Origin of the sequence: Bradyrhizobium sp. UNPF46, from assembly GCF_006658625.1 — a bacterium.
GTDB lineage: Bacteria > Pseudomonadota > Alphaproteobacteria > Rhizobiales > Xanthobacteraceae > Bradyrhizobium > Bradyrhizobium nitroreducens.
This window is the reverse complement of sequence record NZ_LFJB01000003.1, coordinates 112433-168554: the sequence shown is the minus strand read 5'-3', so window position 1 is coordinate 168554 and position 56122 is coordinate 112433. Positions and strand designations below refer to the sequence as shown.

At 65.5% G+C, this 56122-nt stretch carries 50 protein-coding genes (2 of these 50 cut by a window edge); 28 read left to right on the top strand and 22 right to left on the bottom strand.

Annotated features, from left to right (window positions below; all coding sequences use genetic code 11):
- The 16 genes from UNPF46_RS02115 to recN form a co-directional block, all read left to right on the top strand.
- On the top strand, positions 1-731 hold the 3' portion of the coding sequence (locus UNPF46_RS02115) for a UDP-N-acetylmuramoyl-tripeptide--D-alanyl-D-alanine ligase (protein ID WP_142248876.1). Its footprint begins 649 nt before the window's first position; the window shows 731 of its 1380 coding nt (coding positions 650-1380); the start codon falls outside the window, past its left edge; the stop codon is at positions 729-731.
- Positions 732-897: 166 nt separating this feature from the next.
- Positions 898-2001: a phospho-N-acetylmuramoyl-pentapeptide-transferase gene (mraY, locus tag UNPF46_RS02110; RefSeq protein WP_100178481.1), complete on the top strand. Its 1104-nt coding sequence runs from the start codon at positions 898-900 to the stop codon at positions 1999-2001.
- Positions 2002-2113: 112 nt separating this feature from the next.
- Entirely contained in the window at positions 2114-3511 is a 1398-nt protein-coding gene (gene murD, locus UNPF46_RS02105; RefSeq protein ID WP_142248875.1) for a UDP-N-acetylmuramoyl-L-alanine--D-glutamate ligase, read from the top strand.
- Position 3512: 1 nt separating this feature from the next.
- A complete protein-coding gene (locus UNPF46_RS02100) occupies positions 3513-3908 on the top strand; it encodes a hypothetical protein (RefSeq protein ID WP_100178483.1) in 396 nt (131 codons plus the stop codon).
- Between the two features lie 193 nt (positions 3909-4101).
- On the top strand, positions 4102-5253 hold the full coding sequence (gene ftsW / locus UNPF46_RS02095) for a putative lipid II flippase FtsW (protein ID WP_100178484.1): 1152 nt from the start codon (positions 4102-4104) through the stop codon (positions 5251-5253).
- A 168-nt stretch (positions 5254-5421) separates the two neighbouring features.
- Positions 5422-6522 carry an undecaprenyldiphospho-muramoylpentapeptide beta-N-acetylglucosaminyltransferase gene (murG, locus tag UNPF46_RS02090; RefSeq protein ID WP_100178485.1) on the top strand — a complete coding sequence of 367 codons (1101 nt, stop codon included), beginning with the start codon at positions 5422-5424 and terminating at the stop codon, positions 6520-6522.
- A gap of 92 nt (positions 6523-6614) precedes the next feature.
- Entirely contained in the window at positions 6615-7445 is an 831-nt protein-coding gene (locus tag UNPF46_RS02085; RefSeq protein WP_100178486.1) for a class I SAM-dependent methyltransferase, read from the top strand.
- A gap of 218 nt (positions 7446-7663) precedes the next feature.
- A complete protein-coding gene (gene murC / locus UNPF46_RS02080) occupies positions 7664-9067 on the top strand; it encodes a UDP-N-acetylmuramate--L-alanine ligase (protein WP_142248874.1) in 1404 nt (467 codons plus the stop codon).
- Between the two features lie 187 nt (positions 9068-9254).
- Positions 9255-10175, top strand: coding sequence for a UDP-N-acetylmuramate dehydrogenase (gene murB, locus UNPF46_RS02075; RefSeq protein ID WP_142248873.1), 921 nt, complete (start codon positions 9255-9257; stop codon positions 10173-10175).
- A 70-nt stretch (positions 10176-10245) separates the two neighbouring features.
- Positions 10246-11235, top strand: coding sequence for a D-alanine--D-alanine ligase family protein (locus UNPF46_RS02070; protein ID WP_181769730.1), 990 nt, complete (start codon positions 10246-10248; stop codon positions 11233-11235).
- Positions 11236-11580: 345 nt separating this feature from the next.
- Complete coding sequence (locus tag UNPF46_RS02065) at positions 11581-12609, top strand: cell division protein FtsQ/DivIB (protein WP_100178490.1); 1029 nt, start codon at positions 11581-11583, stop codon at positions 12607-12609.
- A complete protein-coding gene (gene ftsA / locus UNPF46_RS02060; protein ID WP_097663106.1) occupies positions 12606-13928 on the top strand; it encodes a cell division protein FtsA in 1323 nt (440 codons plus the stop codon). The genes UNPF46_RS02065 and ftsA overlap by 4 nt, the downstream gene beginning before the upstream one ends.
- Before the next feature lie 87 nt (positions 13929-14015).
- Positions 14016-15818 (top strand): cell division protein FtsZ, encoded by a 1803-nt coding sequence (ftsZ, locus tag UNPF46_RS02055; RefSeq protein ID WP_142248871.1) that lies wholly within the window; start codon positions 14016-14018, stop codon positions 15816-15818.
- A 364-nt stretch (positions 15819-16182) separates the two neighbouring features.
- Positions 16183-17145, top strand: coding sequence for a UDP-3-O-acyl-N-acetylglucosamine deacetylase (gene lpxC / locus UNPF46_RS02050; RefSeq protein WP_100178492.1), 963 nt, complete (start codon positions 16183-16185; stop codon positions 17143-17145).
- 244 nt (positions 17146-17389) lie between these two features.
- On the top strand, positions 17390-18295 hold the full coding sequence (locus UNPF46_RS02045) for an outer membrane protein assembly factor BamD (RefSeq protein WP_142248870.1): 906 nt from the start codon (positions 17390-17392) through the stop codon (positions 18293-18295).
- 13 nt (positions 18296-18308) lie between these two features.
- Complete coding sequence (recN, locus tag UNPF46_RS02040) at positions 18309-19982, top strand: DNA repair protein RecN (protein WP_142248869.1); 1674 nt, start codon at positions 18309-18311, stop codon at positions 19980-19982.
- Between the two features lie 92 nt (positions 19983-20074).
- On the opposite strand, the gene UNPF46_RS02035 is transcribed toward recN, so the two are convergent.
- Complete coding sequence (locus UNPF46_RS02035; RefSeq protein WP_142248868.1) at positions 20075-20362, bottom strand: GIY-YIG nuclease family protein; 288 nt, start codon at positions 20360-20362, stop codon at positions 20075-20077.
- A 113-nt stretch (positions 20363-20475) separates the two neighbouring features.
- Here UNPF46_RS02035 and ligA point away from each other — a divergent pair, with 113 nt between their 5' ends.
- Positions 20476-22623: an NAD-dependent DNA ligase LigA gene (ligA, locus tag UNPF46_RS02030; protein WP_181769729.1), complete on the top strand. Its 2148-nt coding sequence runs from the start codon at positions 20476-20478 to the stop codon at positions 22621-22623.
- A 27-nt stretch (positions 22624-22650) separates the two neighbouring features.
- Here ligA and UNPF46_RS02025 read toward each other — a convergent pair whose 3' ends face one another.
- From UNPF46_RS02025 to UNPF46_RS02010, 4 genes are all read right to left on the bottom strand, one after another.
- Positions 22651-24009, bottom strand: coding sequence for a radical SAM/SPASM domain-containing protein (locus UNPF46_RS02025; protein ID WP_142248866.1), 1359 nt, complete (start codon positions 24007-24009; stop codon positions 22651-22653).
- 25 nt (positions 24010-24034) lie between these two features.
- Positions 24035-24478 (bottom strand): hypothetical protein, encoded by a 444-nt coding sequence (locus tag UNPF46_RS02020; protein ID WP_142248865.1) that lies wholly within the window; start codon positions 24476-24478, stop codon positions 24035-24037.
- 157 nt (positions 24479-24635) lie between these two features.
- Entirely contained in the window at positions 24636-25913 is a 1278-nt protein-coding gene (locus UNPF46_RS02015; RefSeq protein WP_100178499.1) for a multidrug effflux MFS transporter, read from the bottom strand.
- Between the two features lie 238 nt (positions 25914-26151).
- Positions 26152-27981, bottom strand: a complete 1830-nt coding sequence (locus tag UNPF46_RS02010) for an aminopeptidase P family protein (protein ID WP_142248864.1) — start codon at positions 27979-27981, stop codon at positions 26152-26154.
- 187 nt (positions 27982-28168) lie between these two features.
- On the opposite strand from UNPF46_RS02010, the gene UNPF46_RS02005 reads away from it, so the two are divergent.
- Positions 28169-28348, top strand: coding sequence for a hypothetical protein (locus UNPF46_RS02005; RefSeq protein ID WP_100178501.1), 180 nt, complete (start codon positions 28169-28171; stop codon positions 28346-28348).
- A gap of 119 nt (positions 28349-28467) precedes the next feature.
- Here UNPF46_RS02005 and UNPF46_RS02000 read toward each other — a convergent pair whose 3' ends face one another.
- Positions 28468-29355 carry a 50S ribosomal protein L11 methyltransferase gene (locus tag UNPF46_RS02000; RefSeq protein WP_100178502.1) on the bottom strand — a complete coding sequence of 296 codons (888 nt, stop codon included), beginning with the start codon at positions 29353-29355 and terminating at the stop codon, positions 28468-28470.
- A 163-nt stretch (positions 29356-29518) separates the two neighbouring features.
- On the opposite strand from UNPF46_RS02000, the gene UNPF46_RS01995 reads away from it, so the two are divergent.
- Positions 29519-29674, top strand: coding sequence for a Flp family type IVb pilin (locus tag UNPF46_RS01995; RefSeq protein ID WP_091961919.1), 156 nt, complete (start codon positions 29519-29521; stop codon positions 29672-29674).
- 477 nt (positions 29675-30151) lie between these two features.
- Here the strand turns inward: UNPF46_RS01995 and UNPF46_RS01990 are convergent, their stop codons facing one another.
- Positions 30152-31762 carry a phytoene desaturase family protein gene (locus UNPF46_RS01990; RefSeq protein ID WP_142248863.1) on the bottom strand — a complete coding sequence of 537 codons (1611 nt, stop codon included), beginning with the start codon at positions 31760-31762 and terminating at the stop codon, positions 30152-30154.
- Between the two features lie 217 nt (positions 31763-31979).
- Between UNPF46_RS01990 and UNPF46_RS01985 the strand changes: the two genes are divergently transcribed.
- Positions 31980-34259, top strand: coding sequence for a fused MFS/spermidine synthase (locus tag UNPF46_RS01985; RefSeq protein ID WP_142248862.1), 2280 nt, complete (start codon positions 31980-31982; stop codon positions 34257-34259).
- A gap of 106 nt (positions 34260-34365) precedes the next feature.
- On the opposite strand, the gene UNPF46_RS01980 is transcribed toward UNPF46_RS01985, so the two are convergent.
- Entirely contained in the window at positions 34366-35379 is a 1014-nt protein-coding gene (locus UNPF46_RS01980) for a glycerophosphodiester phosphodiesterase (RefSeq protein WP_142248861.1), read from the bottom strand.
- A gap of 129 nt (positions 35380-35508) precedes the next feature.
- Between UNPF46_RS01980 and UNPF46_RS01975 the strand changes: the two genes are divergently transcribed.
- Entirely contained in the window at positions 35509-36771 is a 1263-nt protein-coding gene (locus tag UNPF46_RS01975; protein WP_181769728.1) for a hypothetical protein, read from the top strand.
- 2 nt (positions 36772-36773) lie between these two features.
- On the opposite strand, the gene UNPF46_RS01970 is transcribed toward UNPF46_RS01975, so the two are convergent.
- Positions 36774-37559: a L,D-transpeptidase gene (locus UNPF46_RS01970; protein ID WP_246668580.1), complete on the bottom strand. Its 786-nt coding sequence runs from the start codon at positions 37557-37559 to the stop codon at positions 36774-36776.
- Positions 37560-37897: 338 nt separating this feature from the next.
- Between UNPF46_RS01970 and UNPF46_RS01960 the strand changes: the two genes are divergently transcribed.
- Entirely contained in the window at positions 37898-38221 is a 324-nt protein-coding gene (locus tag UNPF46_RS01960) for a hypothetical protein (protein ID WP_142248858.1), read from the top strand.
- 53 nt (positions 38222-38274) lie between these two features.
- Here UNPF46_RS01960 and UNPF46_RS01955 read toward each other — a convergent pair whose 3' ends face one another.
- Entirely contained in the window at positions 38275-39036 is a 762-nt protein-coding gene (locus UNPF46_RS01955) for an ABC transporter permease (protein WP_100178509.1), read from the bottom strand.
- Positions 39033-39956, bottom strand: coding sequence for an ABC transporter ATP-binding protein (locus tag UNPF46_RS01950; protein ID WP_142248857.1), 924 nt, complete (start codon positions 39954-39956; stop codon positions 39033-39035). Before UNPF46_RS01950 ends, UNPF46_RS01955 begins: the two co-directional genes overlap by 4 nt.
- Before the next feature lie 287 nt (positions 39957-40243).
- On the opposite strand from UNPF46_RS01950, the gene UNPF46_RS01945 reads away from it, so the two are divergent.
- Positions 40244-40963, top strand: coding sequence for a hypothetical protein (locus UNPF46_RS01945; protein ID WP_100178511.1), 720 nt, complete (start codon positions 40244-40246; stop codon positions 40961-40963).
- A gap of 103 nt (positions 40964-41066) precedes the next feature.
- Here the strand turns inward: UNPF46_RS01945 and UNPF46_RS01940 are convergent, their stop codons facing one another.
- A complete protein-coding gene (locus tag UNPF46_RS01940; RefSeq protein WP_142248856.1) occupies positions 41067-41918 on the bottom strand; it encodes an alpha/beta fold hydrolase in 852 nt (283 codons plus the stop codon).
- Positions 41919-42037: 119 nt separating this feature from the next.
- Between UNPF46_RS01940 and UNPF46_RS01935 the strand changes: the two genes are divergently transcribed.
- Together UNPF46_RS01935 and UNPF46_RS01930 are read left to right on the top strand one after the other, a co-directional pair.
- Positions 42038-42655, top strand: coding sequence for a CGNR zinc finger domain-containing protein (locus UNPF46_RS01935; RefSeq protein WP_142248855.1), 618 nt, complete (start codon positions 42038-42040; stop codon positions 42653-42655).
- 145 nt (positions 42656-42800) lie between these two features.
- The gene (locus tag UNPF46_RS01930) at positions 42801-43748 is read left to right on the top strand and encodes a LysM peptidoglycan-binding domain-containing protein (protein ID WP_142248854.1); all 948 of its coding nucleotides are present in this window, start codon (positions 42801-42803) and stop codon (positions 43746-43748) included.
- 100 nt (positions 43749-43848) lie between these two features.
- Here the strand turns inward: UNPF46_RS01930 and UNPF46_RS01925 are convergent, their stop codons facing one another.
- Positions 43849-44922: a tartrate dehydrogenase gene (locus UNPF46_RS01925; RefSeq protein ID WP_100178515.1), complete on the bottom strand. Its 1074-nt coding sequence runs from the start codon at positions 44920-44922 to the stop codon at positions 43849-43851.
- Positions 44923-45066: 144 nt separating this feature from the next.
- Here UNPF46_RS01925 and UNPF46_RS01920 point away from each other — a divergent pair, with 144 nt between their 5' ends.
- Positions 45067-45984, top strand: a complete 918-nt coding sequence (locus UNPF46_RS01920; protein ID WP_142248853.1) for a LysR family transcriptional regulator — start codon at positions 45067-45069, stop codon at positions 45982-45984.
- A gap of 36 nt (positions 45985-46020) precedes the next feature.
- On the top strand, positions 46021-46845 hold the full coding sequence (locus UNPF46_RS01915; RefSeq protein WP_142248852.1) for an aspartate dehydrogenase: 825 nt from the start codon (positions 46021-46023) through the stop codon (positions 46843-46845).
- Between the two features lie 231 nt (positions 46846-47076).
- On the opposite strand, the gene UNPF46_RS01910 is transcribed toward UNPF46_RS01915, so the two are convergent.
- The 8 genes from UNPF46_RS01910 to UNPF46_RS01875 form a co-directional block, all read right to left on the bottom strand.
- Positions 47077-48381: a PQQ-dependent sugar dehydrogenase gene (locus tag UNPF46_RS01910; protein WP_142248851.1), complete on the bottom strand. Its 1305-nt coding sequence runs from the start codon at positions 48379-48381 to the stop codon at positions 47077-47079.
- 147 nt (positions 48382-48528) lie between these two features.
- Positions 48529-48738, bottom strand: a complete 210-nt coding sequence (locus UNPF46_RS01905; RefSeq protein ID WP_142248850.1) for a hypothetical protein — start codon at positions 48736-48738, stop codon at positions 48529-48531.
- 284 nt (positions 48739-49022) lie between these two features.
- Positions 49023-49649: a methyltransferase family protein gene (locus tag UNPF46_RS01900; protein ID WP_142248849.1), complete on the bottom strand. Its 627-nt coding sequence runs from the start codon at positions 49647-49649 to the stop codon at positions 49023-49025.
- 27 nt (positions 49650-49676) lie between these two features.
- Complete coding sequence (locus tag UNPF46_RS01895; RefSeq protein ID WP_142248848.1) at positions 49677-50708, bottom strand: NAD-dependent epimerase/dehydratase family protein; 1032 nt, start codon at positions 50706-50708, stop codon at positions 49677-49679.
- Between the two features lie 28 nt (positions 50709-50736).
- Positions 50737-51255, bottom strand: a complete 519-nt coding sequence (locus tag UNPF46_RS01890) for an Mpo1 family 2-hydroxy fatty acid dioxygenase (RefSeq protein ID WP_181769727.1) — start codon at positions 51253-51255, stop codon at positions 50737-50739.
- A gap of 171 nt (positions 51256-51426) precedes the next feature.
- On the bottom strand, positions 51427-52098 hold the full coding sequence (locus tag UNPF46_RS01885) for an OmpA family protein (RefSeq protein ID WP_142248846.1): 672 nt from the start codon (positions 52096-52098) through the stop codon (positions 51427-51429).
- Positions 52098-52511 (bottom strand): hypothetical protein, encoded by a 414-nt coding sequence (locus UNPF46_RS01880; RefSeq protein ID WP_142248845.1) that lies wholly within the window; start codon positions 52509-52511, stop codon positions 52098-52100. The genes UNPF46_RS01885 and UNPF46_RS01880 overlap by 1 nt, the downstream gene beginning before the upstream one ends.
- 87 nt (positions 52512-52598) lie before the next feature.
- Complete coding sequence (locus tag UNPF46_RS01875) at positions 52599-52886, bottom strand: type II toxin-antitoxin system HicB family antitoxin (protein ID WP_142248844.1); 288 nt, start codon at positions 52884-52886, stop codon at positions 52599-52601.
- A 77-nt stretch (positions 52887-52963) separates the two neighbouring features.
- On the opposite strand from UNPF46_RS01875, the gene UNPF46_RS01870 reads away from it, so the two are divergent.
- Positions 52964-53791, top strand: a complete 828-nt coding sequence (locus UNPF46_RS01870; protein WP_142248843.1) for a hypothetical protein — start codon at positions 52964-52966, stop codon at positions 53789-53791.
- A 12-nt stretch (positions 53792-53803) separates the two neighbouring features.
- Here the strand turns inward: UNPF46_RS01870 and UNPF46_RS01865 are convergent, their stop codons facing one another.
- Positions 53804-56122, bottom strand: the 3' portion of a protein-coding gene (locus UNPF46_RS01865; protein ID WP_142248842.1) for an ATP-dependent helicase. Its footprint extends 261 nt past the window's final position; the window shows 2319 of its 2580 coding nt (coding positions 262-2580); its start codon lies off the right edge, out of view — the gene reads right to left on this strand; its stop codon occupies positions 53804-53806.

Below are 56122 nucleotides of genomic sequence, written 5' to 3'. Positions count from 1 at the left end.
CGCACGGCCTGCCCGAGGACGGCGTGCTGGTGCTGCCCGCCGGGCTCAAGGCGTCGGAATGGAGAGGCAAGGTCGTGCGCTTCGGCGAGCATGCCGAGGTGCACGAGGTCGCGCACGCGCCGCATGGCGAGAGCTGGCAGATCGTGGCCATGATCGGCAAGAAGGAGATCGCCTTCAGCCTGACGCCGGGCGCGCCGCATCGCGTGCAGAATGCGCTGGCTGCGCTCGCCGCGATCCGTGCGGCCCATCTCGATCCGGCGACGCTCGCGATCAAGCTCGACCGGGTCGGCATCATGACCGGCCGCGGCGTCGAGCAGGCGATCGGCGGCATCACCGTGATCGACGACAGTTTCAACGGCAATCCAGCCAGCGTTGCTGCGGCGCTGCAAAGCCTGCAGGCCCGCAACATCACCGGCGGCCGCCGCATCGCGGTGCTCGGCGACATGCTGGAGCTCGGCGATGACGCGCCCAATTATCACACCGCCCTCGCCAAGCATCTCGACGGGATCGACGCCGTCTACTGCGTCGGCCCCCTGATGCGCCACCTCTACGATGTGCTCCCGGCCGGCAAGGGTCTCGGCTGGCACGACGATCCCGCCACGCTGAAGCCGGGCGAGGTCGCGAGCCTGCTGAAGGCGGGCGATGTCGTGGTTGTCAAGGGCAGCAAGAAGATGTTCTGGGTCAACAAGTTTGTGCCCGGCCTGGTGGCCGCCTTGCAGGCAAAGGCGTAAACTGCTTGGAAGGCGCCGTTCCCGAATCCCACCCTTTGCGGCGCGAAGCCGTCCGGTTTCCCGAGGTCGCGCGGCCCATGATGAAGACCAGCGAATGCGCATGAGGCACGTTACGACCATGATCAAGGCCCAGATCGTGCGTGCAAAGCGCCATAGGACCGTTTGAATGTTTTACTGGCTGATCGAGCTCTCCAACACTTTTCCGGGCTTCGGTGCCGTTCGCACCTTCCTGAACGTCTTCCGCTACATCACCTTCCGCACCGGCGGCGCGGTGGTCACCGGCGCGCTGTTCGTGTTCCTGTTCGGGCCCTGGATCATCGATCATTTGCGCATCCGCCAGGGCAAGGGCCAGCCGATCCGGACCGACGGCCCGCAATCGCATCTCGCCAAGAAGGGCACGCCCACCATGGGCGGGCTGATGATCCTGTCCGGTCTCACGGTCGGCACCGTGCTGTGGGCCAATCCGCTCAACCCCTATGTCTGGATCGTGCTGGCGGTGACGCTCGGCTTCGGCTTCGTCGGCTTCTATGACGACTACCTCAAGGTGACCAAGCAGACCACGAGCGGCTTCGGCAGCAAGCTCCGCCTGCTGATCGAAGGGGCGATCGCGCTGGTGGCCTGCTACGCGCTGGTGCGGCTCAACCGCGATCCCGCCTCGACCGCGCTGACGATTCCCTTCCTCAAGGACACCGTGCTGCATTTCGGCTGGTTCTTCGTCATCTTCGGCGCCTTCGTCATCGTCGGCTCCGGCAACGCGGTGAATCTCACCGACGGTCTCGACGGCCTCGCCATCGTGCCGGTGATGATCGCGACCGCGAGTTTTGCGATGATCGCCTATCTCGCCGGCAACGCCGTGTTCGCCGAATATCTCCAGATCAAATATGTCGCCGGCACCGGCGAGCTCGCGGTGCTCTGCGGTGCGCTATTGGGCGCCGGCCTCGGGTTTCTCTGGTTCAACGCGCCGCCGGCCTCGATCTTCATGGGTGACACCGGCTCGCTCGCGCTTGGCGGCATGCTGGGTGCGATCGCGGTCGCGGTGAAGCACGAGATCGTGCTCGCGGTGATCGGCGGCCTGTTCGTGCTCGAGGCGGTCTCGGTCATCGTGCAGGTGGTCTCGTTCAAGCTCACCGGCAAGCGCATCTTCCGGATGGCGCCGATCCATCACCATTTCGAGCAGCTCGGCTGGACCGAGCCGCAGATCGTGATCCGCTTCTGGATCATCTCGGTGATGCTGGCGCTCGCCGGCCTCTCCACGCTGAAGCTGCGGTGATCGCGGTGCTGATTCAGGATCGTCATTCCGGACGACGCAAAGCGGCGATCCGGAATCTCGAGATTCCGGGTTCGACGCTGGCGCGTCGCCCCGGAATGACAGAGGTGTGGTCATGATCCCCGTCACGTCCTTTGCCGGCAAGACCGTCGCGGTGTTCGGCCTCGGCGGCTCGGGGCTCGCCTCCTGCCACGCGCTGAAGGCCGGCGGTGCCGAGGTGATCGCGGCCGACGACAACGTCGAGAACGTCGCCAAGGCCGCGCAGGCGGGCTTCGTCACCGCGGACTTGCGCAACGTCTCCTGGGCGAACTTTACCGCGCTCGTGCTCGCGCCCGGCGTGCCGCTCACCCATCCGGTGCCGCATTGGAGCGTCCTGAAGGCGCGCGAGGCAGGCTGTGAGGTGATCGGCGACATCGAGCTGTTCTGCCGCGAGCGGCGGCGGCATGCGCCGAACGCGCCGTTCGTCGCCATCACCGGAACCAACGGCAAGTCGACCACGACGGCGCTGATCGCGCATCTGACCAAGGTCGCCGGCTACGACACCCAGATGGGCGGCAATATCGGCACCGCGATCCTGTCGCTGGAGCCACCGCGCATGGGCCGCGTCCACGTCATCGAGATGTCGTCCTACCAGATCGATCTCACGCCTTCGCTCGATCCTTCCGTCGGCATTCTGCTCAATGTCAGCGAGGACCATATCGATCGTCACGGCACGATCGCGCATTATGCCGCGGTGAAGGAGCGCCTCGTTGCGGGCGTGCAGGACGGCGGCACCGCGATCGTCGGCGTCGACGACGGCTTTTGCCGCGACATCGCCGACCGGCTCGACCGCTCGGGTAAGAACGTGGTGCGCATCTCCGTCAAGAACCCGCTGGCATCAGGCATCCATGTCGAGCACGGCAATATCGTGCGCACCGCGGGCGGCGCGCGCAGCGAGATCGCGGCGCTCGGCGGCATCGGCTCGCTGCGCGGCCTGCACAATGCGCAGAACGCGGCCTGCGCGGCCGCTGCCGCGCTCGCGATGGGTATCAGTCTCGATGTGCTGCAGAACGGCCTGCGCAGCTTTCCGGGCCTGGCGCACCGCATGGAGCAGGTCGGCCGTCGCGGCAACGTGCTGTTCGTCAACGACTCCAAGGGCACCAACGCGGATGCCACCGCGCATGCGCTGTCGTCCTTCGGCGATATTTTCTGGATCGCCGGCGGCAAGCCGAAGGCGGGCGGCATCACCAGCCTGACCTCCTTCTTCCCACGCATCCGCAAGGCCTATCTGATCGGCGAGGCCGCGCAGGAGTTTTCGGGAACGCTGGGCTCGGTTGCGCACGAGATCAGCCAGACGCTCGACGTCGCCGTCGAGCACGCCGCGCGCGATGCGGAAGCTTCGGGCCTCACCGACGCCGTCGTGCTGCTGTCGCCGGCCTGCGCCTCCTTCGACCAGTACCGCAACTTCGAGATCCGCGGCACCAAGTTCCGCGAACTGGTGCAGGCTCTGCCGGGCGTGAAGCCGGTGGTGTGAGATGTCGCGGCGACGCTGGATCGGGATCGGCGCCGTTGTGCTCGTTGTCGCAGGCTTCCTCTTCGTTGTGCTCGTTGACAGCATCATGAGCGGATTCGGCGCGTGCCGCGTCGTTCGCCAGCGCGCATTCGCCTCGCCCAGCGGAAGCCAGCTGGTCGTCGTGGTCTGGAAGTCGTGCGGAGCAACGGTGCCCGATAGTACGCAAGCCAGCGTCGTGGCACGTGGCCGGACGTTCTCGCCCGAGAGCACGCCAACCTTCGTCAGTGTGCGCGGGCATCTTGATGTTGTCGTCGCCTGGAGCAGCGAGCGGGCGGTCAGGATCGGCTTCATTCCCGGGCCAGAGCAGGTCTACAAGCGCGATCAACGCGCGGGGGATGTCGCGATCTACTACGAATAGCAGGTGGTGTGAGAGGAGCTGGCTGCCCCTTGCTCCGCTGTCGTCGCCCGGCTTGGATGCCCCGGTCAAGCCGGGGCATGACTGTGTTTTGGCGAGGCAGCGGACATCATCTCCAAACATCCGCGGTTCCTTAACCCTGCGGTAACCAACCTCGGCGACCAATGGACCCACCTCTGTCCGAAAGCGGCCGCCCATGCTCTCCCGTGAAGAACGCACCCCCTTTTCCGAGTGGTGGTGGACCGTCGACAAGCCGCTGATGGGCGCCATTTTGGGCCTGATGCTGACCGGCGTGATCCTGTCGCTGGCGGCGAGCCCGCCGGTTGCGACCCGCATCGGGCTCGATCCGTTCCACTTCTTCAGCCGTCACGTGCTGTTCCTTCTCCCGTCCTGCCTGGTGCTGCTCGGGGTCTCGTTCCTGTCGCCGCGGTCGATCCGCCGCTCGGCGCTGATCATCTTCGCGGCCAGCATCATCCTGATCGTGCTGACGCTCGCGATCGGCCCGGAGGTGAAGGGTTCGCGGCGCTGGATCACGCTGCTCGGCGTCAACATCCAGGCCTCCGAAATCGCCAAGCCTTCGTTCGTCGTCATCGCCGCCTGGCTGTTCGCGGAATCGACCAAGCGTCCGGAGATGCCGGCGACCACGATGGCGCTGGTGCTGCTCATGATGCTGGTCGCGCTGCTGGTGATGGAGCCGGATTTCGGCCAGACCATGCTGATCCTGATGGTGTGGGGCTCGCTGTTCTTCATCGCGGGCATGCGCATGATCTGGGTGTTCGGGCTCGCGGGTCTCGGTGCAGCCGGCCTGTTCAGCGCCTATCTGTTCGTCCCGCACGTGGCGGGGCGCATCAAGCGCTTCATGAACCCGGCCTCGGGCGACACCTTCCAGGTCGATACCGCGATGGAGGCGTTCTACAACGGCGGCTGGTTCGGCCTCGGACCGGGCGAGGGCATTGCAAAACGCAGCCTGCCGGACAGCCATACCGACTTCGTGTTCGCGGTCGCGGCCGAAGAGTTCGGCATCATCCTGTGCCTAGCCATGCTGGCGCTGTTCGCCTTTGTCGTGATCCGCACGCTGTCGAGGGCCTATGCCAATGAGGACATGTTCTCGCGCTTCGCGGCCTCGGGTCTCGCCATCCTGTTCGGCATCCAGGCGGCGATCAACATGTCGGTCAACCTTCAGCTCATTCCCGCCAAGGGCATGACGCTGCCGTTCATCTCCTATGGCGGCTCCTCGATCGTGTCGCTCGCCTATGGCGTCGGCATGATGCTGGCGCTGACGCGGCTGCGCCCGCGCACCGAGGTCGAGGCCAGCGGCCACGCCGAGGCGATGCGCAGTTACGCGTAGTTGCTCTCGTGTCCCGGACAAGCGAAGCGCAGATCCGGGACCCAGAGTGCCGTAACCGTGGGTCCCGGTTCAGCGCTGCACCACGCTGCGAAGGGCAGCGTGCTGCGCCGCGCCCGGGGCACGTGCACCCGCTCGCAATGACGACGCAGGCCCTGTAAAAGGGCGTTTATGGATACCTCCCCCTTGATTCTTCTCGCCGCGGGCGGCACCGGCGGCCATCTGTTTCCGGCCGAGGCGCTCGGCGTCGAGCTGATCCGGCGCGGCTTCCGCGTCCGCCTCGTCACCGACGAGCGGGCGCTACGCTACAGCGGGCTGTTCACCAAGGACATGATCGACGTCGTTTCGAGCGAGACCGCGCGCGGCCGTAACCCCTTGCAGCTCGCCTATGCCGGCCTCACGCTCGCTGCCGGCACGCTCGCGGCTTATCGGCTGATCAAGCGGTTGAAGCCCGCGGCCGTCATCGGCTTCGGCGGCTATCCGACGCTGCCCCCGCTGGTTGCGGCGAAGCTCGCCGGCGTGCCCGGCATCATCCACGACGCCAATGCCGTGCTCGGCCGTGCCAACCGGTTTCTGTCGGGCCATGTCCGCGCCATCGCGACGTCGCTGCCGGGCGTGCTCGACCGCGACCCGGCGCTGGCAGGCAAGACCACGACGGTCGGCACGCCGATGCGCCCGGCAATCCTCGCCGCTGCCGCCGTGCCCTATGCGGCGCCCGAGGTGAACGGGCCGCTGCGCCTGCTCGTGGTCGGCGGCAGCCAGGGCGCGCGCATCATGGCCGACATCGTGCCCGGCGCGATCGAGCGGCTCGAGCCGGCGCTGTGGAGCCGGCTTGTGCTCACACAGCAGGTCCGCGACGAGGACATGACCCGCGTGCGCGCGGTCTACGACAAGCTCAAGATCAAGGTGGAGCTCGCGCCGTTCTTCACGGATCTCCCGGCCCGACTCGCTTCCAATCATCTCGTGGTATCGCGCTCCGGCGCCGGCACGGTGGCCGAGCTCGCCGCGATCGGCCGGCCCTCGATTCTGGTGCCGCTGCCGGGCGCAATCGACCAGGATCAGTTCGCCAATGCCGGCGTGCTGGCCAAGGTCGACGGCGCAATCCGCATCCCGCAGACCGAGTTCACCTCCGACCGTCTCGCGGCCGAGATTTCCGGCCTTGCCGCCGAGCCCGCGCGCCTTGCCGCCATGGCCGCGGCCGCGAAGGGGGCCGGCCGGCTCGATGCCGCCGAGCGGCTCGCCGACCTCGTCGTGAAGACCGCCGGAATTTGATCCCTCCGCCGTTTAGGATCGTAAGGGCCTCCCGGCCCGATCGCGACGCGTGCCTGTCGAGGCCGCGGCGAACAGGAGCGAAGGACCCGGTCGTGGACGGCCTACTGATTCATTCCCTCTCGGAGTTCTCCGACCTCATCCTCGAGGCGCTCAGGCTCGCGGACGCGCGCGACATCGTCGAGATCGGCTCGGAATATGGCGGCATGTCGCCTTTTCTCGCCGCGCATTGTCGTGCGCGCGACGGGCAACTGACCACGATCGATCCGGCGCCGAAGCGCGAGTTCATGGAATGGCTGAAGGTCAGCCCCGACATTCGCCATCTCGCCAAGACGAGCCTCGAGGCGTTCGCCGACATTAACGGGGCCGACGCCTGGGTCGTCGATGGCGACCATAATTGGTACACGGTCTACAACGAGCTCGGCCAGATCGACGCGATCTGCCGGCGCGCCGGCAAGCCGCTTCTGGTCTTCGTGCACGACATCGGTTGGCCCTGCGGCCGGCGCGACTTCTACTACGCGCCCGAACGGATCCCCGCGGAGCATCGCCATGCCCATAGCTTTCAGGCCGGTGCAATTCCGGGCCGCGATGCGCTGGTCGAGGGGCGCGGATTCCGCGGCATGGGTCAGTTCGCCTTCGCGGAAGGTTTTGGCGGTCCGCGCAACGGCGTGATGACGGCCATCGACGACTTTCTGGCCGAGGCGCTCAGGGACGGCAGGGAGTTCGGCTTTGCCGAGATCCCGGCAGTGTTCGGGCTTGGCGTGATCTTCGACCTCACCGCGCCCTGGAGCGCGCCGCTTGCCGATCTCCTGCTGCCCTATCACCAGAACAAGCTCATCCGCGCGCTTGAGGCCAATCGCCTGCGCAACTATCTTCGGGTGCTCGATCTTCAGGACGAAGCGGCCGCTCGCTACCGGCCCGCCTGACATCCGCCGCGGCCCGTTCCCTTCGCGGATCGGAGCGGGGCCTGGCGGCCCCGGAAACCGGCCAAAATGGGGCATTCAAGCCGGAAATTACCGAACGCGACGGCCGGACCGGGCTTGTCCCGGTGCGCCCAGTCTTGCATGAAGTGGAGGAGATTCGCCGCCGGCCGGCTGCCTCAGGCGGAGATGCCAGGCCGGGAAGGATAGATAGAGACACAACCATGAGACTGCCGCGCGAGATCGGACCCATCCACTTCGTCGGGATCGGCGGGATCGGCATGAGCGGCATTGCCGAGGTGCTGGTCAATCTCGGCTATGCCGTGCAGGGCTCGGACGCCTCCGACAATTACAATCTCGATCGTCTGCGCAAGAAGGGCGCCAAGGTTTCGGTCGGCCACAAGGCCGAGAATGTCGACGGCGCCGAGGTGGTCGTGGTGTCGTCCGCGATCAAGCGTGACAATCCTGAATTGATGGCGGCGCGCGAGCGGCGCATTCCCGTGGTGCGCCGCGCCGAGATGCTGGCCGAGCTGATGCGGCTGAAGAGCTGCGTCGCCATCGCCGGCACCCACGGCAAGACCACGACGACCACGATGGTCGCAACACTGCTCGATGCCGGCGGGCTCGATCCGACCGTGATCAACGGCGGCATCATCAACGCGTACGGCTCCAACGCACGGCTTGGGGCCGGCGACTGGATGGTGGTGGAGGCCGACGAGAGCGACGGCACGTTCCTGAAGCTGCCGACCGACGTCGCGATCGTCACCAATGTCGACCCCGAGCATCTCGATCACTTCAAGACCTTCGAGGCCGTGCAGGACGCCTTCCGTCACTTCGTCGAGAACCTGCCGTTCTACGGCTTTGCCGTGATGTGCATCGATCATCCCGTGGTGCAGAGCCTGGTCGGCAAGATCGAGGATCGCCGCATCATCACCTATGGCGAGAACCCGCAGGCCGACGTGCGGCTGGTCGATCTCACGCCGATGGGTGGCGGATCGAAATTCAAGGTCGCGTTCCGCGATCGCAAGACCGGCGCCGTGCATGAGATCGCCGACCTCATGCTGCCGATGCCGGGCCGCCATAACGCCTCCAACGCGACGGCGGCGATTGCGGTCGCGCGCGAGCTCGGCGTGTCGGACGAAGCGATCCGCAGTGCCATCGCCGGCTTCGGCGGCGTCAAGCGGCGCTTCACCAAAACAGGCGAGTGGAACGGCGTCACCGTGATCGACGATTACGGCCATCACCCCGTCGAGATCGCGGCGGTGCTGAAGGCGGCGCGCGAATCCACCAACGGCAAGATCGTCGCCGTGGTGCAGCCGCATCGTTACACCCGCCTGCAATCGCTGTTCGAGGAATTCTGCACCTGCTTCAACGACGCGGACGCGGTTGTTGTCGCCGACGTCTATGCCGCCGGCGAAGCGCCGATCGACGGCATCGACCGCGATCATTTCGTGGAAGGCTTGCGCGCGCATGGCCATCGCGAGGTGGTGCCGCTGCGGGCGGCGCCGGAGCTTGCCGGCATCGTCAAGGGATTGGCGAGGTCCGGCGATCTCGTCGTGTGCCTCGGCGCGGGCAACATCACGCAATGGGCATATGCCTTGCCGGATCAGTTGAAGGCGTTGGGGTGAGCATGCCGATGGGAGGCTTGCAGCCAGCCGCACGGCAAACTGCGCTCCCTCCCCCCTTGTGGGGGAGGGCGGGGGAGAGGGGTAGCCACAAACTCCGATCTCGCTTGGGGCTCCCCCCCTCCCTGACCCTCCCCCACAAGGGGGGAGGGAACGGAGAGCGCTTGCGTCCCTCACGTGAGGTGACGACGTGACCTTTCCCGACATCACCCCCGCTCTCAAAGCGGCGATGCCTGACCTGCGCGGCCGGCTGCTCGCCAACCAGTCGCTCGCCGAGCTCACCTGGTTTCGCGTCGGCGGTCCCGCGCAGGTGCTGTTCACGCCGGCGGACGAGGACGACCTCGCTTACTTCCTCGCGCATCTTGCGTCCGACGTTCCAGTCCATGTCGTCGGCGTCGGCTCCAACCTCATCGTGCGCGACGGCGGCATTGCGGGCGTCGTGATCCGTCTGGCACCGCGCGCCTTCGGCGAGGCGAGCGCGAGCGGCGACGTCGTCACGGCAGGTGCTGCCGCCCTCGACAAACGCGTGGCGGAAGTCGCGGCCTCCGCCAATATCGGCGGGCTTGAATTCTTTTTCGGCATTCCCGGCACCATCGGCGGCGCGCTGCGCATGAATGCAGGCGCCAATGGCGGCGAGACCAAGGACGTGCTGATCGAGGCGAGGGGCGTCGGGCGCGACGGCACCAAGCACGTGTTCTCCAACGCGGACATGAAGTTCGTCTACCGCAACAGCGGCGTCGATCCCTCCATCATCTTCACTGCCGCGCGCTTTCGCGGTGAGATCAGGGATCCTGATGCGATCCGCGCGCGCATGGCGGAGGTGCAAAGCCATCGCGAGACCGCGCAGCCGATCCGCGAGAAGACCGGCGGCTCGACCTTCAAGAATCCGCCCGGCCATTCGGCCTGGAAGCTGGTCGACGCCGCGGGCTGCCGCGGCTTGCGTGTCGGCGGCGCGCAGGTCTCCGAGATGCACTGCAACTTCCTGATCAACACCGGCGATGCCACCGCGCACGACATCGAGGCGCTGGGCGAGACCGTGCGCGAACGGGTGAAGGCAAATTCCGGAATTGAGCTACACTGGGAAATCAAGCGGATCGGGGTTTCCGTGTGAGTGTCATTCCGGGGCTCGCGACTTCGTCGCGCCCCGGAATGACGAACGAGAGAGATTACGGACTATGACCATGCGCATCACCATCCTCTTCGGCGGCTCCAACCGGGAGCGTCTGGTTTCGGTCGCTTCGGCCCAGGCGCTGCATCAGGCACTGCCCGAGGCCGATCTCTGGTGGTGGGACGTCGAGGACAAGGTGCATGTGGTGCAGTCCAAGCAGCTGCTCGAACATGCCCGTCCGTTTGAGGACGAGTTCAAGCCGGGAACGTCAGGCATTCCGCTGGAGCAGGCGCTCGACCGGGCCAAGGCAGAAGATCGCGTGCTGGTGCTCGGCCTGCATGGCGGACGGGCCGAGAACGGCGAATTGCAGGTGATGTGCGAGGCGCGCGGCGTGGCTTTCACCGGCTCCGGCTCGGCGTCCTCGCATCTCGCCTTCGACAAGATCGCGGCCAAGCGCTTCGCCGCGCTCGGCGGCGTGACGCCGCCGGCCAACATTGCGCTTGATGATATCGATGAGGCCTTCGCCGAATACGGAAAGCTGATCGCAAAGCCGGCACGTGACGGGTCGAGCTATGGCCTGATCTTCGTCAACGCCAAGCAGGACCTCGTCGCCGTCCGCAACGCGGCCAAGCACGAGGACTACGTGATCGAGCCCTATATCGCCGGCGTCGAGGCGACCTGCGGCGTGCTGGAGCGCACCGATGGCTCGATCATCTCGCTGCCGCCGATCGAGATCATTCCGGGCGAGGGCAATTTCGACTACGCCGCAAAATACCTCCTGTCGACGACCCAGGAGATCTGCCCCGGCCGTTTCGCGCCCGAGATCACCGCCGCGCTGAAGGCGCAGGCGATGCTGGCGCACCGCGCGATGTCCTGCACCGGTTATTCCCGCTCGGACTTCATCGTCTCGGCCAAGGGTCTCGTCTATCTCGAAACCAACACGCTCCCCGGGCTGACCAAGTCCTCGCTCTACCCCAAGGCGCTGAAGGCCGAGGGCATCGCGTTCGACGACTTCCTGCGCGGCCTGGTGGAGCTCGCCGGGCGGGGCGTACGGAATAGTTAGGACTGGTTAACGGCCGCACCGGCGAAATGGGCCGGTTTGGCGTCCAAAACCGGTAAAATGCCGGACATCGCAGCACAAATGCCTCACAGAGCGGGGCAAAATGCGCCGGACGTTAACGAACTTTACCTTTTGTTTACCAGGACGTCCGAAGGTTAACGCTGGCGGCGCATATGGCGCTTTGGCTGCCGGCGCGTGAGCTGTCGCGGGTGATGTCACCCCCGGCGCACGCTTTGAAGGGGAGTGGCTTCTTCTGCTGAAGACCAGCACCCGACCCGGCACGTCCGAGACGTCATGTTCGCCAGGATCCGCGCGATGTCGCGGGGAAACTGTTGACGAGCTCGTGCAATGGATGGAGCAGGAAGCCTCACCCGGTCCTTTTTCAGATCGCTGAGGCCCCAAGCTGACCTGAAGGCGGCCGCGATCGGAGCGGTCGTGCTTCTGCGCGAGTGGATGCAGGACAAGCACGCTGAGGCCCGCGCCGCCGCCAAGGACAGGATCAAGACCAAGGCCCGGGCCAAGGCCGTCGTCGAGCGCGAGCCGCCGCCGCGCTTGGTCGCGCTGGTCGAGCGCTATCTGCCGCGCCGGGTCGGGATCAGCATGACCGTGCTGCTGCTGATCGGCAGCTGCGGCTTCGGCATCGTCAAGGGCGGCCATCTCCAGGATTTCATCACGGCGGTGAGCGACGCCCGTAACGCGCTGGCCAATTCCGCCGGGTTCCGCATCACCTCGGTCGTGATCAACGGCCGCAAGCAGCTCACCCAGGACGAGATCCTGGCGATCGGCGGCGTCAGCGGCCGCTCTTCGCTGCTGTTCCTCGACGCCGACGCGGTGCGCGACAAGCTCAAGGCCAATCCCTGGATTGCGGACGCGACCGTGCTGAAGCTTTACCCGGGCCGGCTCATGATCGAGCTCACCGAGCGCAAGGCGTTCGCGCTGTGGCAGGAGGCCGGACGGCTCTCGGTCATCGCCGACGACGGTGCCGTGCTCGAGCCCTATGTTTCGCGCCGCTTCCTGTCGTTGCCGCTCGTGGTCGGCAAGGGCGCCGAAACCCAGGCCCGCGATTTCCTGGCGCTGCTGGCACGCTATCCGCAGGTCAATGCGGTGACGAAGGCGGCGATCTACGTCGGCGAGCGGCGCTGGAATCTGAGGCTGAAGGACGGCCTCGACATCCGCCTGCCCGAGCAGGACGTCGGCAACGCGCTCGCGATGCTGTCCAAGCTCGACAAGGAGGACCGGCTGTTCTCCCGCGACATCGTCGCCGTCGACATGCGCCTGCCCGATCGGCTGGTGGTGCAGCTATCCGAGGACGCCGCCAAGGCGCGCGAGGATCTGTTCAAGGACAAGAAGAAAAAGAAGACCGGGGATTCCGCATGACCGGTCTCGATCGCACCCAGACGCCGAAGACCCGCCAGATGCCGCATAAGCGCGGCGGCCTCGTCGCCTGCCTCGACATCGGCACCAGCAAGATCGCCTGCATGATCGCGCGGCTGAAGCCGTCTGCGCCAAGTGAGGCGTTGCGCGGCCGCACCCATGCGGTGGAACTGATCGGATACAGCCAGATCCAGTCGCGCGGCATGAAGGCCGGCGCGGTGATCGATCTCGGCGAATGCGAGCAGGCGGTGCGCCAAGCCGTCGCGCTCGCGGAGAAGATGGCCAAGGTGCGGGTCGAGTCCGTGCTGCTCTCGGTCTCCGGTGGCCGGCTTTCCGGCCAGCTGGTCGAGGCCGCCGCCGACATCCGCGGCGGCGCCGTGACGCAGGCCGATGTCAGCCGCGTCACCTCCACCGGCATGCGCCACGCCACCGGCGAAGGCCGCACCGTGCTGCACGCGCTGCCGGTCGGCTACACGCTCGATGGCGTCAAGGGCATCCGCGACCCCCGCGGCATGGTTGCCCACCAGTTCGGCATCGACATGAACGTCGTCACTTGCGACGCCACCGTGGCGCGGAACCTGATGTTGGCGGTGGAGCGCTGCCACATCAATGTCGAAGCCATGGCGGCGAGCCCCTATGTGGCCGGCCTGTCGGTGCTGACCGACGACGAGGCCGATCTCGGCGCTGCCGTGGTCGAGATGGGTGCTGGCACCACCACGATCGCGGTGTATTCCGGCGGCCGTTTCGTGCATGCGGCGGGTTTTGCGGTCGGCGGGCAACACATCACGATGGATCTGGCGCGCGGACTCTCCGCGACCATTGCCGATGCCGAGCGAATCAAGACGTTATACGGGACCGTCATCACCGGCGGATCGGACTCGCGTGAGCTGATGTCTGTGCCGACGGCCGGTGACGAGCAGGATCTGCCGCAGATCGTTTCCCGCGCCACCATCGCCAACATCGTCAAGCACCGTGCCGAGGAAGTCTTCGAAATGGTTCGGGACAAGTTGAAGGATTCGCCCTTCGCCTCAGAGCCCAACGGCCGCGTCGTGCTTTCGGGCGGAGCCTCGCAGCTCACCGGCCTCGTCGAACTCGGAACCCAGATTCTCGGCCGGCCCGTGCGGGTCGGACGTCCGCTCGGCTTCGGCCGGCTGCCCAACGAGGCGAAGAACGCCGCGTTCGCGGTGCCGGCCGGACTCCTCGTCTACCCGCAATATGTTCACCTCGAACATGTCGAACCGCGGCATACGCGGCAGCAGGTCAAGACAGGGACCGGCGGCTATTTCGGAAAGGTCGGACGATGGCTACGCGAGGGCTTCTGATGAATCATTTCCGCAATTCCCGACTTTCACCAACTCCCGCGGCCGCTGGCCGGGGCGAACCCACGCGCGCGTGATCGAGAGGCAAACATGACCATCAGCATCAACGTTCCTGATATTCACGAACTGAAGCCCCGGATCACCGTGTTCGGCGTCGGCGGCGCCGGTGGCAACGCCGTCAACAACATGATCACGGCGGGCCTTCAGGGCGTCGACTTCGTGGTCGCCAACACCGACGCGCAGGCGCTGACGATGTCGAAGGCGCAGCGCATCGTGCAGATGGGCACCGCGGTCACGCAAGGCCTCGGCGCCGGCTCGCAGCCGAACGTCGGTGCTGCTGCTGCTGAGGAAGTCATCGACGAGCTGCGCGACCATCTCTCGGGCGCCAACATGGTGTTCGTCACCGCCGGCATGGGCGGCGGCACCGGCACGGGCGCTGCTCCCGTGATCGCCAAGACCGCGCGCGACATGGGCATCCTCACCGTCGGCGTCGTGACCAAGCCCTTCCACTTCGAGGGCGGCCGCCGCATGCGCACGGCTGAAGCCGGCATCAACGAGCTTCACAAGGTCGTGGACACGCTCCTGATCATCCCGAACCAGAACCTGTTCCGGGTCGCCAACGAGAAGACCACCTTCGCCGACGCCTTCGCGATGGCCGACCAGGTGCTCTACTCGGGCGTCGCCTGCATCACCGACCTGATGGTCAAGGAAGGTTTGATCAATCTCGACTTCGCCGACGTCCGCGCCGTCATGCGCGAGATGGGCAAGGCGATGATGGGCACCGGAGAAGCCTCCGGCGACAAGCGCGCGCTGACCGCCGCCGAAGCCGCGATCGCCAACCCGCTGATCGACGATTCCTCGATGAAGGGCGCCAAGGGCCTCCTCATCTCCATCACCGGCGGCAAGGACCTCACCTTGTTCGAGGTCGACGAAGCCGCGACCCGCATCCGCGAGGAAGTCGACCAGGACGCCAACATCATCGTCGGCGCCACCTTCGACGAAGCGCTCGACGGCCTGATCCGCGTCTCGGTCGTCGCCACCGGCATCGAGCAGGCTGCGATCGCCCGCAACAGCCAGGCGACCTCCGCTCCGGTCGCGAACGCCGCGCCCCAGGCGCAGCAGGCGCCCGCAGCTCCGGCCGCAGCCGCCGAGAGCCGTCTCGCCGACCTGACCGCGCGTCTGCGCGCCGACAACCAGCGCCTGGCCGAACGCGCCCAGAAGCTGGAATCCTCGATCCCCGCAGCCCAGGCTCCGGCCGCTGCCTCGCCGATGGCGCCCCGTCCGAACGTCGAGCGCGCCGCGCTCGCCGCCATCGCGGCTGCCGTTGCTGATGTCCCGCAGGCACCTGCGCCGACCCAGACCTATGGCGACGTGACCGTGCGTCCGATCGCGCAGAAGCCGACCCTGTTTCCGGAGCCTGAGCAGGCCCCGCTTGCGATCCAGGAGCCGATGACGCCCGAAACCTTCATCCCGCCGCAGGCCGAGCGGGGGCCGAGCCGTGCGCCCCGGATGCCGCGTATCGACGAACTGCCGATCCAGGCCCAGGCCGAGATTCGCCAGGCCCGTGGCGAGGTCGAGGAAGAGCCCACGCACAAGACCCGGCTGTCGTTGCTGCAGCGCCTCGCCAATGTCGGCCTCGGCCGTCGTGACGAGGAGAGCGAGCCGGCGCCCGCCGCCCGCACCGCCGGTCCCGCGATGCCGCCGTTGCCCGAGCGCCGCCCGCAGAAGACCGTGGCGCAGCAGATCGCGTCGAGCGAACCGGTATCCGAATACGCCCGTCGTCCCGCCCCCCAGGGACTGGACATGCATGGCCGACCGGCGCCTGTTGCGCCGGCGCCACAGGGCGACGACCATCTTGATATTCCGGCCTTCCTGCGGCGGCAGGCGACCTGAGGATTGTTACAATAAGGCGGACGAAAAAGGGTCCCGGCAACAAGCTTGCCGGGACCTTTCCTTTTTTCCCCTGCATGCCGCGATTATGCGACCAAACAACTGATTTTAAATCATTAATTACGTATTCGGGTGTTCAGTAAAACTGCCGGAGACGGCCCAAAACCTCGGCGCAATTTGGTTAAGCCTTGGCGCGAATACGGCAGGTTTGGGGTAACAATCGGTAAAAAAGCGTGAGTTGGCGCTGTTTGAGGCAGTGACTATGGTTTGCCGTGACTTGGGGATACGGAGATTCGTAAGCGTCGGCGCTGGCCGGCCAAGCGGGTCTCGTATAAGTCGCAGTGGGTCGTAGTGGGGCGGGTTCCTGATGAAATTTAGCCGGCAAACAACGCTTCGTGCGCAAGCCTCCGTGGCAGGCGTTGGCGTTCATTCCGGTCTTCCCGTTACCCTGACGCTCGGGCCCGCGCCTGTCGACGCGGGTTTTATTTTTGTCCGCACCGGGCTCGAGGGAAGTGATCGCGAAGTTCAGGCGACGGCCGGGCAAGTGGTTGCGACAGATCTCGCGACCGTGCTGGGTGACAGCGAGGGACCGCTCGTCTCTACTGCCGAGCATGTTCTGGCAGCCTTGCGTGGCATGGGCGTGGACAATGCCACCATCGAAGTCGACGGTCCGGAAGTGCCGATCATGGACGGCAGCGCCGCGGCCTTCGTTGCGGCGATCGATCAGGCTGGGATTGTCACTCAACCGGCGCCACGCCGCTTCATCCAGGTTTTGAAGCCCATCTCTGTCGCAATCGGCGACTCCTTTGGCGAATTGCGGCCCTATGCCGATGGCTTCCGCGCCGAAGTCGAGATCGATTTTGCCAATCCCGTGATTGGTCGGCAGAGCTACACGTTGGAGCTGGTGCCGGAGCGGTTCCGCCGCGAAGTTGCGCGCGCCCGAACCTTCGGTCTGATGTGCGATCAAGCGCGGCTCTGGGCTGCGGGCTACGGTCGCGGTGCTTCCTTCGGCAACACCGTGGTGTTCGACGAGGAACGGCTCCTCAATCCCGAGGGCCTGCGCTACGCCGATGAATGTGCCCGCCACAAGGTACTGGACGTGATCGGCGATCTCTCGCTGGCCGGCCTGCCGCTGCTTGGCGCCTACCGCTCGGTGCGTGGCGGCCACAAGCTCAACCACGCTGTCCTGACCGCGCTGCTCGCCGATCGTACCGCCTGGCGGGTGGTCGAGGGCGAGGCGGCCCGCCGCACCACGCGTCCCGTGGGCGACGTCGGTCGCGGCATCGTCGGCGGCCGGATCGCTGCGGCCTACGGGCCGGACGTATCCTGACGGCCTTACCGTCGCGGGCATTGGCCGCGGCGACCCCGGGAAACTCCTGGTAACCATGATCGGCTAGCATTGCGGCAAGTTCGCCTTAATCCGGGCGGAATGCCTGCCTATCCGGTTGGTTAAAGATCGCTTTTCGGATACATCGGCGTGGTCGCATGGCAAGGCACCACGGTTACATTTCGCGCCCATGACGGGGTTCATGGGCTGGCGGGCACCGCATCACAGGGCGTCAGGGCTTAAACTCATGTCGGCACAGCGTATGACGCGCGGATATTTCCAGGCCTTGTCGCGAGAGGTCTCGTCGCGAGCCCGTGGGCTGCTTCAGGCCGTCACCTTCGTTCTGCTTGCACTGCCGCTCGCCGGCTGCGGCACCGGCTCGCTCTGGGACAAGTTCACCGCCAAGGACGACACCTTCGTCGAGGAGCCCGCCGACAAGATCTACAATGAGGGCCTGTACCTCATGAACGAGAAGAAGGACATGAAGGCGGCGAACAAGAAGTTCGAAGAGGTCGACCGCCAGCATCCTTATTCCGACTGGGCCCGTAAATCGCTGCTGATGTCGGCCTATGCGTCCTACCAGGGCGGCGACTACGACGGCTGCATCGGCGCCGCCACGCGCTACGTGACGCTGCATCCCGGCAGCCCGGACGCGGCCTATGCGCAATATCTGATCGCAGCCTCACATTACGACCAGATTCCGGACGTCAGCCGCGACCAGGCTCGCACCGAGAAGGCGATCGCCGCGCTGGAAGAGGTGGTGCGCAAATATCCGAACTCGGAATACGCGACGTCCGCCAAGGCCAAGATCGAGGGCGCGCGCGACCAGCTCGCCGGCAAGGAAATGAATACCGGCCGCTACTACGCGCAGAAGCGCGACTACACGGCCGCGATCAACCGCTACAAGACCGTCGTCACACAATACCAGACCACCCGCCATGTCGAAGAGGCGCTCTACCGGCTGACCGAAGCCTATATGGCGATCGGCATCGTCGGGGAGGCGCAGACCGCGGCGGCTGTGCTTGGCCACAATTTTCCTGACAGCCGCTGGTACAAGGACGCCTATAATCTTGTAAAATCCGGCGGTCTCGAGCCGAGCGAGAATCAGGGGTCCTGGATCAGCAAGACCTTCAAGAAAATGGGTCTCGGCTAGGAAATAGGGTTCCATGCTGGCGCGTCTGTCGATCCGTGACATCGTCCTGATCGAACGGCTCGATATCGAATTCGCCGCCGGGCTCGCGGTTTTGACCGGCGAGACCGGTGCGGGCAAATCCATCCTGCTTGATGCCTTTGCGCTGGCGCTCGGCGGCCGCGGCGATGCCGGCCTCGTGCGCCACGGCGCGGAGCAGGGGCAGGTGACGGCCGTGTTCGATGTCCCCAAGAATCACCCCGCGGCGAAGATCCTCGCCGAGAACGGTCTGGATGATACCGGCGAAATGATCCTGCGCCGCGTGCAGCTCGCTGATGGCCGCACCCGTGCCTTCATCAACGACCAGTCGATCAGCGTGCAGACGCTGAAAGCGGTCGGCGCCGCCCTGGTCGAGATCCACGGCCAGCATGATGAGCGCGCGCTGGTCGATGCCGCCACCCACCGCCGCCTGCTCGACGCCTTCGCCGGGCTGGAGAAGGACGTCGCCGCGGTCGAAACGCTCTGGGACGCCCGCCGCACCGCCAACACCGCGCTCGAGGAGCATCGCGCCGGCATGGAGCGCGCCGCGCGGGAGGCCGACTATCTGCGTCACGCCTCGGCCGAGCTGAAGCAGCTTGCGCCCAAGGACGGCGAGGAGACCTCGCTCGCCCATCGCCGCACCACCATGATGCAGGGCGAGAAGATCGCCTCCGATCTGCGCGAGGCGCAGGAGGCGGTCGGCGGCAATCATTCGCCGGTCGCGGCCCTGTCGGCCGCCGTGCGCCGGCTGGAGCGCCGCGGCGTCAATTCGCCGGCGCTGGTCGAGCCCGCCGTGAAGGCGATCGACGCCGCGATCAACGCGCTGGAGGAGGCCGACCAGCACCTCCAGGCCGCGCTCGCTGCCACCGACTTCGATCCGGCCGAGCTCGAGCGTATCGAGGAACGGCTGTTCGCCCTGCGCGCCGCCTCGCGGAAATATTCGACGCCGGTCGACGGGCTCGCCGCGCTGGCCGCCAGATATGCCGCCGACGTCGTGATGATCGATGCCGGCGCCTCGCAATTGAAGAAGCTGGAGCAGGCCGCGATCGAGGCAGACAGTCGCTATGCCGCCGCTGCCAAGAAGCTGTCGCTGGCGCGGCAGAAATCGGCGGAGAAGCTCAACAAGGCCGTCAACGCCGAGCTCGCCCCGCTCAAGCTCGAACGCGCAAAATTCATGACCCAGGTCGCGACCGACGAGGCCGCACCGGGGCCGCAGGGTTTCGACCGCGTCGAGTTCTGGGTCCAGACCAATCCGGGCACCAAGCCGGGGCCGATGATGAAGGTGGCTTCCGGTGGCGAGCTGTCGCGCTTCCTGCTGGCGCTCAAGGTCGTGCTGTCCGATCGCGGCTCGGCGCCGACGCTCGTCTTCGACGAGATCGACACCGGCGTCGGCGGCGCGGTCGCCGACGCCATCGGCGCCCGCCTGGCGCGGCTGGCCGGCAAGGTCCAGGTGATGGCCGTGACCCACGCACCGCAGGTCGCCGCCCGCGCCGACCAGCATCTGCTCATCTCCAAGGACGCCCTCGACAAGGGCAAGCGCGTCGCCACCCGCGTCAATGCGCTCGCCGCCGACCACCGCCGCGAGGAGATCGCGCGCATGCTGGCCGGCGCGGAGATCACCGCCGAGGCGAGGGCGGCCGCGGACCGGCTGCTCAAGGCGGCGACGGCTTAGGCTTCCACCGTCATTCCGGGGCGATGCGCAGCATCGAACCCGGAATCTCGAGATTCCGGGTTCGGCTCTTCGAGCCGCCCCGGAATGACTGCTCAATTGCAGATCGACTCGTATAGATCATCCCAGTTTGGATTGTCCTTTTCGACCAGCTGGGTTTTCCAAGCCCGCCTCCACTTCTTGAGTTCTTTCTCGCGTGAGATTGCCGAGATTGGATCGTCATAGGCCTCGAACCAAACCAACCGGGATATGTTGTATCTAGCGGTGAATCCAGGGACCGCTTTGATTCGATGTTCATAGACGCGGCGCACCAGGTCATTGGTGATGCCAACGTAGATTGCCCCATCGCGCGGGCTTGCTAGAATATAGACGTAATACGCCATAGCCCTCCCACGACTTCGTCATTCCGGGGCGCGAAGCGCGATCCCGGAATCTCGAGGTTCCGGGTCTGGTCCTTCGGACCATCCCGGAACGACGAGCCACAACTTTAAGTATAATGGCCAGAGCAGCAAAATCGAAACCGCCTCGCGACGTCGCCGATCTCACCAAGGCACAGGCCAAGGTCGAGCACATGCGGCTGGCGCTCGAGATCGAGGGGCACAACGAACGCTACTATCAGGAAGACGCGCCGACCGTCACTGACGCAGAGTACGACGCTCTGCGGCAGCGCCTCAACGCGATCGAAAAACGCTTTCCCGAATTCGTCAGCGCGGATTCGCCGTCGCAGAAGGTCGGCGCCGCGCCGTCCGGCCGCTTCAAGAAGGTCCGGCATTCCGTTCCGATGCTGTCGCTCGACAACGCCTTTGCGGAGGAGGACGTGCGCGACTTCGTCGGCCGCATCGTGCGCTTCCTGAAGCTCGATGACGACAAGATCAATTTCTCCGCCGAGCCCAAGATCGACGGGCTTTCGATGTCCCTGCGCTATGAAGGCGGCGAGCTCGTCACCGCGGCGACGCGCGGCGACGGTGCGGTCGGCGAGGATGTCACCGCCAATATCCGCACCCTCGAGGACGTGCCGCAGAAGCTGAAGGGCCGCAACATCCCCGACATCTGCGAGGTGCGCGGCGAAGTCTACATGACCAAGAAGGCCTTTCTTGCGCTCAACGAGCGGCAAAAGGCGGCCGGAGACACCATCTTCGCCAATCCGCGCAACTCGGCCGCGGGCTCGCTCCGCCAGAAGGACCCGACCATCACCGCCTCGCGCCCCCTCGGCTTCTTCGCCTATGCCTGGGGCGAGATGAGCGCGATGCCGGAGGAGACGCAGAGCGGCATGATCCACTGGTTCGAGCGCTGCGGCTTCAAGACCAATCCGCTGACCAAGCTCTGCCATTCGGTCGAGGAGTTGATCGCGTTCCATCAGAGCATCGAGGAAGAACGCGCCGAGCTCGACTATGACATCGACGGCGTCGTCTACAAGGTCGACCGCATCGACTGGCAGGAGCGCCTCGGCTTCGTCTCGCGCACGCCGCGCTGGGCCATCGCCCACAAATTCCCGGCCGAGCGCGCCATGACGGTGCTGCGCGACATCGAGATCCAGGTCGGCCGTACCGGCTCGTTCACGCCGGTCGGCAAGCTCGAGCCGGTCGGCGTCGGCGGCGTGATCGTGCAGAACGTCACGCTGCACAACGAGGACTACATCAGGGGCATCGGCAACAAGGGCGAGGTGTTGCGCGAGGGGCGCGATATCAGGATCGGCGACACCGTCGTGATCCAGCGCGCCGGCGATGTGATCCCGCAAGTGGTCGACGTCGTCCTCGACAAGCGGCCGAAGAGCGCCAGGGAATTCCATTTCCCGAAGAAGTGTCCATGTCCGCTCCACACCGATGTCGTGCGCGGCGAGACCGCCGCCGGCGAAGAGGAAGCGCGCGCCCGCTGCACCGGCGAGTTCGCCTGCCCCTATCAGAAGATCGAGCATCTCAAGCTGTTCGTGTCGCGCCGCGCCTTCGACATCGACGGTCTCGGCGAGAAGCAGTTGCAGTATTTCTTCGACGAGGGATGGGTGAAGGAGCCCGCCGACATCTTCACGCTCGAGAAGCGCAATTCGAAGCTCAAGCTGGAAGAGGTCGAGGGCTACGGCGAAATCTCGGTGCGCAACCTGTTCGGCGCCATCGAGAGCCGCCGCAAGATTGCGCTGGAGCGCTTCATCTATGCGCTCGGCATGCGCCATGTCGGTGAGACCACGGCGCTGGCGTTGGCGCGCGGCTACGGCTCGTGGGAAGCCTTCCACGACGCCTGCCTCAAGGTCGCCAAGGGCGACGAGGAGGCGATGGCGGAAATGGACGCGCTCGACCAGATCGGCGACACCGTGATCAAGAGCATCGCCGATTATTTCGGCGAGAGCCACAATCGCGGCATCGTCGAGCGGCTGATCAGGGAGGTCGAGATCGTCGACGCCGAGAAGCCGAAGAGCAATTCGGCGGTCGCCGGCAAGACTGTGGTGTTCACGGGCTCGCTGGAGAAGATGACGCGCGACGAGGCCAAGGCCACGGCTGAGCGCTTGGGGGCGAAGGTGTCGGGCTCGGTGTCGAAGAAGACCGATCTCGTCGTCGCCGGCCCCGGCGCGGGCTCGAAGCTGACGGAGGCCAACAAGCACGGCGTCAAGGTGCTGACCGAGGACGAGTGGCTGAAGCTGATCGGGGAGTGACCGCCGGCGCCGTGACCTTCCCCGGCCTCAGGCGATCCCGGCGGCCCCTGCCGATTGTTGCCTGGTCTTATCCGCGAGTGCCACGGATTGCTCGAGATCGTACAACCGCAATTGGTCGGCGAGATTGAAGCGCGCCGAGATGCAGTCGCCTGTGTCGGTCACTTTCGCCGCTTCCCAAGGACAGCCCGTCATACACAGCGGCGCGACGTGACAGCTCCGGCACGCGGGTTTGGCTGATGGTTCATACCCCGCCCATTGCTGCTTGACTTCGTTGGGCTGCGGCTCCGTCGCCGGACTATAGCGACCCAGCGCCTGACGCGCATCCTGGTGCGCTTCGTTCCAGCAGTTGAAGATGCCGCCGCCCGGGCCGAGCACGAAGCTGTTGTTGCTGTCCGCCGAGCAGAGCGCCCCGCGCTTGGGTTGCGGCAACATGGCCCCGCTGGCGAATCCCTTGCGGAACTTGAGGAACTTGAATTGCGTCTCGATGGCCGCGAACTCCTCCTTGGTCAGGATATCAGTCGCGCCGACCTCGTCGGTGTAGTGCCAGACATGGCCGAGATAGACGCCGACGTGGCGCAATCCGCGTTCCGTGAGCGCATCGAGCAGCTCTTCCAGACCGTCGACGTTTCGATGGTCCACATTCACGCGCACCAGGATCGGGATATGCCGGGCCGCGGCCACCAGATTGTCCAGGATGCGATCGAAGGTGCCGTTGCCGGCAAGGGTCGGTCGACGAATGTCGTGATGCCTCCGTGCACCATCGAGCGTGACCTGCGCATCGCCGAAGCCCGGAATACTTGCCAGGAAGGCAGCGCGTGACTCCGTCAGCAGATAGCCGTTGGTGATGATGCTGTGCCCGAACGTGCAATCGCGCTCCATCGCGAGCGCGTGAAGCCGGGGAGCCAGTTTTTCGATCACATCGAATGCGCCCAGCGGCTCACCGCCGAACCAGGTGACGTTGAGTGACGTCCCGGCTTCCAGCCGGGCGTCCACGAACGCCAGCAGATCGTCGATCCTTGCATCGTCCATACGGGTGTTCGAATGGCTCTGGAAGCAATAGCCGCATCCGAAATTGCATGTGATCGTCGGCGCGATAGTGAGGCCGAGGCCACGCGAGGCGGCCTTGCCGCCGTAATAGCGGTTGCTGATTTCGGCCTGCTCGTCGCATTCGTCCGGAATGACGAAACCGTTCTCGATCAGGGTCTTCTGAAACGGCCTGACGGGTTCGGGTGGGCTCCCTGTCGTCTCGATCGACGCAAGCAGGGCCTCGTAGTCGTCGAGCCGTTCGGCATCGAGCGACAGGAACGCTCCGGTCAGCGCGTTGAACGCGAGATGCTTGCCCGGAGCGAAGGATGAGGTCAGACAATTATAGGCCGAGATCTTCATTGTCGGTGTCGCCGGGCATGGACCGTCAGGTCGCGAGATCGGGTCCTGAGAGCGGACGGGATGACAGCTGCGACCAGGATCCGGCCGGCAGCCTGGACATCACTTCGGTCAGGGCGCCGAGTGTCGATGCCCGCGATTCCCAATGGTGGTAGTTGTTGCAGGAGACCTTTCCGCAACTCACACTTTGACACGTATGGTTGGCGCAGACTTTGGTCGAGCATGCTTCGGTGGGGCAGGCGCTGGACTTCGTGGGGCATGTGACGCCGCTGCAGCTTCCCGGCTTGAAGCCGGAGCAGTCGTGCGGGTCGCAGCCGCCGCTGGCGTACAGGACGTTGCCGATCCGGGCTTCTTCGTTGACGGCGGGGACCGAGATATCGAGACCGATTTGCTTCATCGCCTCGAGCATGTTGGCGACGTCTCGAGGATCGATTGCGCTTTTGATGTCGTAGCCGGCGCTGCGTTCGGTCATGACCTTCCTCCCTGCTCGAATCCGCCATTAGGCTCTTCGAAGGTCGGCCAGCCCGCATTGACCTGTGTCAACCCATGCGGGAGTCTATTGCCTGTCTATGCGCTTTGGTTGTGGTAACCGGGTGCTGGATCGGAACTGCCGGAGTCCGTCCGCCACTTCACATCACCCCGCTTTCTTCCTCTTCCGCCTGCTCGATCAACGTCTTGCTCACCACCAATTCGCGGCGGGGCACGACGAAGATCATCATGCAGGCACATAGCAGCGAGATGGCGAGGACGGCCGAGGTCAGCGGCAGCGTCGTGACGGAGTGGCCACCGAGATAGGCGCCGAATTGCGACATCAGCGCGCCGATGCCCTGTTGCAGAAAGCCCATGGCGCCCGACGCGGTGCCGGCGGCCTCGGGGCGGATGCTGATCGCGCCGGCGGCGGAATTTGCCATCACGAAGGCATTGCCGACCATCACGATCATCTGCGTGCCGAACAGCCAGGCCGGAGCTTCGTTCCAGCCGGCAAGGCTCCACAGCAGGTTCAACAGGCTGCCGGCAAGCTGGAGCGCGAGGCCGAACCAGATCAGCCTCTCCAGCGAGTGCCTCGGCGCAAAGCGCACGCAGAGCAGGTTGCCGACGAGATACGCAAATCCGGTCGTTGCGAACCAAGCGCCGTATTCGGCGCTGCTGCGGCCCATCTGCGTCACGACGATGTAAGGACCGCCGCCGGCGAAGGTGAAGATGATCTGCGAGGCCAGCACCTGGCACATCACATAGCCGATGAAGGCGCGGCTCTTGACCAGCGTGCCGACGTCGCTGCGAAAGCCGCCGCTGCCGACCGCGCGGTCGCGGCGCGTCTCGGGCAGCGCCAGTGCGATGCCGACGGTAACCGTAAGCGCGCCGGCCGTGACGGCATAGAAGATCGCGCGCCAGCCGAACGCGGTCTCGATCAGGCCGCCGGTAAGCGGTGAGACCATCTGACCGATCATCAGCGCGGCGACCACGAGGCTGATCATGGAGGCGACGCGGTCACGCTCGTAGATGTCGCGGATGATGGCCCGGCTGATCACCATCCCGGAGGCGCCGCCGAGCGCCTGGAAAAAGCGCGCGGCGATCAATTGCGGCAGGGTCTCGGCGAAGATGCAGCCGACGCTCGCCACGACCATCAGCGCGAGGCCGCCCAGCAGCACCGGGCGACGGCCGAATCTATCCGACAGTGGCCCCATGATGAGCTGCGACAGCGCGATGCCGACCATGTAGAGCGACACCGTCATCTGCGCGATCGAAATGTCGCGCCCGAAATTCGTCGCCAGCACCGGCAGTGCCGGAACCAGGATGTAGAGCGAGATCGGCGCGATCCCGGTCATGACGACCAGCAGCAGCAACACCGCGCGCGAGGTCGCAAGGTTGGTCGCCGTTCTCGGCGGCTTGCTGATCATGCCGTGCATAAACGTCCGTCTTTCGAATTCGAATCGACTGTAGCGCGCCCGCGCAAGACGGATATCGGCGTTTCGGAATGCGGCTATTCGGATTTTGGGACGGTTATGATGCGGGCACGATGGTGCCCGATTGGGCGCGTTGCTCGTGCCGTCTCCTGCCTCTGGAATACTGGATTCCCCGCCTGCGCGGGGAATGACAGCGAAGGCTAGGAACAAGCATTGCGCCAGTCGCGTGGCGCCATGCGCGCTATGCCGTCAGCTCCGCCGTCGCCTGATCGAGCCAGGCCTTCGTCGCCGCGTCCAGCGCCGGCCGCGCCTCGGCCCTCACGCGCGCGTGGTAGGCATTGAGCCAGTCGAGCTCACCCTTGCTCAGCATCTCGACCTCGATCAGCCGGCGGTCGATCGGCGCGAGCGTCAGCGTCTCGAAGGCGTTCATCGGCTTCTCGGCGCCCTTGATCTCGGCAGCGACGACCAGCTCGAGATTCTCGATACGGATGCCGAAACCGTCGGTCTTGTAATAGCCCGGCTCGTTGGAGAGGATCATGCCGCGCTTCAGCGGCGTGGTGCCGAGCTTCGAGATCCGCGCCGGCCCTTCGTGCACGCTGAGATAACTGCCGACGCCGTGGCCGGTGCCGTGCTCGAAATCGATTCCGGCGGCCCAGAGATATTGCCGCGCCAGCGTGTCGAGCTGCGCGCCGGTGGTACCGTCCGGAAAGACCGCGCGCGCGATCGCGATGTGGCCGCGAAGCACGCGGGTGAAGCGGTCGCGCATCTCGTCCGTCGGATCGCCCACGGCCATGGTGCGCGTGACGTCGGTGGTGCCGTCTTCGTACTGCGCGCCGGAATCGATCAGCAGGAGGTCGCCGGGCGCGATCCGCCGGTTGCTCTTGCGGGTGACGCGGTAATGCACGATGGCGCCGTTCGGGCCGGTGCCGGAGATGGTCGGGAACGACACGTCCTTCAGCGCACCGGTGTCGCGGCGGAACGTCTCCAGCGCCTCGACCGCGTCGATCTCGGTCAGCTTGCCGCTGGGGGCTTCCCGATCGACCCATGCGAGGAAGCGCGCCAGCGCCACGGCGTCGCGCACATGAGCCGTCTTCGTACCCTTGATCTCGGTCGCGTTCTTGACCGCCTTCAGCAGCGCAATCGGATCGCTGCCGCGCACCGGCTTGCCGCCGGCGCCCGTGATCAGGCGGCCGAGCGCGTCGGCCGCGGTAGCGCTGTCGAGAGCGATCGACCCGCCGCCCTTGGCGAGCGCCATCAATGTCGGCGCCATCGCATCGGGCTCGCGCACGTCGGCGGATTGCTCGAGATGGTCGCGCGTGAGGTTGGAGAGCTTGCGGTGGTCGATGAAGATGGTGGGCCGGCCGTCTTTCGGCACCAGCGCGTAGGACAGCGGCAGCGGGGTGTGGGCGACGTCGGCGCCGCGGATGTTGAAGGTCCAGGCGACCGCGTGGCTGTCCGACAGAACCAGTGCATCGACGCCGAGCTTGCCGATCTCGCTTCTGATCTGCCTCAGCTTCTCGGCCTCCGTGATGCCGGCATGCTGCAGTCCGTGGACGGCGACGGGGGCGAGCGGCGGCTGCGGACGGTCCTGCCAGATCGCGTCGACCGGATTGCTGTCGACGGCAACGAGCTCGGCGCCGGCCTTGGCGCAGGCGGCGGACAGGCGCTCGGCTGCCGCAAAAGTGTGCAGCCACGGATCAAATCCAAGGCGGTCGCCGGCCTTCAGATGCGCCGAGACCCAACTCTCCGGCGGCGGGTCGATCAGCGATTCCACGGCCCAGGCCTTTGCATCGACCTGCTTGGCGGCCTGAAGCGTGTAGCGGCCATCGACGAACAATGCGGCTTCCTGGCTCAGAACCACCGCGAATCCCGCCGAGCCCGTGAAGCCGGTCAGCCAGGCCAGCCGCTCTTCCGACGGCGGTACGTATTCATTCTGCTGCTGATCGGCGCGCGGAACGACGAAGCCGGTGAGCTTGCGACGGGCGAGTTCTTCGCGAAGTGCCGCCAGCCGCGCCGTCAATGCGACGCCGGCCTCCGGCTCCTCGAATGTCTGGAAGTGTGCTTCGAACATGGTGGATCACTTTAGGATCATGGGGACGAGTCCGCAATCTGGACGCATTTCGCGCCGCATCTGGCATGGACTGTGCTTGAATGGTTCCATTCGAATTGAGTGGAGTGAAGGATGCGGCAGTTGCGCTTCGTCCGGACAACAGGGAAATTCGAGCAGGTGGTTCATCTCAACGGCGAGGGGACACACGATGCCAGCGTTCACGTTTGAGAAGATTTCGCCGCCGGCGCGCCGCAGCCCGGCTGCTCCGGTACCGAAGAAGCCGCGCAGCGTCATCAGCCAGGTGATCGACCGCATTGCCGAGCGCCGAGCCAAGCGCAGCTTGCAGCACGAGCGCGCGCTGCGGCGGGACGATAAGCCGTCGGAATAGGCGGCATTTATAATGCCGTTGGGTGGGTAAAGGCGCTTGGCGCCGTGGCCACCATGTTTGCTTCATTCGAGGCCGAAAGGGTGGGCACGCTTCGCTTTGCCCATCCTGCGCCACCTCGCTCAATCCATCTTCCTCAACAACAGGCTGCTCCACCCCTCGATCCGCAGATGCTTCAGCGGCACGAGGCCGCGCGCGCGATAGGCGGCGATCACGGCGGGGGCCTGATGCGTCAACAGGCCGGAGAGGATGACGCGTCCGCCGGTTGCGAGATGCCGCGCCATCGGGCCCGCCAATTGCCGCAAGGGGTTGGCGAGGATGTTCGCCAAAACGAGGTCGAACGGACCGGCGCGTCCAAAGTCCGGCGCGGCAAAGCCGGTGGCACGGATCACCCGGACATGCGTGCCGACTTTGTTCAGGGTGGCGTTTTCAGCTGCCACGCGCACGGAGGGCAAATCGATGTCGGAGGCGAGCACGGCGCGGTGCAGCGCCTTGGCCGCGGCGATCGCCAGCACGCCCGTCCCGGTGCCGAGGTCGAGCAGGTTCGCCGGGCGGGAACTCTTGAGGACATGGTCAAGCAGCAGTAAACAGCCACGCGTCGTGCCGTGATGGCCGGTGCCGAACGCGAGCGCCGCCTCGATCTCGATTGCGAGCTTGTTCGGCGCCACCCGGTCGCGGTCATGGCTGCCGTGCACGACGAAGCGCCCGGCCGGGACCGGGACCAGATCTTCCAGGCTGGCCTTGACCCAGTCCTTGGCCTCGACGGTGTCGAAGGCAAGCGTCGCGGCGATCTCATTTCCTGCTGAAGTTGCAATGAGTTCGCGTAGCCATGCTTGATCGGGCGCGTCGGCGAAATGGAGCGTGACGTCCCATTCTCCGTCCGGGCGTTCGAAGGCCGCAACGGCCGCATCGCCCTCGAAGAACATCTCGGTGAGCACGTCGACGACGCGCCTGGCGTCGGCTTCACTACCGATCGAAAAGCTGACGCGATGGGTGGGAGAAGGCTGCATTCAAGGTTCCGTTGAGTTCAATTTTTGGAACTTTTGTGGCCAATTATCGCCACAAGTTGCGGTTCCCGGGTTAACCGGGCCGTAGTTTGTGTTCCGTACCCTTCCGGATGTTGAATTAAGCCAACACAGCTTGGAATTGAAACGGAGGCGAGTCTTGAAGAACATGATTCAGAAGTTCTGGTCGGATGAGTCCGGTGCAACGGCGATCGAATACGGTCTGATTGCCGCGGGTATCGCTCTTGCGATCATTACCGTGGTCAACAGCCTGGGCGTCACCCTGAACGACAAGTTCACGTCCATTAGCAGCTCCCTGAAGTAATTTCCGTCCTCATTTCCCAGCGGGGACACTTTCTTCATAGGCTGAGCCTGACGAGCGCCCGCGCGGGGAATTGCCTCCGGCGGGCGAGGTCGTTTTGGGCCGGTTCTCGCAGGCAGGCCGGTCGAATCTCAGTCCGAATTTGGTGGCCTGACGCCGCAGACGAATGTCTTGGGCGACGATCCGGCGCGCCCGTTCGGCCTGATCTTCCGCAATCAGCTTGGCGACCAGCTATTCATCCGCGACCGACGCCGCAACTTGCTCGCTCCAGCGGATATCTTTTGCGTTTCTATTCTCGTCGATCATGCGAGATACCACTCGACGTCCACAGCCTGTGCGCGCGCTATTCGCGACCCATCCACAGCTTTATACCCTCTTTATCCCGCGCCCTTTCCACAGCTTGATCCAGGCTTGTGTTGAAAGACGACGGTAGGTTTGCCACAGCCCTGCCAACAGCCTTTCCACAGCCCATCCACAGGCCTACCCACGGCTTTTGAACAGCGACCGGTGATCGCTCAAGATCACCTGCGCCGCGTTGTGGCCGGGCGCTCCGGTGACGCCGCCGCCGGGATGGGCGCCAGAGCCGCAATGGTAGAGGCCCCTCAGGGGTCCGCGATAATCGGCATGGCCCAGCATTGGCCGTGCCGAGAACAGCTGGTTCAAGCTCAGCGCGCCGTGGAAGATGTCGCCGCCGAGCAGGCCGAACTGCCGTTCGAGATCAAGCGGGGACAGGATCTGACGGCCCAGCACGCTCGCGGCAAAACCCGGGGCGTATTTATCCACCGTTGCAATCATGAGATCGGCGACCTCGTGCCGATGCTCGTCCCACGATTTTCCATCGGGAAGCTCCGGCGCGACGTGCTGGCAGAACAGGCTCGCGACGTGTTTTCCTGAAGGCGCCAGCGTGTCGTCGAGCGTGGAGGGGATCAGCATCTCGACGACGGGCTCTCGGCTCCAGCCCTGCGCCCGCGCATCGAGCCAGGCGCGATCCATATAGCCGAGGCTCGGCGCCAGGATGATGCCGGAGGTGAGGTGATCGCCTTCACCGGGCAGCGCGGTGAAGGAGGGCAGGCGGTCCAGCGCCACGTTCATGCGGAAGGTGCCGGAGCCGTTCTTCCAGTGTTTGATGCGCGCGAGGAAGTCCTGGGGCAGGGCGTCGGCTGCGATCAGCCGCGTATAGAGCAGTTTTGGATTGACGTTGGCCGCGACATATTTCGCGCGGATCGTCTCCCCGTTCTCCAGCACGACGCCGACGGCGCGGTCGCGCTCGACGATCACCTCGCGCACGCCGGCATCCGTGGCGATCACGACGCCCCTCGCCTTGGCGGCGCGCGCCATCGCCTGCGTGATCGCGCCCATGCCGCCGATGGCATGGCCCCAGACGCCCTTCTTGCCATTCACCTCGCCGAAGGCGTGATGCAGCATCACATAGGCCGAGCCCGCGGCGTAGGGGCTGGCATAGTTGCCGACGATGGCGTCGAAGCCGAACAGCGCCTTGACCAGATCCTGCTCGAAGCGCTCATCCAGCATCTCGCCGGCGGAGCGGGTGAAGAGATCGAGCAGGCTGCGGCTCTGCTCCAGGGTGAGCCCGCGCAGGATGTTGGCGGTCTTGAAGGCGTTGATGCCTTCGCGGACGGCCGCCGTGCCAAGACCATCGACGAGGTTCGGCGGCGCACGGAGCACGAACCGCCTGAGCACGTCGGCGATATCTTCCAGCTCGCGTGAAAACCCGTCGAGCGCGCCTGCGTCATGCGCACTCAGCCGCGCGACTGATGCCTTCGTCCGTCCCTCGCCGGTGAGGAGATAGCTGCCGTCGGGCGCGGGCAGGAAATTCTGGGCACGCCGCTCGACGATGCGCAGTCCCTGCTCGGCGAGGCCGAGGTCGCGGACCACCTGCGGATTGAGCAAGCTCACAGTGTAGGCCGCGACCGAATTGCGGAAACCCGGGTGAAACTCCTCCGTGACCGCGGCGCCGCCGACCACCTCGCGGCGCTCGACCACGCGCACGCGCAAACCCGCCATCGCGAGATAGGCCGCGCAGGTGAGGCCGTTATGGCCAGCGCCGATGATGAGGACGTCGGTTTCGGTCATGAGGATGCAAGGCCCGGTCTACCGTCATTCCGGGGTTCGCGTAGCGAGAGCCCGGAATCTCGAGGTTCCGGGTTCGATGCTTCGCATCGCCCCGGAATGACATCTGTATATCAAGCATTCCTCGCTGCAACATCACGAGCCCCTTTATTGCCCGTTCAGGCGGCTTGTGCTCCATTGCGCGCGTCCGGCGCCCGCCGGGGTTTGAGCCGGAGCTTCCATGGATTCGATCGTGCAACCCGCCGCCACGGAGCAGCCGTCCGCCTCGCGCAACCGGCTGCTGCTGACGGTCTACACCGCGGCGATCTTCGTCAGCGCGCTGCTGCTGTTCTCGGTACAGCCGTTGTTCACGAAGATGGTGCTGCCGCGGCTCGGCGGCTCGCCGGCGGTGTGGTCGGTGGCCATGGTGTTCTTCCAGTCGCTGCTGTTGGCTGGCTATGCCTATGCGCATCTGTTGATGCAGGCGAGGAACCGGATCATTCCGGTCGCGGTGCATCTGGTGCTGCTGATCGCGGCCTTCGCCACGCTGCCGCTCGGCATTGCCTCGGCCTATGGCGAGCCGCCGGCTTCGGGCTATGCGGTCTGGCTGCTCGGCCTGTTCGTGGTCTCGATCGGGCTGCCGTTCTTCGCGCTCGCCGCCAACAACCCGCTGCTGCAGGCCTGGTTCGTCCGCACCGGCCATCCCGCCGGCCACGATCCCTATTTCCTCTACGCCTCCTCCAACATCGGCAGCTTCCTCGCGTTGTTGTCCTATCCGTTCCTGCTGGAGCCGATATTCACGTTGCACACCCAGAACCGGTTGTGGACCGGCGGCTATGGCCTGCTGCTTCTCCTGATCGCCGCCTGCGGCGTGCTGCTGCTGCGTTCGCCGAAGCTTGCAGTGGTCGACGCGCGAACCGAGGAGATCAATGCGCCGGCGCCCGGCCTCGTGATGCGGCTGCGCTGGATCTTCCTGGCCGCGGTGCCGTCCGGCCTGCTCATCGCCGTCACCGCGCACATCTCGACCGACGTCGCGGCGGCGCCGCTGCTCTGGGTGCTGCCGCTGTCGCTGTATCTGCTCACCTGGGTGGTGGTGTTCCAGTCGCGGCCGCTATTGCCGCACACATGGATGCTGATGCTCCAGCCGGTCGCGATCGCGGGCGTCGTCGTGCTGCTCGCTTTCGGCGGCGAGCAGAATTTGCTGCTGACGCTCGGCGGTCATCAACTCTGCTTCTTCGTCATCGCCATGGCTTGCCATGGCGAGCTGGCGCGGACGCGGCCGGCTGCCAAATATCTCACCGGATTCTATGTCGCGCTGTCGTTCGGCGGCATGGTCGGCGGCCTCTTTGCCGGCCTCGTCGCGCCCTTCACGTTCTCCTGGATCGCTGAATATCCGATCCTGATCGCGTTCGCCGCGCTGTGCCGCCCGCCCACGAACGAGCGCCTCGCCGGCATCGTCAAATGGTACTGGCTGGCGCTCGCCGCGCTCGCGGTGGCGCTCGTTGCGCCGTCCTACACCACGGGCAACCTCTCGACCTGGTTCGAGGATCACCGCGTCTGGGTCGCAGGCTCGGTCGGCGTGCTCGCCGCGCTGCTGACACTGGCGCTCAATGTGAGCCGCTGGAAGATTTTTGCCACCGTCGCGTTGGCGCTGGCATTGATCCGGATCTATCCGGCGGACGAGGGCCGCGTCACCACCGTGCGCAGCTTCTTCGGCGTGCACAAGATCGTGGAGACGCCCGGCGGCTATTTCCACGTGCTGATGCACGGCACGACTATCCACGGCGCCGAGCGCTTCCGCAACAATGACGGCACCCCGGTCACCCGCCGGCCCGAGCCGATCACCTATTATCACAAGGACGGCGGCATCGGTCAGGCCGTCAGCGCGATCCGCGAGCGCAAGGGCGCGCCGCTCAAGGTCGCGGCGATCGGCGTCGGATCGGGCACGCTCGCCTGCGCCGCCGAGCCCGGCGAAGACTGGAAATTCTTCGAGATCGACCAGTCGATGGTGGATGCCGCGCGCGACCCCAAGAATTTCCGCTACATCTCGAGCTGCCTGCCGGACCTGAAGCCTGTGATCGGCGATGCGCGCCTCACCTTCGCCAAGGAGCCGGACGGCGCTTACGATCTCATCATCGTCGATGCCTATTCGTCCGATGCGATCCCGATCCATCTCGCCACTGAAGAGGCGATGAAGATCTACAAGGACAAGCTTGCCCCGCATGGCGCCGTGGTGATGCATGTGTCCAACCGCCACCTCGATCTCGAGACTGTCGTGGTCGGCATCGCCGACGCCAATGATCTCAAGAGCTGGGTCTTCAACGAGGATTCCGGGCGAGATGCGGACTATATCTTCTCGACCGACGTCGTCATCTCCGCGCGCGAGGACGCCGACATCGGCCGGCTCGCCGCCTCCAAGTCATGGGAGCAGACTGAAGCCGACGACAGGGTCCGGGTGTGGACCGACGACTACTCCAACATCCTCGGCGCGCTGTACCGGCGCTTGCGGGACGGGGAGTGATGCTCCGTAGCCCGGATGGAGCGTAAGCGTAATCCGGGATTGCGTCCAACGTGCGAGCGGCCCCGGATTGCGCTCCGCTCCATCCGGGCTACAAGGCGGCGGGACGCTACGGCGCCACAGGCGTCCCCGCGGGCAGCGCAATTCCCTTCTCGCCCGCGACCTCGCGCAACAGGTCTGGCCTGTCCGAGATGATCCCGTCAACGCCGAACTCGATCATCCGGGCCATGTCGTCACGCTTGTTGACCGTCCAGACCACCACGCGCAGTCCGAGCGCATGGGCTTCGGAAACAAGCGTCGCGGTCACATCGCCGAAATAGGGCGACCAGATCGCGCCGCCCGCAGACTTGATCGTCCGCGGCAGCGAGCCGCCGTGATCGGCCGGGCTGAAACCCGCCGTCCAGCTGGTCGCTTTGTCGAGCGCGATGGTTGGAGCCGAGCCGCGCTGCAGCGTCAGGTACACCGTCGGAATTTTCGGCGCCTGCTGCTGGACGAGCTGCAAGGTCTGCCAGTCGAAGGACTGGACCATGACGCGGTCCGAGAATCTTTCGGCCTCGATCCGTCCCAGTAACTTCGAGACGAAGCCTTGCGGATCGAGTGTCTCGTCCGGACGGTTTGGATCGATCTTGGTCTCGATGTTGAAGCGCACATTTGTATTGCCGGATTTGCGCACCAAGGCGAACAGCTCGCTCAGGGTGGGAATGCGCGTCCCCGGCAGGGCGCGCTGGTCCGGGAATTGTTTCGCATAGGCGCTGTCCGGCCGGATCTGGCCGACGTCATAGGCCCTGATCTCGTCCAGCCGCAATTTCAGGAAGGGCGTGCCGGGCGGAGCAATGTAGGCGCCGCCCGCATCCCGTGCCAGATCCGGATTGAGCCCGCGCTCATGTGAAACGACGATCTCGCCGTCCGCGGTCACGCCGACGTCGAGCTCCAGCGTGTCCACGCCCATCGACAGCGCGTTGGCGAAGGCCGGCAGAGTGTTCTCCGGTAACAACGCGCGTCCGCCGCGATGCGCCTCGATGTCAAATCCCATCGTTTGTCCTGCGATGGCTTTTCCTGCGATGGCTTGGCCCGCAGTGAGAACCGAGAGCACGGTCAGAATGGTCGTGGTGCGTGACGGCATCGGGGTTCGCAGCGCTCGAGAAGATAGCAGCTTATGAAATCTTTGCGCGCTTCGTCCAGTCTCGCGGTTGACGGCGGCCGCGGAAGGCGGAAACTGCGCGGCAAAAATAAGGTTCAGGGAGCCACTCACATGCGGCTGGTCTTCATCGCAACAATGGCGGTTCTCATGGTCGGACAGGCGGCAGCCAGGGATGTGCTTTCGGGCGCGAGCCTCTATGAAGACGTGTCGCGCTATGCCTCATTCGGCCTGCACCGCTTCGGCTCGACCGGCGATCGCGCGACCGCGGACTGGATCGCCGGCGAGATGAAGCGGGCGGGTTTCGACGTCAGCTTTCAGCCCGTCGTGCTCGGCCGGCAATATGTCGTCGAGCAGGCCAGCGCCGAAGTTGCCGGCACGACGGTTGAAGCGACACCATTCTGGTGGCCGCCGGAGGATCGGGCGAGCTTCCATTTGTCCGCGCCGCTCGCACGCGACAGCGATGTCGCCGGCAAGATCCTGTTGCTCGATCTGCCGTTCGATCGCGGCGCCTATCTGGGGCCGACCCATCGTGCCGCCATCAACGAAGCGGTAGCGAAGAAGCCGGCGGCGATCCTGCTGATGATCGGCAACCCCGCCGACGATCGCTTCGCCTACAACGTCACGCAGGAGGATTCGCCCTGGCCGGTGCCGGTGATGGTGGTCGGCGCCAAGTCGCGCGCGGAGTTCGAGCGCGCGCTCGCCGCAGGCATGCCTGTCACCTTCGACGTCAAGGGCCATTACGAGCGCGATGTCGCCGGCCGGAACGTGCTTGCGGAGATCGGAGCCGGCCGCGGCCCGACCATCGTCGTCTCCACGCCGATGACCGGTTGGTATTCCTGCGTCTGCGAGCGCGGTCCCGGAATCGCCAACTTTCTCGCGCTGGCGCGCACCGCTACTGCCGAGAAATGGCCGGCGCATCTCGTCTTCATCGCCACCGCCGGCCACGAGATCGGCCATGGCGGCATGGAGCTGTTCTTGAAAAAGGGGGCGCCGGCGCCGAAGGACACGCTGGCGTGGATTCATTTCGGATCGTCGAACGCGTGCTACGCCTTTGCGGAAGGCGTCCGCACCGACCGGCCCGAGGAAGAGCGCTATCTCGTGCTCAGCAAGTCCGCCGTCGCTCTGACCGACGAGGCCTTCGCCAGGGTCGCGGCGAAGCGCCTGGTGACGGAGAAACAGGCGGTCGGCGAGTTGCGCGACGTGCACGCGGCGGGCTACGCCAATTTCCTCGGCATGGCCGGCCGGCATCGCACGTTCCATACGCCGTCGGATGATCTCGGCGCGACCGGGCCCGAGATCCTCGAGCCCGTCGCGCGGGCCTTCGTCGATGCGGCGCGAAAGATCGTCGAACGCGGCGATGCCGCGTTCAGATAGCCTCAGTTCTGGTAGTAGTAGTTGCGCGGCTGATAGTACTGGCGAGGCTGCTGCTGCTGATAATAGTAGCCCTGCTGCCCGTAGCCCTGGTCGTAGGTTGGCTGCGGCAGTTGCTGATAGGCCTGCGTGCCGTAGGGGCGCGTGATCGAGCGCGGTGCCGGATAACGCGCGCCGGTGTCGGTGCCGTCGGCCGGATAGATGTAGCTGTCGTCCTGCGGCATGTACCGGCGGGCGGGCTGTGCCGGCGGCGTCAGGTTCACGGGATCGCCGGTGGTGGCGTATTGCTCTTCGGCAGGCTGCTGCGGAGCGCGGGCCACCGCGTTGTTGGTGCGGCCGCGCGGATTGCGCGCCAGCGCCACCTGCGCCGAGCCGGTCAACGTCACCGTGGTGTTGAGCACGCCCTGCTGCTGCACGAGGGCATAGAGCGTCGAGGCATTCTGACGCGACAGCCGCACGCAGCCGTGCGAGGCCGGCGAGCCGAGCCGGCCGACCGAGTCCGTGCCGTGGATGGCGTGCCCGACCTTGGTAAAGAAGATCGCGTGCGGCATCGGCGCGTCGTCGAATTCCTTGGAGTAGTGATCCTCCTCCATGCGGAAGGTGCGGAACGAGCCGTTCGGCGTTTCGCGCGAGGGGATGCCGGTCGACACCGGCCAGTGATAGCGCGCGACGCCGTCGACCGCGACGGTCATCTGCTGATTATCCTTGTCGACGGTGATCTCGACCTTGGCCTGCGCGCTGCCTGCGCCGAGTAGCATCAGGGATGTGAAAGCAATGAAAAATGGACGCATCTGGAAACGCATTTGAGTTCTGGCTCCGGCCTGTTCACATAAGGCGCCGCGGCTCTCCGTCCCCCGGCCTGCAATATGCCTGCAATCCGGCTTCCGTTCCAGCAGCTTGCAAAGGTAACCTTCCGGCCATCGTTAACGTGATGCCTGACGTAAGCAAGGCCGCTTTGTGCCGCGCGGCGGGCGCCGGTACTGACATTTTCGCGAGCGCGCGCGTTCACAACGCCGACAATTCGTCACAATGGCGCAACCATTCGGCCGCTCGGTGCGTTGATGATGGTCACCCCTGGCGCGTGGCCGCTGCCACTCGCTTCCCTCCAGGCCTTTCCCCGAGACCGAAAATGAACAAAGCCCATATCGCCGCTGCCAAGCTGCCGGCCAGCTTGCCCGGCCGCCTGTTGTTCGCGGCCGCCACCCTCTTGCTCGCGCTGTTGGTGTTGCCGCATCCCGGCCACGCCCAAGGCATCGTGCGCGGCGCCCAAGAAGGCTCCTATGAAGGCAACCGCATCGCCGGCCCCGTGGGCGGTGCGGTCGGAGGCGTCGTTGGTGCCGGTGTCGGCGGCGCCGTTGGCGCAGTCGAAGGTGCGCTCGGCATTCCCCACCGTCATTACCGCCGCTGCCGCGGCTACTACGACGGCTACCACCGCTTCCATTGCTATCGGTGAGTCTTCGGTCGTCATTCCGGGCTCGCCCTTCGGGCGCGCCGGAATGACAGCCATCAGTTCTTCAGCCGGTACCCCGTGCGGAAAATCCACCAGATCACGACCAGGCAGATCACCAGAAAGGCAATCGTCATCCCGATGCTGACGGCGACGCTGACGTCGGCGATCTCGTAAAAACTCCAGCGGAAGCCGGAGATCAGATAGACGACCGGGTTGAGCAGCGCGACCGTGCGCCAGGCGGGCGGCAGCATGTCGATGGAATAGAAGCTGCCGCCGAGGAAGGTCAGCGGCGTCACCACCAGCATCGGGATCATCTGCAGCTTCTCGAAGCCGTCGGCCCAGATGCCGATGATGAAGCCGAACAGGCTGAACGTCACCGCCGTCAGCACCAGGAAGGCCAGCATCCAGACTGGATGGTGGATGTGCAGCGGCACGAACAGGCCGGCGGTGGCCAGGATGATGAGGCCCAAAATGATCGACTTGGTCGCGGCGGCGCCGACATAGCCGAGCACGATCTCGAAATAGGAGATCGGCGCCGACAGGATCTCGTAGATCGTGCCGGTGAATTTCGGGAAGTAGATGCCGAACGAGGCGTTGGCGATGCTCTGTGTCAGCACCGAGAGCATGATCAGGCCCGGCACGATGAAGGTGCCGTAGCTGACGCCCTCGACCTGGCTGATGCGCGAGCCGATCGCGGCGCCGAACACCACGAAATACAACGAGGTGGAGACCACCGGCGAGACGATGCTTTGCAGCAGCGTGCGCCAGGTGCGCGCCATTTCGAACAGATAGATGGCGCGGATGGCGCGGTGGTTCATGACGTCCTCACGAGGTCGACGAAGATGTCCTCGAGCGACGATTGCGTCGTGTCGAGATCGTTGAAGCGAATGCCGGCGTTGCGCAGGTCGCTGAGCAGGCTGGTGATGCCGGTACGATCGCCCTTGGTGTCGTAGTCGTAGACCAGCGTCGCGCCGCTATCGCAGAGGTCGAGCTCGTAATGGGCAAGGCTCTCCGGCAGCGAGGAGATCTTGTTCTGCAAGTGCAGCGTCAGCCGCTTCTTGCCGAGCTTCTGCATCAAGGTCGCCTTGTCCTCGACCAGCACGATCTCGCCCTTGTTGATGACGCCGATGCGGTCGGCCATCTCCTCGGCTTCCTCGATGTAATGCGTGGTGAGGATGATGGTGACGCCGGATTGCTGCAGCGTGCGCACCACCTCCCACATGCCCTTGCGCAGCTCGACGTCGACGCCGGCTGTGGGCTCGTCCAGGAACAGGATCTGCGGCTCGTGCGAGAGCGCTTTGGCGATCATCACGCGGCGCTTCATGCCGCCGGAGAGCGTGATGATCTTGTTGTCCTTCTTGTCCCACAGCGAGAGGTCCTTGAGCACCTTCTCGATGTGCGCAGGGTTCTTCGGCTTGCCGAACAGGCCGCGGGAGAAGCTCACGGTCGCCCACACGCTCTCGAAGGCGTCGGTGTGGAGCTCCTGCGGCACCAGGCCGATCAGCGAGCGCGCCTTGCGGTAGGAGATCTGGATGTCCTCTCCGCCGACGAGGACCTTGCCTTCGCTCGGATTGGCGATGCCGCAGATAATCGAGATCAGCGTGGTCTTGCCGGCGCCGTTGGGCCCGAGCAGCGCGAAGATCTCGCCTCGCTTGATATCGAGATTGACGTTCTTGAGCGCCTTGAAGCCGGACCCATAGGTCTTCGACAGATTGGCGACGGAAATGATGGAGGACATGATGGCCGCAGGGCTGAGGGGCGGGGCTGGGGAGGGGAGGCTGGAACCTGCCGGGAGGGCGGGTCAGCGGAGCCCTGAGATAGGAATGGCCTTGCCCGGCCGCAATTGCCCGGAGAAAAATGGTCTCAAAACAGGCTCTTCGGTGGCAGGTTTCGGGCAGGTGTTGCGCGATGGTCACGGGCTGTGGCTAAGATTGCCATTCACGCGGCTCTTTGTTGCGTCTGCGAGCGCGCCGTGGCTACGATTCCGGCCAATCGCAAAGCGTATTGTCCCCAGGGAAAAGATCGATGAGACCGAACGGCCGTCACACCGCCGGCGCCAGCCAGTTGTCCGCCCTCCGCGTCTGGGCGATGGGCCTGCTCCTGCTGTCAGCTGTTGCCATCAGCCCGACCCCGGCCCGGGCGGCCCCGAGCCAGGCTCAGGTCGCGACCACGCATGTCTATCTGCTCCGTGGCGTGCTCAACATCTTTTCGCTCGGCCTCGACACCATCGGCGCCCGGCTGCAGGCGCAGGGCATCCCGGTGACGGTCGCCAACTTCGTCTCATGGTCCTCGCTCGCCGATGAAGCCGCGACCGCCTACAAGGCCGGCCGGCTCAAGACCATCGTCCTGGTCGGCCATTCCTCCGGCGCCACCGCGCTGCCGGACATGATCGCCAAGCTCAATCAGCTCGGCGTGCCCGTGAAGCTCGCGATCGGTCTCGACTCCGTGTTCAAGACCAAGCTCTCGACCGGGGCGGAGCGCTACATCAACATCTATATCGGCGACGGTCCCGGCGAGCCGGTGCGCGCCGCAAACGGGTTCCGCGGCAAGCTCGACAATGTCGACGTGCGCGGCACCGGCGTCGGCCACATCTCGATCGACAAGAACGAGGCGATCCAGCGCCGCGTCATCGCCGAGATCGACGCCGCGATCATGCGCTCGCGTGCGCCGGCGCTGCCGGTTGCCGAACAGGGGGCGCCGCGTCAGGCGCGCTCGGCGGCGGCGACGGCTCCGGCAAGGAACTGAGCCGGTCTGCGCGAGGGGATCCGTCGCGCAGCACTCTTTTGATGACAATGCCTGCACGTGTGAAGCTCGCGAGCGAGCCTGCGCGCCATCGTGCCTCCCGCCGTCATTTCAGGAACGCGCGAATGCTGTGCGCGATCTCCCGTGCATGCGTCTCCAGCGCGAAATGGCCGGTGTCGAAGAACTGCACCACGGCGTTGGGATTGTCGCGCTTGAACGCCTCCGCGCCGGGCGGAATGAAGAACGGATCGTTCTTGCCCCAGACTGCCAGGAACGGCGGCTTGTGCTTGCGGAAATAATCTTGGAAGGCCGGATAGAGCGCGACGTTGCTCTTGTAATCGCCGAATAGGTCGAGCTGCACGTCGTCCGAGCCTGGGCGCGCCAGATAGAAATTGTCGAGGTTCTGTCCGTCCGGTGACACGGTGGCCGGATCAGGAACGCCATGCGTGTACTGCCAGCGCGTTGCCTCCGGCGTGAGAAGGCTGCGCAACGCGTCGCGATTGGCAGGCGTGGGATCTTGCCAATAGGCCTTGATCGGAGACCAGCCGTCGCTGAGCCCGTCTTCATAGGCGTTGCCGTTCTGCGAGATGATGGCGGTGATGCGCTCGGGGTGACGCAGCGCGAGCCGGAAGCCGGTCGGCGCGCCATAGTCGAAGACATAGACCGCGAAACGATCGAAGCCGATGACTTCGGTGAAGCGCTCGATCACCTGCGCGAGATTGTCGAACGTGTAGCGGAAGGTTTCACGCGCGGGCATGTCGGACTTGCCGAAGCCGGGAAGGTCCGGCGCCACGATGTGAAACCCGTCCGCGAGCAGCGGGATGAGATCGCGGAACATGTGGCCGGCGCTCGGGAAGCCGTGCAGCAACAGCAGCTTTGGCGCGTCCCTGGGGCCGGCCTCGCGATAGAACACCTTGAAGCCATCGACATCGGCGGTGCGATAGGTGGTTGGGGTCATAGCCATCTCCATGGAACTAACCTGTTAAATCCGTAATTGAGGGTTATCTTCTCCTGAGGTAACTTGTCAATGCCATTTTAATAGGTTACATCTTTGTGAGCTTGCTTCAGGGACCGCCCATGGACAGACCACCCGCGATGTTCATCGCAGACTCGCTCGGCCTTGATTTCCTCAACTCGGTGGCGACGCCGGTCGATACGCCTGTCGACTGGCTCGACGACGGCGATGGCCTGATCGACTGGCTGGCCCAGGCGAAGCTGGTGCCGGCGGAGGAGCTGGACGAACTGAAGGCGCGTGCGAAGCCGGGCGAGCTCGACAAGGTCGCCGATCGGGCCCGTGCCTTGCGCGAGTGGTTTCGCGGCTTCGTGCGCAAGCATGCGGGCCGGCCGCTGGCGGTGGATGGACTGCGCGAACTCGGTCCGCTGAACAGCTTGCTCGAGCGCGACGAAATGTTCAGGCGGATCGAGCCCGGGCCGGACGATGGCGGCGTGCTCGCGCTGCGCATGAAGCGCCGCTGGCGGTCGCCGGACTCCCTGCTGCTGCCTATCGGCGAGGCAATGGCGAAGTTCGTCTGCGACGAGGATTTTTCCGACGTGAAGGCATGCGAGGGTCATAACTGCACGATGCTGTTCGCCGACCACACCCGCAGGCGCGCACGGCGATGGTGCATCATGGCGGTCTGCGGCAATCGCGCCAAGCAGGCCGCGCATCGCAGCCGTCTCAGGAACAGACAGTGACCGCGCCGAGAGTGTCCCCGTCCACGAGGTCACGGGTCCTTGATGGGGCGCGTGCCCCAGTTCCCGCGCCCCAAAATGCACCAAATCGCTCGTCACTAAGCCCCGAGGGGAGGCCTCTGCCTCCCGTGGTGGGACTGCTGGACTGATGATTGATCTGAGGCGCCTCGTCGTGCTGGCAGCCATTGCGCTGTTCGCCCTGGATCCCGGCATTGCCGCCGCTTCACCCGCCAAGTCGAAGCCAGCTGCGGCCGCCATGCCGGTTGCGCCGCCGCCTCCGCCATTCGAGCCGCTGCCGCCGCCGAAGATCTACCTGTTCCGCGGCGCCATGGGCCCCATCTTCTCGACCGGCATGGACCGGCTCGCCGAGAAACTGACGCAGGCCGGCTTCTCAGCCGACGTCTATGAATTCACCATCTGCCGATGGATCGGCGATCGCGCCATCTCCAGCTACAAGGAGAGCCCGGCGCCGATCGTCTTGATCGGGCATTCGATGGGCGGGCTGTGCTCGATCGTCATTTCCGAGATGGCGGCCAAGGAGAACATCCCGATCAGCCTCGTCATCGCCATCGATCCCGCGCATGCGACCGGCGACGTGCCGCTCAATGTCGAGCGCTTCATCAACATCTTCTTGTCCGACAGCGTGCTCGGCGGCGGCGATGTCGTGGCGGTGCCCGGCTTTCGCGGCCATTATGCGAGCTACGACCTGAAGGAAAACGCGCGGGTCTCGCACATCAACATCGAGAAGTCCGACGACATCCATCGCCAGATCGTCGCGATGGTGACGCAGCTGCCGCGCATTCCGCCGCAGACCCAGGCCGATGCCGTGCCGCTGCGCTATCTCGTGCCCGCTGACACTCTGGTCGAGTTGTGGGACAGCGGCGTGCGGGTGCCGGTGCGCCGCGGCGACACCATGGAGAGCATCGCCGCCGCCAATCGCGTGCCGCTGTGGACGCTCGCGCAGAGCAATTCGCTTGCGGAGAACGCGACGCTCACCCCGGGGCAAACCATCATCGTGCCGCGGCATTTGATGCCGCCCGAGCCTGCTTCGGCGATGGTGACGCCGCCGCCGGCGGCTACCGCGAAGCGGAAGTAGATCCTCACCCGTAGCCACGCACGCGGTGCGCTCCCTCTCCCGCAAGCGGGGGAGGCGGAGCGAGCCAGCCCCTGGGCTGGCGTTGATAGAGGCAATGGCCTCACACGTTCGATCCGTTGATCGCGTCGATCACCGCATCCGTCACTTCCTTCGTCGTCGCCTTGCCGCCGACATCTGGCGTCAACACGCCCGCCGCGCAGACACGCTCGACCGCCTTCATCAGCCGCGACGCCGCATCCGTCTCGCCGAGATGCTCGAGCATCTGGGCGCCGGTCCAGAACGTCGCGACCGGATTGGCGATGCCCTTGCCGGTGATGTCGAAGGCCGAGCCGTGGATCGGCTCGAACATCGAGGGGAAGCGGCGCTGCGGATCGATGTTGCCGGTCGGCGCGACACCGAGGCTTCCGGCCAGCGCGCCGGCGAGGTCGGAGAGGATGTCGGCGTGGAGGTTGGTCGCCACGATGGTGTCGAGGCTCTTCGGATGCAGCGTCATGCGCACCGTCATGGCATCGACCAGCATCTTGTCCCAGGTGACGTCGGGGAATTCGGTCGCGACTTCGGCCGCGATCTCGTCCCACATCACCATGCCATGGCGCTGCGCGTTCGACTTGGTCACCACGGTCAGGAATTTGCGAGGCCGCGACTGTGCGAGCTGGAACGCATAGCGCATGATGCGGGTGACGCCGACGCGGGTGAAGACCGCGACTTCGGTGCCGACCTCTTCCGGCAGGCCCTTGTGGGCGCGGCCGCCCATGCCGGCATATTCGCCCTCCGAATTCTCGCGCACGATCACCCAGTCGAGATCGCCGACGCCGACGTTGCGCAGCGGCGAGGCGACGCCCGGCAGGATCTTGGTCGGGCGCACATTGGCGTATTGGTCAAAGCCCTGGCAGATCGGCAGGCGCAGGCCCCACAGCGTGATGTGATCGGGCACGTCAGGCGCACCGACCGCGCCGAAATAGATCGCGTCGAATTTCTTCAGCTCAGTGAGGCCGTCGGCCGGCATCATCACGCCGTGCTTCTTGTAATAGTCCGAGCCCCAGTCGAAAGTCTTGACGTTGAAGGCGAGGTCGCCGCTGCGCTTGGCGAGCGCTTCGAGCACGCGGACACCGGCCGAGATCACCTCGGGGCCGATGCCGTCGGCGGGAATGGCTGCGATCGAATGGGTGCGCATGGATTTGCTCCGTGTGAGAAATGGCGCCCGCATATCCGTCCATCTGCGCCCGGCGGCGAGCCTAGGGCGAGCGCGGGGGCAACTCAATTGCCGCTGGTTTATACAAAAAAATGATATAATCATCGCGTGGATGGGGATTGCGGGATGGAATTGCATCAGCTCCGATGCTTCGTGGCGGCGGCCGAGCAGCTGCATTTCGGCCGCGCGGCGCAGCAGCTCCAGATGCTGCCGTCGGCGCTCGGCCGCCAGATCAGGCTGCTGGAGGAGGATCTGGGCACGCGGCTGTTCGCGCGGACGACGCGCGCGGTGTCGCTCACCGAGGACGGCGCGACGCTGCTGCGCGATGCCCGCGCGATCCTCGCCAAGGTCGAGGCGGTCGAGAGTAATCTGCGCAACCGCTCGCGCGCGGGCGCCGCGCGGCGGCTGCGGATCGGTGCCATCGACAGCGCCGCGGCGGGCTTGCTGCCGCCGCTGCTGCGCGATTTCCGCGGCAAGCATCCCGAGGTCGCGGTGCAGCTTCTCGAGGACAAGACCGTCCGGCTGCTGCCGAAGATCCTGACCGGCGCGCTCGACCTCGCCTTCGTCCGCCCACCCGAACGTGCCGACAAGCGGCTCGAATTCCGCGATCTGCTGCAGGAGACCGCGATCGTCGCGTTCCCGCAACGTCACGCGCTGGCGGCGCGCAAGTGGGTCGCGCTGGCCGACATCGCCGACGAGGCGATGCTGGTGCCGGACCGCCGCTCGCGGCCGCATAGTCATGACCTCACCATCAAGCTGTTCGAGCAGGCGGGCCTCACGCCGCGCATCGTGCAGGTCGCCGACGAGAAGCAGACCATCATCAATCTGGTCGCGACCAGGCTCGGCGTCGCGATCGTGCCGCGCTGGACCGCGCGGATGGCGGTGACTGGCGTGCGCTTCGTGCCGCTGCGGCCGAAGCAGACCGGTCCCGTCGGCCGGCTGCCGCTCGCCGCCGCATGGCTGCGCGGCTCGCGCGATCCGGCCCGCGACGCGATTCTTGCCGTGCTGGGGGCGCGCCTGCGCAGCTATGCGCGGGAGGCGTGACGGTTTAAGACATTGCACCGGACAGAGGGAGACGCGATGACGGACCAAACGGCGAAGAGCGATCTGCGGGTGGCCATCGCAGGCTTGGGCTCGATTGGGACCAAGATCGCGACTGCGCTGGATCGGGGCATCGAGGGGCTGGCACTGTCGGCCGTCGCCGTGCGCGATCCCGCCAAGCATCAGGCTTTCATCGGCGGCCTGAAGCGTCCGCCGAAAATCCTGCCGATCGACCAGCTCGGCGATGCCGCCGACATCGTCGTCGAGTGCGCGCCGAGCAGCCAGTTGCGCGCGATCGTCGAGCCCGCGGTGAAGCGCGGCAAGGCTGCGGTCGTGGTCAGCGTCGGCGGCCTGCTCGACAATTTCGATCTCGTCGATCTCGCCCGCGCCAATGGCGGCCGAATCATCGTGCCGACCGGCGCGCTGATCGGCCTCGACGCCGTCAACGCCGCCGCGGTCGGCACCATTCATTCCGTGAAGATGGTGACGCGCAAGCCGATCGACGGGCTGAAGGGCGCGCCGTTCATCGTGCAGAACAGCATCGACATCGACAATCTGCGCGAGCCGCTGAAACTGTTCGAGGGCAGCGCGCGCGACGCGGCGAAGGGCTTTCCGGCGAACGTCAATGTCGCCGTCGCGCTGTCGCTGGCGGGCATCGGGCCCGATCGTACCCAGATCCAGGTCTGGGCCGACCCCACCGTGACGCGCAACGTTCACCGCATCGAGGTCGAAGCGGATTCGGCGCGCTTCTCGATGAGCATCGAGAACATCCCGTCCGAAAATCCAAAGACCGGGATCATCACCGCACTGTCCGTGATCGCGCTGCTCCGCAAGCAGCGTGCCACGTTGTGTGTAGGAACGTGACGAGACCCGATTGGCCTCAGACGACGCTACGCTCCACCACCGTCATCCTGAGGTGCTTGCTCTGCGAAGCGAATGCGCCGCAGGGCAAGCCTCGAAGGACGACGGCCCGGCTGCATCGCGGCCGTTCATCCTTCGAGGCTCCCCACGTGGCGCGTTGCGCCACGCGTCTCGCACCTCAGGATGACGGAACGGAAATGCGATCGCCGCAGCGCCTATCTCGACATATCTCCCCTACGCCCCCGTCACACGCCAGATCACGTTGCCGACGTCGTCGGCCATCAGCAGCGACTTCTTGTCGGGGCCGATCACGACGCCGACCGGGCGGCCGTAGGATTCCTTCTCGTCCGGGGACAGGAAGCCCGAGAGGATGTCGCGACCGGGGCCGGACGGCTTGCCATTCTCGAACGGGATGAACACCAGCTTGTAGCCGGACAGCTTGCTGCGATTCCACGAGCCGTGCTGGCCGATTACCATGCCGTCGCCGAAGCCGGGCAGGGTCCCTGCGGGCATCCAGCACAGGCCGAGCGAAGCGGTATGGCCGCCGAGCGCGTAGTCCGGTTGAATCGCCTTCGCGACCATCGCCGGGTCCTGCGGCACGCGGTCGTCCACCGTCTTGCCCCAGTAGCAATAGGGCCAGCCGTAGAAGCCGCCATCGCGCACCGAGGTGAGATAGTCCGGCGGCGTCTCGTCGCCGAGCCCGTCGCGCTCGTTGACGACGGTCCAGAGCACGCCCGTAGTTGGCTCCCAGGCAAGGCCCACGGGATTGCGCAGGCCGGCGCCGAAAATGCGATGCGTGCCGGCGACGAGGTCGAGCTCGTAGACCGCGGCGCGGCCTTGCTCGACCTCCATGCCCATTTCCGCGATGTTGCTGAGCGAGCCGACGCCGGCATAGAGCTTCTTGCCGTCGGGGCTGGCGAGCAGGCTGCGCGTCCAGTGTCCGCCCGGCTTGAAGGTCGTGAGCCGCCTGCCGGGCGCGGTGATGCGGTCGGCATTGGCGACGTAAGGAAAGGCCATCACGCCGTCGGTGTTGCCGACATAGAAAGTATCGCCGATCAGCGCCATGCCGAAGGGCTGGCTGAGATTTTCCATGAAGGCGCCGCGCACTTCGGCAACGCCGTCGCCGTCCTTGTCGCGCAGCAGCGTGATGCGGTTGGCGGACACGCCGAGCGCTGCGGCGCGACGCATCGTCGCCTGCATCGCGTAGTGGAACACGCTGCGCGGTGCGCCTGCGATCTGCGTTGCCTCCGCGATCAGCACGTCCCCATTGGGCAGCACCTCGATCCAGCGCGGATGGTCGAGCCCGGCTGCGAATGCGTTGACCTTGAGCCCGGGAGCGACCGTCGGCTTTTGGCCTTCGCTCCAGCCGCGCGCGGTCGGCATTTTCAGTGTCGGGATCGCGCCTTGCGGCTTCGCGTCGGGGATCGCGGGCTTCTCTCCCCATGCCGGTGCGGGCTCGGTGCCTGTCATCTTGCGCCATTGCAGCGCGATGCCGCCAATGAATGCGACGAACTGCGCGAAGATGCTTGAAAAAGTCATGAAGGGCCCCTGTTTGCGCGCGCATCCAACTGGCTGACAGGGCCCACGTCAACCGGTGCGGCGGGCCGGCGGGGGCTATTCCCGTGGAATGGCAGCCGATCGAATTTGCATGGGACGTACGCAGGCGGGCCCAAGGGGGTTACGGGATCAGCGGCCGATCTGCCGCTCGAGCTGCCGCGCCACGCGAAAATCGTCGAGGTGATGGACGTTCGGTGCGAGCGCCGCCTCTCTGGACAGCAGATGATAGACCCGTGCCACCGTGCGCTGCTTCTGCTTCGTCCGCCCCTGCGGCAACGCCCGCGCCTTGCGGATGGCGGCGATCGCGTGCTCGCGAAAATAATCGTAGGCGTCCGACATGACTCGATGCTCTGCGGCCAATTGCATGCGTCGAATGGGTAACAAGCTGGCGGAGTGGCGGTTCCTGGGCGAATGTTCCGGGTGCGCCATTCCGTTCCCGTCATCCTGAGGTGCGAGCCATGGGGCGCAACGCGCCGCATGGGGAGCCTCGAAGGATGGAGGGCCCGGCTGCATCTCGGCCGTACATCCTTCGAGGCTCGGTTCGCGATGCATGAGCATCGCGAACCTCGCACCTCAGGATGACGGGACCAACAAGCGTCCTACGCTGAAAAAGCGGAAGCCCTTCAGCGCGGCGACAGGAACGGGATGATCATCGGCACGCGGCGGCAATAGGCGCCGTAGGCGTCTTCGCCGAGCTCCTTGGACAGGAACACCTCTTCCATCCGGCCCTTCTGCCACATGCCTAGCGAAATCAGGATGGCGCCGAGGATCGTCGTCATCAGGCCGATCGCAACGCCCGTCACCAGCATGCCGAAGATCAGGCCGGTGTAGATCGGGTGGCGCACGATGCCGTAGGGCCCGGTGTCGATGACCCGATGGTCTTCCTTGTGGGTGATGGTGTTGGACCAGAATTTTCCGAGATGCAGCCGGCCCCACCAGGCGAAGGCAATGCCGGCGGCCGAGAGGAGCGCTGCGATGGTGATGCCGGTGTTGCCGAGCACCCAGAGCGGCTTCCAGCCCAGGATCTCCGCGACCCACGGCGTGTACAGGATGCCGCCGACCAGGATCGGCAGGCGATAGCGCTGCGACTCCAGCGTCATGACCTGCTTCTTGGTCCGCCCCTGCCAGAACGAGGCGCCGACCCAGCTGGCGAGAAAGGCGAGCCAGAGCAGGGCCAGGAGTTCGGTCGGCCAGGTCGTGGTCCAGCCACCCCAGGCGACGGAGAGAAGCTTGCTGAAATCGAAGGACATGAAGGTTCTTTGCGTTGGGCGGCGGCTTCAGCTGGCGCGCGAGGAGAGCGCGCGATGCTCGATGGCGCCGGAGGGCTGCTGGCCGTTGCGGGCGAGAAGATGGTTGATGGTTTCGCGCAAGACCGGCTCGATCGGACGCGGTGCGTAGCCGAGCTCGTTACGGGCCTTGCCGATCGAAAGATCGCTCGCGGCGAGCGCGATGCGCACGCCTTCGGCGGTGCCATTGGGCGGCCGGCGCGTGAACTGATCGGAGATGTATTCCAGCATGATCGCGGAGAGCTCGGCGATCTTGCCGGGCACGACGATCGGGTACTGCCGGCGGCCGCTCATCGCCGACATCATGCGCAGGATGTTGCCGAGCGGAACGCAGTCGCCGCCGAGGATGTAGCGCTGGCCGAGGCGGCCGCGCTCCATCGTCAGCACGAGGCCCATGGCAACGTCGCGGACGTCGACGAGATTGACCAGGAAGTTGAGATGCGGCTGCACCTTCTTCTGCAGGAAGTACCAGAGCATCGCGGTCGGCGGCGTCAGATTGTGGTCGGCAGCGCCGATCGGCATGGTCGGCGTGCCGATCACAAGCGGGAAGCCGCTGGCCGCCGCCTTTGCGGCATGATGCTCGGCGAGCGACTTCGAGCGCGTATAGGCGCCCGGCATCACCTCGGCCGGCTGCAGCGCCTCTTCGGCGGGAACGCCTTTGAGGTCGGAATAGGGGAACAGGATCGATTCCGTCGAGCAGTGCAGGAAGCGCGAGACGCCGCGCTTCATTGCGGCCGCGAGCACGATTTCGGTGCCGCGGCAGTTGACGTCGTGAAAGTCCTGCTTATTGGCGACCCACATGCCGGGCAGACCGGCGAGGTGATAGACCTGATCGACCCCGGCGATCGCAGCATCGACGGCGGCGCTGTCCAGCACCGAGCCGTGGACGTGCTCGACGTCAGCGTTCGCCGCAGCCGGCGCGCGGACATCGAGAACACGCACCCGCTGCCCACGGGCGCGGAGCGCTTCGACGAGATGATGTCCGATGAAGCCGCTGCCACCGGTAACCAGTACGAGAGCCATGCAGAAGGTTGCTGTTTCGCTTCTAGAACTATCGGGTTGAAAGGGAATTGGCCGGAAGAGGCGCCAGAATCGCGGCAAGGTCGCGACGGAAGCCCAGTGCAATGAATAATTTCGCCATCACGAACATCGGTCCAAGCAAAAGGTGCGACGGAAAAGTGAACAACGAGGCTTCGCGGCCCTCAAAAACCTTGTGGCCGATGGTCTGCGCGGCGAGGCCGAGCACCACCAAGGCGGCGAAGATCGCCCACATGGTCGCGATGCTGACCTGCGCCGCAATGCTCGTCGCAACCGAAAACAGCACGATGGAAACCGCCAGGATGCCGATCCCGAGCGCCGCGTCGAGCAGCAGCCAATAGATCAAAACCGGCAGGGCCAGGATCACCGCAAGGCTGACGTCGAAACCGAACAGCGGAAACTTGACCAGCGTCAGCGGCAGCACGGCGCCGGTGAACAACAGGAGTATGCCGACCACATGCATCGCCGTGTTCCGGGGGTCGCGGTGGTACTCGACATAAACGGCAAGTTGGCGCTGGAAAAAGCCACCCATTTCGGTCTCATGCAGCACGGGGTCAGGAAGGGCGAACAGTGGCTATAGCACTGGACCGGGCGGTGCACAAACCGGCGCTTTTGTCGCGCGAAACCGTGTTTGTGCGCCCGGGACAGGTTGCAAAACGATCAGGACTTCAAAGGGTTCCGTTGGCTGCGACGCCGCGTTCGCTCAACGCTTCTTGGCGGGCTTTTTCGCCGCAGGCGCTGGCGCCGCGGCCGGATGCGCAGGCGCGTCCTCGGGTACCTTTGCATAGGTCAGGATTTGCAACTGGCTGTTGACGGCCGAGGTCGGCTTGGCCCGATCGAGAAACTGCTCCTCGCCGAGGCCGATCGGATGCAGCCGCTTGGTCGAGATCTTGAACGTGTTCACCAGCACGTCGCGGATCGCGTCCGCGCGGCGCTGGCTCAGAATCGCATTGGCCTCGCGCGTCTTCGAATTGGATTCGACGTGGCCGACGATCAGGAACGTGTAGGGCAGCAGCGAGGAATGAACCAGGGCGTCCGCGATGCGGCCAACGGTCTGGTAGGAGGCCGGCTGGATGATCGGCGTGTCGGCGTCGAACTGGATCTGCGCATTGAAGGTCGGCAGCTTGGCGAGGTCAGGGGCGATCGGCGGCCGGTTCACCGGGCCCGGATCGTTCTTGATCCTGGCCTTGGCGCGCTCCATCACCTGCTGCTTGAGCGCGGGAAGATCGACCTCGCCGGGCTCTTCGAGATGGTTGAGCTTGCCGACAATGTCGTCGCGGGTCGGCGCCGTTGTCTGGGCGCCGGCTGCGCCCGCGAGCAGAGCGAAGCCGAGCGCGAGGACCGTTCCGGCCATGAAGAACCTGTTCGCGCGCATCAGCGATACCCCGCATCGTCGACGGCCTTCAGGCAGTTGTTGCTGATGCCCTTGGGTGTCGAGACCAGGCAGGGGATCGACTTGCTGGTCTCCTTGGTCGAGCCGCCGCAGACCTTGACGATCTCGCGCTGGCAGGCGTTCGCCACCGTGACGCGCGCGGCGACGCGCTTCTGGATGGCGTCGAACGCGCCGAGATAGTCGCTCGCGCACTGCTGGGACAGGACGTCGCGGTTGCGCGACAGGCACTCCTTCAGGCGGGTCGAATCCGGGTTGACGCCGCGGCAATTGGCGACGATTTCCGCACCGCAGCTCTTGGCCAGGAGCCCGATCGAATCGCCAAAGCTCATGGTCTCCGCCGCCGCAAGCGACGGCATCCCCAATGTCAGCAAGATCAGTGCGATGCCCCGGACCATGCCGCATCTGATACGGGGAAGTTCGCGATGGTCAAGGGCTGTTCGGCGGAGATCTGTCGAGAGTTCGGCGAGTGCGGCGAACAGTCCTCACTCGGCGCCATCGGCGCGGGGAGGCCATTCGATCAGGACGGCCGTGTGTTTCTCCAGATCGTCGGCAAACTCAGGGTCGGCCTTGAGCTCGTCCAGCGTCCGGGCCGGGGGAAGCTGGTGGCCGTCCGCGCTCAGCTCCTGCGCATAGAATGCCAGCGCTTCGGGCGCATTCTCCAGGGCCTCGTCGACATCGTCGCCGCCGGAGATGCAGCCGGGCAGGTCCGGAAACCAAAGGCTGACGGCGTCCGGATCGGTGTCCTCGATGATGGCGATGTAGTGGGGCATTGTCAGGCTGGTGGCTGTGAAGGTTGTGCCGCTGGATCGACTGCATTTATGAATACCTCATCCGAGGAGGCAAGCAATTGAGCGAATTCACTCTGGCGGAGGGCGCCGGCTCGTTCGTGTTTCGGGACGACGGCGCTGCCCCGTCGCCACGATCGATGCGGGTCTTCTCGTTTTGCCCCAGATCGAGCCATAGGCACACGCGCATCATCGTGGCGATGCACGGCGTCGATCGCGCCGCTGCGGAATTTCGCGATCTGCTGGCGCCTCAGGCCGAACGCAATGGGCAAATCGTGCTGGTTCCGGAGTTCGATCCGGATCAGTTCCCGGGTGTCCACGCCTACAATTTCGGCGGCGTGCGGCGGCCACCGCCGGACAATGCGGTCTTGCCGCGCGATCATTGGAATTTCGGCGTGATCGACCGTCTGTTTCACGATGTTCGGCGGACGATCGGGTCCAGCCGGGATACCTTCGGCTTGTTCGGCAATTCCGCGGGCGCGCAGTTTGTGCTGCGCTATCTTGCGCTGAACGAGGCCGCGTCCGTTGACCTTGCCGTTGCCGCCAATTGCGGATGCTACATGCTGCCTGATCTCACCAAGGACTACCCGGATGGCATGGGAGGGATCGGGCTCGACGAATGTCATCTGCGCAGATATCTGACGCGTCTGCTCGTCATCCTGCTCGGCGATGCCGACAACGACCCGGAGGATCCTCATCTGCCTCGCTGGGACGAGGCGATGGCCCAGGGGCCTCACCGTCTCGCGCGGGGTCTCTGGCATTTCCAGCATTGTACGGAGCTGGCCAGGAGCCTCGGCGTGACGCTGGGCTGGAAACTCCAGATTGCACCGGGCGCCGGGCACGTCGACCAGCTGATTTACGACCAGGGAGCCGACATCTTGAACGGCTGAGCGAAGCTCCGCTCACGCCCGCTGCACAAAACTGTCCACGACCTTCTTCTCGCCGGCCTTGTCGAAGGCGATGGTGAGCTTGTTACCGTCGATCTTGGTGACGCGTCCGTAGCCGAATTTCTGGTGGAAGACGCGGTCGGACAGTGAGAATTCGGAAGTCGTGCCGGTGGACTTGGCGACCAGCTCGCCCTCGATGGTCAGCGGCCCGCGGCGGCGCGAGGAGAAGCTGCCGAAATCCGGTCCGGACGACGAGGAGGAGAACGTTGCGGCCTCTTCCTCGAGGCCGCCGCTTCGGCCGCCGCCATTGCGGCCGCTGCCGCGGTTGCGGTTGGCCTGAGCACGTTGCCAGCCCGGCGTCGAATAGGTGGAGCCGAACGCCTCCATGTCGTCGAAGCGCGAGGCGCCGTAGCCGCCGGTGCCGCCCCAGGCCGAGCCGCCCTTGGATTCCGTGATCTCGACATTGGCCGCCGGCAATTCGTCGAGGAAGCGCGACGGGATCGTGGTCGACCAGGTGCCATGGATGCGCCGGTTGGTCGCGAAATAGATCATGGCGCGGCGGCGCGCGCGGGTCAGGCCGACATGGCCGAGCCGGCGCTCCTCTTCGAGGCCGGCGCGGCCCTGTTCGTCCAGCGTGCGCTGGCTCGGGAACAGGCCTTCCTCCCAGCCCGGCAGGAATACGTTGTCGAATTCGAGACCCTTGGCCGAATGCAGCGTCATCAGCGACACCGCGTCCTCTTCCGCGCCGCCCTCGCGGTCCATCACGAGCGAGATGTGCTCCAGGAACCCTTGTAGGTTCTCGAACTCTTCCATCGAGCGCACCAGCTCTTTCAGGTTCTCGAGCCGGCCGGCGGCATCCGCCGAACGGTCCTTCTGCCACATCTCGGTATAGCCGCTCTCGTCGAGCACGATCTGGGCGAGATCGGTATGTGCGGTGACTTCGCGCTGGGCGCGCCAGCGGTCGAACTGCGCGACGAGGTCGCGCAAGCTGCCGCGCGCCTTCGGCTTCAGCTCGTCGGTCTCGACCACCGCCCGCGCCGCCTCGAACAGCGGAATGCGGCGCTTGCGGGCATGGTCGTGCAGCATCTGCACGGTGGCATCGCCGAGGCCGCGCTTGGGCGTGTTGACGATGCGCTCGAAAGCGAGATCGTCGGCCGGCGAGTTGATGACGCGCAGGTATGCCAGCGCATCGCGGATTTCGGCGCGCTCGTAGAAGCGCGGGCCGCCGATGACGCGATAGGGCAGGCCGAGCGTGACGAAGCGGTCTTCGAACTCGCGCATCTGGTAGGAGGCGCGCACGAGAATGGCGATCTCGTTGAGCTTCTCGCCCTTGCGCTGGATCTGCTCGATCTCCTCGCCGATACCGCGGGCTTCCTCCTCGGAATCCCACGAGCCCGTGACCGTGACCTTCTCGCCGTCCTGGTCCTCGGTGCGCAGCGTCTTGCCAAGCCGGCCTTCGTTGTGCGCGATCAGATGCGACGCGGCGGCGAGGATGTGGCCGGTCGAGCGGTAGTTGCGCTCCAGGCGGATGACCTTGGCGCCCGGGAAATCGTGCTCGAAGCGCAGGATGTTGTCGACCTCGGCGCCGCGCCAGCCATAGATCGACTGATCGTCGTCGCCGACGCAGCAGATGTTCTTGGTCCTCTCCCTCTCCCCGTCCTTCACGGGGAGAGGGTCGGGGTGAGGGGCTGTCTCCACGAGCGCGGTCTCTGGAGAGTCCCCCTCACCCGCATCGCTTCGCGATGCGACCTCTCCCCGCACGCGGGGAGAGGTGAAAGAAGGCGCCTGCGACAGCAGCCGCAGCCACAGATATTGCGCGACGTTGGTGTCCTGATATTCGTCGACCAGGATGTATTTGAAGCGCTGCTGATACTGCCGCAAAATATCCGGGTGCTCGCGGAAGATGCGGATGTTCTCCAGCAGCAGATCGCCGAAATCGGCGGCGTTCAAAATCTTCAGCCGCTCCTGATAGCTCGCATAGAGCTTGCCGCCCTTGCCGTTAGCGAACATCGCGGCTTCGCCCGACGGGACCTGCGAGGGCATCAGGCCGCGGTTCTTCCAGCCGTCGATCAGGCCGGCCAGCATGCGCGCCGGCCAGCGCTTGTCGTCGATGTTCTCGGCCTGCAGCAGCTGCTTCAGCAGCCGCACCTGGTCGTCGACGTCGAGCACGGTGAAGTTCGACTTGAGCTGCGCCAGCTCGGCATGGAAACGCAGGATGCGGCCGCCGATGGAGTGGAAGGTGCCGAGCCAGGGCATGCCCTCGACGGCGTGCCCGAGCATCTGGCCGAGCCGGTGCTTCATCTCGCGGGCGGCCTTGTTGGTGAAGGTCACCGA

Excerpts from the sequence above, each read along its gene's own strand:
- mraY (WP_100178481.1), top strand. The coding sequence starts at position 898 with ATGTTTTACTGGCTGATCGAGCTCTCCAACACTTTTCCGGGCTTCGGT.
- murD (WP_142248875.1), top strand. The coding sequence starts at position 2,114 with ATGATCCCCGTCACGTCCTTTGCCGGCAAGACCGTCGCGGTGTTCGGC.
- UNPF46_RS02100 (WP_100178483.1), top strand. The coding sequence starts at position 3,513 with ATGTCGCGGCGACGCTGGATCGGGATCGGCGCCGTTGTGCTCGTTGTC.
- ftsW (WP_100178484.1), top strand. The coding sequence starts at position 4,102 with ATGCTCTCCCGTGAAGAACGCACCCCCTTTTCCGAGTGGTGGTGGACC.
- murG (WP_100178485.1), top strand. The coding sequence starts at position 5,422 with ATGGATACCTCCCCCTTGATTCTTCTCGCCGCGGGCGGCACCGGCGGC.
- murC (WP_142248874.1), top strand. The coding sequence starts at position 7,664 with ATGAGACTGCCGCGCGAGATCGGACCCATCCACTTCGTCGGGATCGGC.
- UNPF46_RS02070 (WP_181769730.1), top strand. The coding sequence starts at position 10,246 with ATGCGCATCACCATCCTCTTCGGCGGCTCCAACCGGGAGCGTCTGGTT.
- UNPF46_RS02065 (WP_100178490.1), top strand. The coding sequence starts at position 11,581 with ATGGATGGAGCAGGAAGCCTCACCCGGTCCTTTTTCAGATCGCTGAGG.
- ftsA (WP_097663106.1), top strand. The coding sequence starts at position 12,606 with ATGACCGGTCTCGATCGCACCCAGACGCCGAAGACCCGCCAGATGCCG.
- ftsZ (WP_142248871.1), top strand. The coding sequence starts at position 14,016 with ATGACCATCAGCATCAACGTTCCTGATATTCACGAACTGAAGCCCCGG.
- lpxC (WP_100178492.1), top strand. The coding sequence starts at position 16,183 with ATGAAATTTAGCCGGCAAACAACGCTTCGTGCGCAAGCCTCCGTGGCA.
- UNPF46_RS02045 (WP_142248870.1), top strand. The coding sequence starts at position 17,390 with ATGTCGGCACAGCGTATGACGCGCGGATATTTCCAGGCCTTGTCGCGA.
- recN (WP_142248869.1), top strand. The coding sequence starts at position 18,309 with ATGCTGGCGCGTCTGTCGATCCGTGACATCGTCCTGATCGAACGGCTC.
- UNPF46_RS02035 (WP_142248868.1), bottom strand. The coding sequence starts at position 20,362 with ATGGCGTATTACGTCTATATTCTAGCAAGCCCGCGCGATGGGGCAATC.
- ligA (WP_181769729.1), top strand. The coding sequence starts at position 20,476 with ATGGCCAGAGCAGCAAAATCGAAACCGCCTCGCGACGTCGCCGATCTC.
- UNPF46_RS02025 (WP_142248866.1), bottom strand. The coding sequence starts at position 24,009 with ATGAAGATCTCGGCCTATAATTGTCTGACCTCATCCTTCGCTCCGGGC.
- UNPF46_RS02020 (WP_142248865.1), bottom strand. The coding sequence starts at position 24,478 with ATGACCGAACGCAGCGCCGGCTACGACATCAAAAGCGCAATCGATCCT.
- UNPF46_RS02015 (WP_100178499.1), bottom strand. The coding sequence starts at position 25,913 with ATGCACGGCATGATCAGCAAGCCGCCGAGAACGGCGACCAACCTTGCG.
- UNPF46_RS02010 (WP_142248864.1), bottom strand. The coding sequence starts at position 27,981 with ATGTTCGAAGCACACTTCCAGACATTCGAGGAGCCGGAGGCCGGCGTC.
- UNPF46_RS02005 (WP_100178501.1), top strand. The coding sequence starts at position 28,169 with ATGCCAGCGTTCACGTTTGAGAAGATTTCGCCGCCGGCGCGCCGCAGC.
- UNPF46_RS02000 (WP_100178502.1), bottom strand. The coding sequence starts at position 29,355 with ATGCAGCCTTCTCCCACCCATCGCGTCAGCTTTTCGATCGGTAGTGAA.
- UNPF46_RS01995 (WP_091961919.1), top strand. The coding sequence starts at position 29,519 with ATGATTCAGAAGTTCTGGTCGGATGAGTCCGGTGCAACGGCGATCGAA.
- UNPF46_RS01990 (WP_142248863.1), bottom strand. The coding sequence starts at position 31,762 with ATGACCGAAACCGACGTCCTCATCATCGGCGCTGGCCATAACGGCCTC.
- UNPF46_RS01985 (WP_142248862.1), top strand. The coding sequence starts at position 31,980 with ATGGATTCGATCGTGCAACCCGCCGCCACGGAGCAGCCGTCCGCCTCG.
- UNPF46_RS01980 (WP_142248861.1), bottom strand. The coding sequence starts at position 35,379 with ATGCCGTCACGCACCACGACCATTCTGACCGTGCTCTCGGTTCTCACT.
- UNPF46_RS01975 (WP_181769728.1), top strand. The coding sequence starts at position 35,509 with ATGCGGCTGGTCTTCATCGCAACAATGGCGGTTCTCATGGTCGGACAG.
- UNPF46_RS01970 (WP_246668580.1), bottom strand. The coding sequence starts at position 37,559 with ATGCGTCCATTTTTCATTGCTTTCACATCCCTGATGCTACTCGGCGCA.
- UNPF46_RS01960 (WP_142248858.1), top strand. The coding sequence starts at position 37,898 with ATGAACAAAGCCCATATCGCCGCTGCCAAGCTGCCGGCCAGCTTGCCC.
- UNPF46_RS01955 (WP_100178509.1), bottom strand. The coding sequence starts at position 39,036 with ATGAACCACCGCGCCATCCGCGCCATCTATCTGTTCGAAATGGCGCGC.
- UNPF46_RS01950 (WP_142248857.1), bottom strand. The coding sequence starts at position 39,956 with ATGTCCTCCATCATTTCCGTCGCCAATCTGTCGAAGACCTATGGGTCC.
- UNPF46_RS01945 (WP_100178511.1), top strand. The coding sequence starts at position 40,244 with ATGAGACCGAACGGCCGTCACACCGCCGGCGCCAGCCAGTTGTCCGCC.
- UNPF46_RS01940 (WP_142248856.1), bottom strand. The coding sequence starts at position 41,918 with ATGACCCCAACCACCTATCGCACCGCCGATGTCGATGGCTTCAAGGTG.
- UNPF46_RS01935 (WP_142248855.1), top strand. The coding sequence starts at position 42,038 with ATGGACAGACCACCCGCGATGTTCATCGCAGACTCGCTCGGCCTTGAT.
- UNPF46_RS01930 (WP_142248854.1), top strand. The coding sequence starts at position 42,801 with ATGATTGATCTGAGGCGCCTCGTCGTGCTGGCAGCCATTGCGCTGTTC.
- UNPF46_RS01925 (WP_100178515.1), bottom strand. The coding sequence starts at position 44,922 with ATGCGCACCCATTCGATCGCAGCCATTCCCGCCGACGGCATCGGCCCC.
- UNPF46_RS01920 (WP_142248853.1), top strand. The coding sequence starts at position 45,067 with ATGGAATTGCATCAGCTCCGATGCTTCGTGGCGGCGGCCGAGCAGCTG.
- UNPF46_RS01915 (WP_142248852.1), top strand. The coding sequence starts at position 46,021 with ATGACGGACCAAACGGCGAAGAGCGATCTGCGGGTGGCCATCGCAGGC.
- UNPF46_RS01910 (WP_142248851.1), bottom strand. The coding sequence starts at position 48,381 with ATGACTTTTTCAAGCATCTTCGCGCAGTTCGTCGCATTCATTGGCGGC.
- UNPF46_RS01905 (WP_142248850.1), bottom strand. The coding sequence starts at position 48,738 with ATGTCGGACGCCTACGATTATTTTCGCGAGCACGCGATCGCCGCCATC.
- UNPF46_RS01900 (WP_142248849.1), bottom strand. The coding sequence starts at position 49,649 with ATGTCCTTCGATTTCAGCAAGCTTCTCTCCGTCGCCTGGGGTGGCTGG.
- UNPF46_RS01895 (WP_142248848.1), bottom strand. The coding sequence starts at position 50,708 with ATGGCTCTCGTACTGGTTACCGGTGGCAGCGGCTTCATCGGACATCAT.
- UNPF46_RS01890 (WP_181769727.1), bottom strand. The coding sequence starts at position 51,255 with ATGGGTGGCTTTTTCCAGCGCCAACTTGCCGTTTATGTCGAGTACCAC.
- UNPF46_RS01885 (WP_142248846.1), bottom strand. The coding sequence starts at position 52,098 with ATGCGCGCGAACAGGTTCTTCATGGCCGGAACGGTCCTCGCGCTCGGC.
- UNPF46_RS01880 (WP_142248845.1), bottom strand. The coding sequence starts at position 52,511 with ATGGTCCGGGGCATCGCACTGATCTTGCTGACATTGGGGATGCCGTCG.
- UNPF46_RS01875 (WP_142248844.1), bottom strand. The coding sequence starts at position 52,886 with ATGCCCCACTACATCGCCATCATCGAGGACACCGATCCGGACGCCGTC.